This window comes from Gordonia sp. NPDC058843 (genome assembly GCF_042743165.1).
GTDB lineage: Bacteria > Actinomycetota > Actinomycetes > Mycobacteriales > Mycobacteriaceae > Gordonia.
The window spans coordinates 115,216-172,886 of record NZ_JBHYNC010000003.1 but is presented as its reverse complement, the minus strand read 5'-3'; the positions used below and the strand labels follow the sequence as shown (position 1 = coordinate 172,886).

At 68.5% G+C, this 57,671-nt stretch carries 48 protein-coding genes and 1 riboswitch (1 of these 49 running past the window's edge); of the genes, 12 read left to right on the top strand and 36 right to left on the bottom strand.

The window, feature by feature from the left end; genetic code table 11:
• Positions 1-31: 31 nt before the first annotated feature.
• A complete protein-coding gene (locus tag ACFW3F_RS03710) occupies positions 32-1,273 on the top strand; it encodes a DUF222 domain-containing protein (RefSeq protein WP_388054418.1) in 1,242 nt (413 codons plus the stop codon).
• A gap of 517 nt (positions 1,274-1,790) precedes the next feature.
• Here ACFW3F_RS03710 and ACFW3F_RS03705 read toward each other — a convergent pair.
• From ACFW3F_RS03705 to ACFW3F_RS03685, 5 genes are all read right to left on the bottom strand, one after another.
• Complete coding sequence (locus ACFW3F_RS03705) at positions 1,791-4,226, bottom strand: ATP-binding cassette domain-containing protein (protein WP_388054416.1); 2,436 nt, start codon at positions 4,224-4,226, stop codon at positions 1,791-1,793.
• A gap of 206 nt (positions 4,227-4,432) precedes the next feature.
• Positions 4,433-4,843 carry a VOC family protein gene (locus ACFW3F_RS03700; protein ID WP_388054414.1) on the bottom strand — a complete coding sequence of 137 codons (411 nt, stop codon included), beginning with the start codon at positions 4,841-4,843 and terminating at the stop codon, positions 4,433-4,435.
• Positions 4,844-4,862: 19 nt separating this feature from the next.
• The gene (locus ACFW3F_RS03695) at positions 4,863-5,294 is read right to left on the bottom strand and encodes a helix-turn-helix domain-containing protein (RefSeq protein ID WP_388054412.1); all 432 of its coding nucleotides are present in this window, start codon (positions 5,292-5,294) and stop codon (positions 4,863-4,865) included.
• Between the two features lie 41 nt (positions 5,295-5,335).
• Positions 5,336-7,000 carry a phospho-sugar mutase gene (locus ACFW3F_RS03690; protein ID WP_388054410.1) on the bottom strand — a complete coding sequence of 555 codons (1,665 nt, stop codon included), beginning with the start codon at positions 6,998-7,000 and terminating at the stop codon, positions 5,336-5,338.
• 11 nt (positions 7,001-7,011) lie between these two features.
• Complete coding sequence (locus tag ACFW3F_RS03685; protein ID WP_388054408.1) at positions 7,012-8,241, bottom strand: glucose-1-phosphate adenylyltransferase family protein; 1,230 nt, start codon at positions 8,239-8,241, stop codon at positions 7,012-7,014.
• Positions 8,242-8,353: 112 nt separating this feature from the next.
• On the opposite strand from ACFW3F_RS03685, the gene ACFW3F_RS03680 reads away from it, so the two are divergent.
• On the top strand, positions 8,354-9,529 hold the full coding sequence (locus ACFW3F_RS03680; RefSeq protein WP_388054406.1) for an NAD(P)/FAD-dependent oxidoreductase: 1,176 nt from the start codon (positions 8,354-8,356) through the stop codon (positions 9,527-9,529).
• 20 nt (positions 9,530-9,549) lie between these two features.
• On the opposite strand, the gene ACFW3F_RS03675 is transcribed toward ACFW3F_RS03680, so the two are convergent.
• The 6 genes from ACFW3F_RS03675 to ACFW3F_RS03650 form a co-directional block, all read right to left on the bottom strand.
• Positions 9,550-10,554, bottom strand: a complete 1,005-nt coding sequence (locus ACFW3F_RS03675) for an oxygenase MpaB family protein (RefSeq protein ID WP_388054404.1) — start codon at positions 10,552-10,554, stop codon at positions 9,550-9,552.
• A 133-nt stretch (positions 10,555-10,687) separates the two neighbouring features.
• The gene (locus tag ACFW3F_RS03670; protein WP_388054402.1) at positions 10,688-11,416 is read right to left on the bottom strand and encodes a VOC family protein; all 729 of its coding nucleotides are present in this window, start codon (positions 11,414-11,416) and stop codon (positions 10,688-10,690) included.
• Positions 11,413-11,736 (bottom strand): hypothetical protein, encoded by a 324-nt coding sequence (locus ACFW3F_RS03665; RefSeq protein ID WP_388054400.1) that lies wholly within the window; start codon positions 11,734-11,736, stop codon positions 11,413-11,415. Before ACFW3F_RS03665 ends, ACFW3F_RS03670 begins: the two co-directional genes overlap by 4 nt.
• A gap of 58 nt (positions 11,737-11,794) precedes the next feature.
• A complete protein-coding gene (locus ACFW3F_RS03660; RefSeq protein ID WP_388054398.1) occupies positions 11,795-12,016 on the bottom strand; it encodes a DUF3263 domain-containing protein in 222 nt (73 codons plus the stop codon).
• Between the two features lie 213 nt (positions 12,017-12,229).
• Complete coding sequence (locus tag ACFW3F_RS03655; protein WP_388054396.1) at positions 12,230-13,351, bottom strand: DUF475 domain-containing protein; 1,122 nt, start codon at positions 13,349-13,351, stop codon at positions 12,230-12,232.
• Positions 13,348-13,629 (bottom strand): hypothetical protein, encoded by a 282-nt coding sequence (locus ACFW3F_RS03650; RefSeq protein ID WP_388054394.1) that lies wholly within the window; start codon positions 13,627-13,629, stop codon positions 13,348-13,350. The genes ACFW3F_RS03655 and ACFW3F_RS03650 overlap by 4 nt, the downstream gene beginning before the upstream one ends.
• 284 nt (positions 13,630-13,913) lie before the next feature.
• Here ACFW3F_RS03650 and ACFW3F_RS03645 point away from each other — a divergent pair, with 284 nt between their 5' ends.
• Positions 13,914-14,258, top strand: a complete 345-nt coding sequence (locus tag ACFW3F_RS03645) for an RNA polymerase-binding protein RbpA (RefSeq protein WP_058250448.1) — start codon at positions 13,914-13,916, stop codon at positions 14,256-14,258.
• Between the two features lie 88 nt (positions 14,259-14,346).
• On the opposite strand, the gene ACFW3F_RS03640 is transcribed toward ACFW3F_RS03645, so the two are convergent.
• The 5 genes from ACFW3F_RS03640 to cobN all read right to left on the bottom strand — a co-directional run bounded on the left by ACFW3F_RS03640 (position 14,347) and on the right by cobN (position 22,832).
• Entirely contained in the window at positions 14,347-15,165 is an 819-nt protein-coding gene (locus tag ACFW3F_RS03640) for a polyprenol monophosphomannose synthase (protein WP_388054392.1), read from the bottom strand.
• Complete coding sequence (lnt, locus tag ACFW3F_RS03635; RefSeq protein ID WP_388054566.1) at positions 15,149-16,810, bottom strand: apolipoprotein N-acyltransferase; 1,662 nt, start codon at positions 16,808-16,810, stop codon at positions 15,149-15,151. The genes ACFW3F_RS03640 and lnt overlap by 17 nt, the downstream gene beginning before the upstream one ends.
• A 26-nt stretch (positions 16,811-16,836) precedes the next feature.
• Positions 16,837-18,471 (bottom strand): amidohydrolase, encoded by a 1,635-nt coding sequence (locus ACFW3F_RS03630; RefSeq protein WP_388054390.1) that lies wholly within the window; start codon positions 18,469-18,471, stop codon positions 16,837-16,839.
• 108 nt (positions 18,472-18,579) lie between these two features.
• Positions 18,580-19,089: an FxsA family protein gene (locus ACFW3F_RS03625; protein ID WP_388054388.1), complete on the bottom strand. Its 510-nt coding sequence runs from the start codon at positions 19,087-19,089 to the stop codon at positions 18,580-18,582.
• Positions 19,090-19,181: 92 nt separating this feature from the next.
• The gene (gene cobN, locus ACFW3F_RS03620) at positions 19,182-22,832 is read right to left on the bottom strand and encodes a cobaltochelatase subunit CobN (RefSeq protein WP_388054387.1); all 3,651 of its coding nucleotides are present in this window, start codon (positions 22,830-22,832) and stop codon (positions 19,182-19,184) included.
• 71 nt (positions 22,833-22,903) lie between these two features.
• Positions 22,904-22,985: riboswitch (cobalamin riboswitch) on the bottom strand.
• Positions 22,986-23,045: 60 nt separating this feature from the next.
• Between cobN and cobG the strand changes: the two genes are divergently transcribed.
• From cobG to ACFW3F_RS03605, 3 genes are read left to right on the top strand one after another with little or no spacing between them, the layout of a single operon-like run.
• Positions 23,046-24,221, top strand: a complete 1,176-nt coding sequence (gene cobG, locus ACFW3F_RS03615) for a precorrin-3B synthase (protein WP_388054385.1) — start codon at positions 23,046-23,048, stop codon at positions 24,219-24,221.
• 13 nt (positions 24,222-24,234) lie between these two features.
• Positions 24,235-24,858, top strand: a complete 624-nt coding sequence (locus ACFW3F_RS03610) for a precorrin-8X methylmutase (RefSeq protein ID WP_388054383.1) — start codon at positions 24,235-24,237, stop codon at positions 24,856-24,858.
• Between the two features lie 11 nt (positions 24,859-24,869).
• Positions 24,870-26,480, top strand: a complete 1,611-nt coding sequence (locus tag ACFW3F_RS03605; protein WP_388054381.1) for a precorrin-2 C(20)-methyltransferase — start codon at positions 24,870-24,872, stop codon at positions 26,478-26,480.
• Here the strand turns inward: ACFW3F_RS03605 and ACFW3F_RS03600 are convergent.
• From ACFW3F_RS03600 to ACFW3F_RS03585, 4 genes are read right to left on the bottom strand one after another with little or no spacing between them, the layout of a single operon-like run.
• Entirely contained in the window at positions 26,433-27,194 is a 762-nt protein-coding gene (locus ACFW3F_RS03600; RefSeq protein ID WP_388054379.1) for a cobalt-precorrin-6A reductase, read from the bottom strand. The two genes, ACFW3F_RS03605 and ACFW3F_RS03600, sit on opposite strands and share 48 nt — an antisense overlap.
• A 14-nt stretch (positions 27,195-27,208) precedes the next feature.
• Complete coding sequence (cobM, locus tag ACFW3F_RS03595; RefSeq protein ID WP_388054377.1) at positions 27,209-27,985, bottom strand: precorrin-4 C(11)-methyltransferase; 777 nt, start codon at positions 27,983-27,985, stop codon at positions 27,209-27,211.
• Complete coding sequence (cbiE, locus tag ACFW3F_RS03590; protein ID WP_388054375.1) at positions 27,982-29,313, bottom strand: precorrin-6y C5,15-methyltransferase (decarboxylating) subunit CbiE; 1,332 nt, start codon at positions 29,311-29,313, stop codon at positions 27,982-27,984. Before cbiE ends, cobM begins: the two co-directional genes overlap by 4 nt.
• Entirely contained in the window at positions 29,310-30,107 is a 798-nt protein-coding gene (locus tag ACFW3F_RS03585; protein WP_388054564.1) for an SDR family NAD(P)-dependent oxidoreductase, read from the bottom strand. The genes cbiE and ACFW3F_RS03585 overlap by 4 nt, the downstream gene beginning before the upstream one ends.
• A gap of 64 nt (positions 30,108-30,171) precedes the next feature.
• Here ACFW3F_RS03585 and ACFW3F_RS03580 point away from each other — a divergent pair, with 64 nt between their 5' ends.
• Both ACFW3F_RS03580 and ACFW3F_RS03575 read left to right on the top strand, forming a co-directional pair.
• Positions 30,172-30,573: a PPOX class F420-dependent oxidoreductase gene (locus tag ACFW3F_RS03580; protein ID WP_388054373.1), complete on the top strand. Its 402-nt coding sequence runs from the start codon at positions 30,172-30,174 to the stop codon at positions 30,571-30,573.
• Positions 30,574-30,808: 235 nt separating this feature from the next.
• Positions 30,809-32,443 carry a DUF222 domain-containing protein gene (locus ACFW3F_RS03575; protein ID WP_388054371.1) on the top strand — a complete coding sequence of 545 codons (1,635 nt, stop codon included), beginning with the start codon at positions 30,809-30,811 and terminating at the stop codon, positions 32,441-32,443.
• A gap of 103 nt (positions 32,444-32,546) precedes the next feature.
• Here the strand turns inward: ACFW3F_RS03575 and ACFW3F_RS03570 are convergent, their stop codons facing one another.
• A complete protein-coding gene (locus ACFW3F_RS03570; protein ID WP_388054369.1) occupies positions 32,547-33,707 on the bottom strand; it encodes a M24 family metallopeptidase in 1,161 nt (386 codons plus the stop codon).
• A gap of 101 nt (positions 33,708-33,808) precedes the next feature.
• Here ACFW3F_RS03570 and ACFW3F_RS03565 point away from each other — a divergent pair, with 101 nt between their 5' ends.
• Positions 33,809-34,804: a 5'-3' exonuclease H3TH domain-containing protein gene (locus ACFW3F_RS03565; RefSeq protein WP_388054562.1), complete on the top strand. Its 996-nt coding sequence runs from the start codon at positions 33,809-33,811 to the stop codon at positions 34,802-34,804.
• On the opposite strand, the gene ACFW3F_RS03560 is transcribed toward ACFW3F_RS03565, so the two are convergent.
• The 11 genes from ACFW3F_RS03560 to dop all read right to left on the bottom strand — a co-directional run bounded on the left by ACFW3F_RS03560 (position 34,780) and on the right by dop (position 47,217).
• A complete protein-coding gene (locus ACFW3F_RS03560; protein WP_388054367.1) occupies positions 34,780-35,676 on the bottom strand; it encodes a DUF4333 domain-containing protein in 897 nt (298 codons plus the stop codon). The two genes, ACFW3F_RS03565 and ACFW3F_RS03560, sit on opposite strands and share 25 nt — an antisense overlap.
• A 222-nt stretch (positions 35,677-35,898) precedes the next feature.
• A complete protein-coding gene (locus tag ACFW3F_RS03555) occupies positions 35,899-38,709 on the bottom strand; it encodes a DEAD/DEAH box helicase (RefSeq protein ID WP_388054365.1) in 2,811 nt (936 codons plus the stop codon).
• Entirely contained in the window at positions 38,706-39,626 is a 921-nt protein-coding gene (tatC, locus tag ACFW3F_RS03550; protein WP_388054560.1) for a twin-arginine translocase subunit TatC, read from the bottom strand. The genes ACFW3F_RS03555 and tatC overlap by 4 nt, the downstream gene beginning before the upstream one ends.
• 93 nt (positions 39,627-39,719) lie before the next feature.
• Positions 39,720-39,992, bottom strand: coding sequence for a Sec-independent protein translocase subunit TatA (tatA, locus tag ACFW3F_RS03545; RefSeq protein ID WP_388054363.1), 273 nt, complete (start codon positions 39,990-39,992; stop codon positions 39,720-39,722).
• Between the two features lie 131 nt (positions 39,993-40,123).
• Positions 40,124-41,095 carry a helix-turn-helix transcriptional regulator gene (locus ACFW3F_RS03540; RefSeq protein WP_388054362.1) on the bottom strand — a complete coding sequence of 324 codons (972 nt, stop codon included), beginning with the start codon at positions 41,093-41,095 and terminating at the stop codon, positions 40,124-40,126.
• Positions 41,095-42,102 carry a helix-turn-helix transcriptional regulator gene (locus ACFW3F_RS03535; protein ID WP_388054360.1) on the bottom strand — a complete coding sequence of 336 codons (1,008 nt, stop codon included), beginning with the start codon at positions 42,100-42,102 and terminating at the stop codon, positions 41,095-41,097. The genes ACFW3F_RS03540 and ACFW3F_RS03535 overlap by 1 nt, the downstream gene beginning before the upstream one ends.
• Before the next feature lie 68 nt (positions 42,103-42,170).
• Entirely contained in the window at positions 42,171-43,529 is a 1,359-nt protein-coding gene (pafA, locus tag ACFW3F_RS03530) for a Pup--protein ligase (protein WP_004019052.1), read from the bottom strand.
• Between the two features lie 82 nt (positions 43,530-43,611).
• Positions 43,612-44,379: a proteasome subunit alpha gene (gene prcA / locus ACFW3F_RS03525; protein WP_388054358.1), complete on the bottom strand. Its 768-nt coding sequence runs from the start codon at positions 44,377-44,379 to the stop codon at positions 43,612-43,614.
• On the bottom strand, positions 44,376-45,257 hold the full coding sequence (gene prcB, locus ACFW3F_RS03520; RefSeq protein ID WP_388054356.1) for a proteasome subunit beta: 882 nt from the start codon (positions 45,255-45,257) through the stop codon (positions 44,376-44,378). Before prcB ends, prcA begins: the two co-directional genes overlap by 4 nt.
• Complete coding sequence (locus ACFW3F_RS03515) at positions 45,254-45,445, bottom strand: ubiquitin-like protein Pup (protein WP_004019064.1); 192 nt, start codon at positions 45,443-45,445, stop codon at positions 45,254-45,256. The genes prcB and ACFW3F_RS03515 overlap by 4 nt, the downstream gene beginning before the upstream one ends.
• A 272-nt stretch (positions 45,446-45,717) precedes the next feature.
• Positions 45,718-47,217 carry a depupylase/deamidase Dop gene (gene dop / locus ACFW3F_RS03510; RefSeq protein WP_388054354.1) on the bottom strand — a complete coding sequence of 500 codons (1,500 nt, stop codon included), beginning with the start codon at positions 47,215-47,217 and terminating at the stop codon, positions 45,718-45,720.
• A gap of 67 nt (positions 47,218-47,284) precedes the next feature.
• Between dop and glgP the strand changes: the two genes are divergently transcribed.
• A complete protein-coding gene (glgP, locus tag ACFW3F_RS03505) occupies positions 47,285-49,930 on the top strand; it encodes an alpha-glucan family phosphorylase (protein ID WP_388054352.1) in 2,646 nt (881 codons plus the stop codon).
• A 22-nt stretch (positions 49,931-49,952) separates the two neighbouring features.
• Here glgP and ACFW3F_RS03500 read toward each other — a convergent pair whose 3' ends face one another.
• From ACFW3F_RS03500 to ACFW3F_RS03490, 3 genes are all read right to left on the bottom strand, one after another.
• Complete coding sequence (locus tag ACFW3F_RS03500) at positions 49,953-52,532, bottom strand: FHA domain-containing protein (protein WP_388054558.1); 2,580 nt, start codon at positions 52,530-52,532, stop codon at positions 49,953-49,955.
• Between the two features lie 117 nt (positions 52,533-52,649).
• Positions 52,650-54,434, bottom strand: a complete 1,785-nt coding sequence (gene arc / locus ACFW3F_RS03495; RefSeq protein ID WP_388054350.1) for a proteasome ATPase — start codon at positions 54,432-54,434, stop codon at positions 52,650-52,652.
• A 179-nt stretch (positions 54,435-54,613) separates the two neighbouring features.
• On the bottom strand, positions 54,614-55,444 hold the full coding sequence (locus ACFW3F_RS03490; RefSeq protein WP_388054348.1) for a tRNA (adenine-N1)-methyltransferase: 831 nt from the start codon (positions 55,442-55,444) through the stop codon (positions 54,614-54,616).
• A gap of 207 nt (positions 55,445-55,651) precedes the next feature.
• Between ACFW3F_RS03490 and ACFW3F_RS03485 the strand changes: the two genes are divergently transcribed.
• Together ACFW3F_RS03485 and ACFW3F_RS03480 are read left to right on the top strand one after the other, a co-directional pair.
• A complete protein-coding gene (locus ACFW3F_RS03485) occupies positions 55,652-56,581 on the top strand; it encodes a RecB family exonuclease (RefSeq protein ID WP_388054556.1) in 930 nt (309 codons plus the stop codon).
• Between the two features lie 64 nt (positions 56,582-56,645).
• Positions 56,646-57,494, top strand: a complete 849-nt coding sequence (locus ACFW3F_RS03480) for a thioesterase family protein (protein ID WP_388054346.1) — start codon at positions 56,646-56,648, stop codon at positions 57,492-57,494.
• 155 nt (positions 57,495-57,649) lie between these two features.
• Here ACFW3F_RS03480 and hisG read toward each other — a convergent pair whose 3' ends face one another.
• On the bottom strand, positions 57,650-57,671 hold the 3' portion of the coding sequence (gene hisG, locus ACFW3F_RS03475) for an ATP phosphoribosyltransferase (RefSeq protein WP_388054344.1). Its footprint extends 824 nt past the window's final position; 22 of the gene's 846 nt are visible here — the last part of the coding sequence; its start codon lies off the right edge, out of view; it ends in the stop codon at positions 57,650-57,652.

Genomic DNA, 57,671 nt, shown 5'->3' with positions numbered 1-57,671 from the left:
AATCGAACGGCTGTTCCCGTACAGTGGAGGCATGCCAGAGCTCGACACCCTCCTCGACCAGCTCGTCGAGATCACCCCACCCGCCGACGACCCCACTGGGGCAGCAACATTCGACGCGTTGAACATGCTGCGGTTGATCGGCAACGTTGTGTCCCATCAGATCGTCACCCACACAGCGCAACTCGACGATCTAGGCGTCGCGCAGATATCTGGCAGCACCACCAAGAAGATGCTGATCGAATCAGGGCTCGCGCCCGCAACAGCCCTACGAGTCATGCGAGGCGTCGATGGCCTGGCCGCGTTGCCCGCCGTCGCTCGTCACGCCGCCGACGGACGGCTGTCCTCGGAGATAGTCGATGCCATCATCCGCGGCATGAACCGTATCGAGAAACGCTGCCCCGATGGGGTTTCCGACGACGACAAGACGGCGCACGAGATCGGACTCCTCGCCCAAGCCTTGTCTGGTGCGACGCCGACGCAAGTGTTTGAACACGCCCGCGTCATCGGCAACACCCTTGCCGACGCCTCTGAGACCGGCATCCCTGCCGCCGACGACCCATCTCTCAACACCGTCAACGCTCACACCACCGACGACGGACGCATCGACATCCGCGCGGACCTCACCCAAGTGGTCGGCGAAAAGTTCCTGTCGATGATAGACGAAAGATCCTATCCTCGGCCCGAACCCGACGGCGCCGACGACCGTCGCACCGCTGAGCAACGCCGCGCCGACGCCTTAGAGTTGATCCTCGACCAAGCAGCGTTGGGCGCGAGTATCGACAGTGTTGGAAGCCCACGGACACAACTCCTGCTGACCCTCCCCGCCACCGGCGCCGACCCAGCCAGCCTGCCGTGGACCGGATCGGTCAGCCAGGCAACGGCGAGACAGATGTCGTGCGACGGGACGATGACCGAGATCGTTCTCGACGGGGAAGGCGTGCCGCTACAGATGGGCCAGACACGGCGCCTGTTCCCAGCGCATCTGCGCAAAGCGGTGATCGTCCGCGACACATGCTGCATCAAATGCGGAGCGCCGCCGTCACATACGCAGGTCCACCACATCGAACACTGGGCCGACGGCGGACCGACCGACCTCGACAACGGCTGCCTACTCTGCCAACGCTGCCACACCCAGGTGCACCATCACGGGTGGGGCGTCATCATCGGATTCGACCGACACCCCTGGCTCGTCCCGCCCGCCACCATCGACCCACGGCGCCGACCCCTACCGGCCTACAACCGGCGCACCATGCGACTCGACAGCGCGGCCTGACCACCACACACTTCGCGTAGCACCTTTCGCAACCGCGGTTTCGCGGGAATGCATCTGTACCTTGACAACTCCACAGTGGGATATCCGGCTGAGTGTTCGCGGCGGACGCGCCGTCGTGATGCACGAACTCGGCTGCCGAGGTGGGTGGCCAACCCTTCGTGGCTCGTCGCTTGCGCTCCTCGCACCTCAGGGAGCAGGGGGGTGGGGTTGCTTGCGTTCCTCGCACCTCTGTGTCAGCGGCCTGGCGGCCGTCGCGGACCACAAAAGAACACTCGTGAGTGTCCGAAATCCATGCTCCCTGAGGTGCGAGCGAAGCGAGCCACGAAGGGTCTCGCAACGTGTCTCACCAGACCCTTCGAGGCTCGTCGCTTGCGCTCCTCGCACCTCAGGAAGCAGAGGTTATGCGGTTCTTTCGGATTAGGGAGCAGCGGTGGGTCGCTTCTTTCGGATCAGGGAGCAGAACGGTCGCCGCTTGCGCTCATCGCACTTCAGGGAACAACGGGTCCGCGTTACCCAGTCAGGCGCCCACGTAGTCGGCGAGGTGCTCGCCGGTGAGCGTGGACCGGTCGGCGACGATGTCGGCGGGCGTGCCCTCGAAGACGATCTGGCCCCCGTCGTGGCCCGCGCCCGGGCCGAGGTCGATGATCCAGTCCGCGTGCGCCATGACGGCCTGATGATGCTCGATGACGATCACCGACTTCCCGGAGTCGACGAGACGGTCGAGGAGTCCGAGGAGCTGCTCGACGTCGGCGAGGTGAAGACCGGTGGTCGGCTCGTCGAGGATGTAGACGTCGCCCTTCTCCCCCATGTGGCTGGCCAGCTTCAGTCGCTGGCGTTCGCCGCCGGACAGGGTGGTCAGGGGCTGACCGACCTTGATGTAGCCGAGTCCGACGTCGACCATACGATGCAGGATCTTGTGTGCGGCGGGCAGTTTGGCGTCATCGTCGGCAAAGAAGGCCTCGGCCTGGGCGACCGACATCTCGAGTACTTCACTGATGTTGCGGCCGCCGAAGGTGTAGTCGAGCACCTCCGCTTGGAATCGCTTGCCCTCGCACACCTCGCAGGGCGCGGCGACGCCGGCCATCATCGCGAGGTCGGAGTAGACAACACCCGCACCGTTGCAGTTGGGACAAGCGCCCTCGGAATTGGCGCTGAACAGTGCCGGTTTGACGCCGTTGGCCTTGGCGAAGGCCTTGCGGATCGGTTCGAGCAGCCCGGTGTAGGTCGCTGGGTTGGAACGCCTCGACCCCTTGATGGCGCTCTGGTCGATGGAGACCACCCCGTCCTCCTTGGCCACCGTCGAGTTGATCAGCGAGCTCTTGCCGGAGCCGGCGACGCCGGTGAGCACGACCAGCACGCCGAGAGGGATGTCGACGTCGACGTCGCGAAGGTTGTTCGTGTCGGCCCCGCGGACCTCGAGATGCCCGCTCGGCGAACGGACCTCGTCCTTGACGGCGGCGCGGTCCTCCAGATGGCGTCCGGTGAGTGTGTCCGCGGCACGCAGTTCGTCGACGGTGCCCTCGAACACGATCTCGCCGCCGTCGGTACCGGCCCCGGGGCCGATGTCGACGACGCGGTCGGCGATGGCGATGACCTCGGGCTTGTGCTCGACCACGAGGACCGTGTTGCCCTTGTCCCGCAACGCGCGCAGCAGATCGTTCATTCGGGTGATGTCGTGCGGATGAAGACCGATCGACGGCTCGTCGAAGACGTAGGTCACATCGGTCAGCGATGAGCCGAGGTGACGGATCAGTTTGGTGCGCTGGGCCTCTCCGCCGGACAGCGTGCCGGCCGGGCGTTCCAGCGACAGGTAGCCGAGCCCGATGTCGACGAACGCGTCGAGATGATCGCGCAGCGCGTCGATCAGCGGCGCCACCGACGGGTCGTCGAGTTCAGCGACCCACTGGGCGAGATCGCTGATCTGCATCGAACACGCGTCGGCGATGCTGATGCCCTTGATCTTCGACGACCGGGTCTCGGCCGTGAGGCGGGTCCCCTCACAGTCCGGGCATGTCGCGAAGGTGATCGCGCGGTCGACGAAGGCGCGGATGTGCGGCTGCATCGCCTCCCGGTCCTTGCTGAGCATCGACTTCTGGATCTTCGGGATCAGGCCCTCGAAGGTGATGTTGATGCCCTCGACCTTGATCTTCGTGGGCTCCTTGTAGAGCAGGTCGTTGAGCTGTTTCTTGGTGTATTTCGCGATCGGCTTGTCAGGGTCGAAGAAGCCGCAGCCGCGGTAGATCCGGCCGTACCAGCCGTCCATCGAGTAACCGGGGATGGTCAGCGCACCCTCGTTGAGCGATTTCGACGAGTCGTAGAGCGCGGTGAGGTCGAAGTCGGAGACGTCTCCGCGGCCCTCGCATCGCGGGCACATGCCGCCGGTGATGGAGAAGCTCCGGCGCTCCTTGACCTTCTGGCCGCCCTTCTCGATCGTCACCGCGCCGGCCCCGCTGATCGAGGCGACATTGAACGAGAAGGCCTGGGGTGAACCGATATGCGGAGTTCCCAAGCGACTGAACAGGATACGCAGCATCGCGTTGGCATCGGTGGCCGTGCCCACGGTCGACCGGACATTGGCACCCATGCGTTCCTGGTCGACGATGATCGCGGTCGTCAGACCTTCCAGGATGTCGACGTCCGGGCGGGCCATCGACGGCATGAAGCCCTGGACGAACGCGCTGTACGTCTCGTTGATGAGGCGTTGGGATTCCGCGGCGATGGTGCTGAACACCAGCGAGCTCTTCCCGGAACCGGACACACCGGTGAAGACCGTCAGGCGACGTTTGGGCAGGTCGACGTTGACGTCCTTGAGGTTGTTCTCGCGCGCACCGTGCACACGGATCAGGTCGTGCGTGTCTGCAGGGTGGGCATCGGCGCCCTGCACGGCGTCGACCCTCTCGGCGGAACGGGTGGCGGATCGGGCAGGCGTGGCGGTGCGCGTTGCTGGACTCATCGTCTCTCCATCAGGGCGGTGACCGCGGGTGCGTGGTCGCCGGCGTTCGGGGTGCTCATGTCGTTCCGGAGGTTCGATCCCGCGAGGTCTGTGCGCGGACTCCCGGTCGATCTAACCAGGGTGGACGGCGCGGGCGCGGGGTGTTGTCGATCAACACCCTCGACGAGCGCTGCGGCAGGCGGGAATCGACCGGGCCCGCACATCTCTCAGCCGGCCTGGTCGATACGGATGAGGTTGCCTGCCGGATCCCGGACGGCGGCGTCGCGCACGCCGTAGGGCTGATCCATCGGCTCCTGCACGATGTCGACTCCGCTCGCCTGCAGCTTCTCGAAGAGTCCGTCGAGGTCGTCGGTCGCCAGCGTCAGGGCGCCGTAGCTCCCCTTGGCGATCAACTCGAGGATCGTCTGGCGTTCCTCGTCGGTGATGCCGGGATCCGCGGCCGGGGGATGCAGGACGATCGACGTACCCGGCTGCCCGGGCGGGCCGACCGTCAGCCATCGCATGCCCTCGTAGCCGACGTCCTTACGGAGTTCGAAGCCGAGCAGGTCGCGGTAGAACCCGAGGGCCGCATCGCCGTCGGTGTGCGGAAGGAAGGTGTACTGGATCGTGATGTTCATGGGATCAGGCTAGGCAGTCTCACCCCCGCTGTGCTTCTCGATTCCTGATCGGTCTGGTGATGTTCTTCGCCAGGCACGCCGGAATCCCGTCGGTCGCGTCGGCCGACTGCTCCCGATAGACCGTCGGTGGGACCCCGACCAGTTCGGTGAACCGGGTGCTGAACGTGCCGAGGGATGAACAACCGACCTCGAAACAGACCTCGGTGACGCTGAGGTCACCGCGCCGGAGCAGGGTCATCGCCCGCTCGATGCGACGAGTCATCAAGTACGAGTAGGGCGATTCGCCGTAGGTCTGCCGGAACTTGCGACTCAGGTGACCCGCCGACATGTTGACCCCACGGGCGAGCGCCTCGACGTCGAGCGGCTGCGCGTACTCACGATCGATCCGGTCGCGGACCTGACGCAGCAAGGCCAGGTCGCGCAGACGCTGATCGGAATCGGTTCGTGGCACGAGTCGATCGTAGTGCGCCGGAGATCTCGTGCGCTGGGGGTTCAGGCTCGGAGCAATGCGGCGATGTCCGCACCGAGTGCGTCCAGACGGCGCGCAGCCTCGGCGCGGGGTACGGCGCCGTCCGGGCAGTCGAGCACGACTTCGAGGTAGCACTTCAGCTTCGGTTCGGTGCCCGAGGGACGTACGACGACGCGGTCGTCGGCCGCTGTCCGCAGCAGGATGCCGTCAGTCGGCGGGAGATCGGCGGAACCGTGTGCGAGGTCCCGGTTCTCCACCAGCGGCGAACCCGCGAGACGCTCGATCGGCGAGGATCGAAGGCGCGCCATCATCTCGCCGATGAGCGCGGTGTCCTCCACGCGGATCGTCATCGGTGCAGTGGCGTGCAGGCCATGACGACGGGCGAGGCGGTCGAGTTCGTCGGAGAGAGTACGACCGTCACGGGCGAGTCGCTCGACCAACGAGATCACCCGAACCATTGCCCCGATGCCGTCCTTGTCGCGGACCGTGTCGGGATCGGTGCAGTAGCCGATCGCCTCCTCGTAGCCGAAACGCAGGCCGGGTGTCCGGGCGATCCACTTGAAGCCGGTGAGCGTCGCCGCGAACCGCAGCCCGTGGTCGTCGGCAATCCGGCCGAGCAACCTACTCGACACGATCGAGCACGCCAGGGTGTCACCCGGGCGCGCCGCATCCCGCGCCGCCTGCTCCCCCAGCAGCCACCCGACCTCATCGCCGCTGAGCTGCCGCCAGTGCCCGTCGGGACCCGGCGCGGCGACCGAGCAACGGTCGGCGTCGGGGTCGAGGGCGATCACGACGTCTGCGTCCACGTCGCGGGCGAGATCCAGCGCGAGGTCGAGGGCACCGGGTTCCTCGGGATTGGGAAACGGGACCGTCGGAAAGTCGGGGTCGGGAACGAACTGCTCCGCCACGATGTGGACGTCGCCGATGTCGGCTGCCCGCAGCACTTCTCGGGCGACGGTACCGCCGACCCCGTGGAGGGGCGTCAGTACGACCCGGACCGGCGACGCACCGGCAGCGGGTCGCAGCCTCGCCGTGCGCTCGACGTACGTGCGGACGACCTCGTCGTCGAGACGGGTGACCGCCGCAGGCTCGCGGGGCACCCCGTCGGCGGTCGGCGCCTGCGTGATCCGGTCGGCGATGTCGGCGTCGGCCGGCGAGATGATCTGTACTCCCCTACCCGCGTCATCGGTGGCACGTCCGCCGAGGTAGACCTTGTAGCCGTTGTCGCCCGGCGGGTTGTGCGATGCGGTGATCATCACCCCGGCGTCGCAGTCGAGCGATCGCGCCGCACAGGCGGTCACCGGCGTCGGCAGTCGAGGCGGCAGCGCGAACGTGGTGAATCCCTGCGCAGCAAGCACTTCGGTGGCTGCGGCGAAGAACTCGGCGGAGCCGTGCCGGGCATCACAACCGACCACGATGCGCGCGTCAGGACCCACCGTGTCGAGCAGATACCGCGCGAGTCCGGCCGTGGCGCGGGTGACGACGGCGACGTTCATCCGTGACTCGCCCGCACCGACCTCACCGCGAAGGCCCGCGGTCCCGAAGGTCAGCGGCCCGCTGAATCGCGAGGCGAGATCCGCCACCGCATCGGCGTCGCCGGTCTCGGCCGCGTCGATCAATCCGGTGAGCGCGACGCGTGTTGCCGGATCGGGATCGTGGTCCCGCCAGTGCCGTGCGGTCTCGATCACGCGAACGCCGGTCACCGGATGCGGCGGCTCGGCTCGACGCGGTCACCGATCGCCACTCGGGCACCGCGCAGGATCTGCGTGTCCATTCCGACGAGCGTGATCTTCTCCGTGGGGACCGGACGTGTTCGCGGGTGCCCACCCACCACCGCATTCGGGCCGACCCGAACACGTTCGTCGAGCACGGACCACGCGACCGACGCGCCGGCGCCGACAACGGCATCGGCGAAGATCACCGAATCGGCCACGACCGCGCCCTTCTCGACGACCACCCCGGGTCCCAGCACGCTGCGCCGGACCGTTCCGTGCACGCGGGCGCCGCCGCTGACCAGACTGTCCTCGACGACCGCCCCGGTCTCGATGCGCGCGGCCGGACGTTGCGGCTGATTGGTGAGGATCTGGCGATCTCTACGGAAGACGTCGAGGGACCCGGAGATCAGATCGCGATGCGCCTGCAGGTATGTCTCGGGTCGACCGGCGTCGATCCAGTAGCCCGGCATCGCATGGGCCACGGTCTTCCCGCGGTCGACGAACCACGGCAACAGGTGTTCGCCGAAGTCGCCCAACCCGGTGTCGTCTTTCGGTGAGCCCTCCGTCGTCCGGCTCTCGAGATACTCCAGCCCCTCGATGAGGACGGCGGGGTCGTAGACGAAGATCTCGGTCGCGATCGTGCGCGTGGTGGCGCGTTCGGGTTTGTACCGGAACTCGCGGACTGTTCCGTCGCGGCGGGCCTTGACGGTGGCGTGCTGGGAGGCTTCGCCGAGCGGACACGTCGTGGTCACGACGGTGCATTCGGCCTCGTGCCTGCGGTGGGTCTCGATCGCGTCGCGGAAGTCGAAGTCGTAGACGTGGTCGGCGCTCATGACGATGACCTCGGCCGGCGCGTGGGCGGCGATGCGACCGCGGATGCGGAACAACAGGTCGGCGTTGCCGGTGGCGAATCCGTCTTCGTTCTCCGCGGCGTCGGTCTGTTCCGGCATCACGACGCGCAACCCGCCGTTCGTGCGATCGAGATCCCAGGGCCGACCGCCGGCCACGAGTTTCGTGATCGTCTCGGCCTCGTACTGGACACACAGCCAGACGTCATCGATGTGACTGTGGTGCAGATTGGACAGCGGGAAGTCGATGAGCTGATAGTTCCCCGCGAACGGCAACGCGGGTTTCGCGCGCCTGTCGGTCAGCACCTCCATCCGCGAACCACGTCCACCGGCCTGCACGATCGCGAGAACCTCCGAATACCGCATCACCCCAGTCTGCCGCACGGCGCCGGGTTTGCCCGGGTAGCGCGGCCAACGGCACCCGGTGGCATGCTCGACCACGAGACCAGCGGGTCGGTTCGACGAGGGAGGTACGCCGGTGACGCGCATCCGCCGGACCGAGTACGCGACGAAGGAGCGGGTCGAAACCGACTGTCTCGTCGTCGGCGGTGGCATCGTCGGACTGGCGGTGGCACGGGCGTTCGCTCTGCAAGGACGCGAGGTCGTGGTTCTGGAGAGTGCGGATACGGTTGGCGCGCAGACGACGTCGCGGAGCTCGGAGGTCATCCACGCCGGCATCTACTATCCCGAGAACAGCCTGAAGGCTCGGCTGTGCGTCGACGGTCGGGAGCAGTTGACCCGCTTCTGCGACGAGCACGATGTGTCGTGGGCGCGACCGGGCAAACTCATCGTCGCCACCGACGACGCCCAGCGGGAGCGGTTGGAAGCGTTGCTCCGACGCGGTCTGGCCAACGGGGTCACCGACCTCCGGCCGGTCGGCGTCGACGAATTGCGAGATCGCGAACCGGAGGTCGAGGGCGTCGCGGCTCTGTTCTCACCGTCGACCGGGATCGTCGACGTCGACGGTGTGGTGCGTGCACTACGACGCGACCTCGAGACGCTGGGTGGCGCGATCGCGTTGCGCAGCAGAGTGATCAGCGGGCGCATCGACCCGGCTGGATTCACGGTACAGACGGACGACGGCGACACGGCCACCACCCGGACGCTCGTCAACTGTGCGGGACTCGGTGCGTGGCAGGTGGCCCGCACGCTGGCCGGCTTCGACGGTCCGATACCGCCTCGTTTTCTCGCCAAGGGCAACTACTTCGGCCTGTCCGGCGTACGCGCGTCGTTCCGGCACCTCGTGTACCCGGTGCCCGCCGACGGCGGATTGGGCGTGCACTTCACGATGGACCTGGCGGGCACCGCGCGGTTCGGTCCCGATGTCGAGTGGCTGGACGTGTCCGACGGTGGGACGGGCACCGAGGATGAGCTCGACTACGCCGTCGACGAGGCACGTGCCGACGCGTTCGAGCGCGCCATCCGGACCTATTGGCCGCACTTGCCCACCGGCGCACTGGTTCCCGCCTACGCGGGGATCCGACCCAAGGTCGCCGGGCCGGGCGCTGCCGCCGGCGACTTCGAGATCCAGGGTCCGAGGGAACACGGGATCACCGGGTTGGTCAACCTGTTCGGCATCGAGTCCCCGGGCATCACCTCGTCGCTCGCGATCGCCGAGCATGTCGTCGGTCTGGTCACGCCCCCGACGACGTGACCAGACCGACCGGGGAGGACTCAGCTCTCCTGTGACGCAGCCTCTTTCGGGTGGTACTGGTAGGCAGCGCTCGCCTGCTCGCGGACCTTCATCGCCTGGATCGCGTCGTGATGGCGCCGCGCGTGATAGGCCAGCGGGAAGTAGGTCAGCCGCTCGGGCAGGGTCCGGTAGGCGAAACGCAGATTGCGATGGATGCGCTCGAGGTGACGCTGCTCGGCGTCGGTCCAGGTCAGGCCGAGGATCTCGCGCACACGCGGATCCATGACACCGACCGTCGTGAGGTAGTTGAAGTTCTGGAACGGCACCGACGCGGTGGCAGCCACCTTCTTCGCCGCGGGACGCAGGGTCTTGGGCACGGATTTCGGGATGACCGGCGCCGCGCGCATCTGGTCGATGAGTTCGAGTGCGACCGGATGCCGGACCAGTTTGTTCTCGATAAAGTCGTCGAAGTACTCGTCGAACTCCTCGAGGGTTTCGGGGTAGTTCTTCATCGGCACCTGGACGATCTTCGCGATGCGGCGATTGTCGCGCAGGAGTTCCTTGCGCTCCTCGAGGGTGAAGTGACGACCCAGCACCAGCGGCGCGGCGGTCTCGATGGTGGGCAGCGCGGTGGCGATGACCCAGGCATACGCCTCGGGGTTCAACGCGCTGATGTGCTTTCCCTCGGAGTTCTTCATCTGCAGGGGCCGGTGTAGTCGGCGGAGTCGCTTGCCCTCCTCGAGCGCCTCCTGGCCGCCGTAGGTCCAGCGCAGGACCGAGTCGGCCGACCGGATCGCCCGGCCGACCGGATCCGTCCGGAAGACGGAGTACTTGCCGACGACGTCGCCGATGACCGGGTGCATCACCTGCATCACGAACGCGGCCCCGTTGATCGGGAGGAACGTGTACATCCCGGTGAGCTTGGCGGTCAGCGAGTCCGGCGGGATCAACTCGATCTCGTCGTCGCGGTGGTTGAACAGCGGCTCACCCGCCGAGTCACTGGGTTCGGGTTCGGTTGCTGTCCGTTCTTCGTGTACCGCGGTCATGGTGCCCCCAACATCGGTCTCGGCAAGTGGAAATTCGACAACATTCGTAGTCAGATTAGCGCAGGCGTTCTCGAATGCCCACCTTTTGCCGTATTTCGGGTGTCCGGATGCGGATGTTTGATGCGGGCGGGTGTCAGGCGTCGGGGCCGATGACCACGGTCCGCGTGGCGAGTTCGCGGTGCCGGACCGTGAAGATCCGCGTGCCCTTCTTGCGTCCGACCCGGATCTCGCTGAGATCGAGTCCGGTTGCCATCAGGCGTGCGTGGGTCGCGTCGACGTCGATCGACCGCCACGCCACACCCCACAGCGTGACCGGCGAGGCCGGCACCGGGTCGGCCGGCGGGCGGGGCGCCGCGACCACCTCGACGATCAGATCTCCGCGTCGGAAGAACAGCTGACGCGCGTCCTGTCCGATGGGCTGATCGAGCCGGAAATCGAGATCGAACGTGCCCGCGAACAGCGCGACGGCCACATCCCGGTTGTCGCAGGTGAACACCAGATGATCGAGAGCGGTGACATCACCGTCGACGGGGGTGGCGGATTCCGGCCGCCCGGCTATCCCGACCGGAGAGATGTCGCCGAGAGCACCGAGCGTCGAGTCGCTGAGCGGGTGCCCGCGACGCCCGAGTAGACGGCGGGACGCGGGGACGTCGTCGACGGTGAAGTAGACGTCGTGAGTGTCGGATTCGCCGGAACGCGCCCGCAGCGAGAGCACGACGTTACCGACGGTCACGGCTCGTCGGTCGTCGACGCCGCGGCCGACCTCGGACCCGAGGAGTCGCTCGTAGGTCTGCGCGGTCGACGACGGGTCATCGGTCGCGAGGTCGACAAGGGCGTGCGGGCCGGAGGGCAGAGTCGTCACCGCTTCTTCTTACCCCTTCGCCGACGCGGTGCCGGCGGCGGCACCCGTCGGTGGATCAGCTGCGCGGAGCTGGTGATATGCCATGCGCCGCAGGAACACTCGTAGAAGCGCAATTCCGAGGCGGTACCGACCAGGTGACGACGCAGCCGGTCGATGCCCTCACGCGCGTCGGCGGGTGAGGCGAACGGCAGCTTGTCGGGCGTCGGACACACCGGATAGTCGACCCCGGCACGGCGCGGGCGTCGCGGTCGATCGCGGAACGCGGTACGTGCCTCGACCTCGCGATAGAACGCTTCGAGATCGTCATCGGAGAAGGGCACCTGTCGATTATCCCTCCCGGACGGGCGTTCCTCGCGCTGGGCGGGTCGGGCTCAGGGGTCAGCGGGCCATCCACAACCGCCGGCGGATGACCTCACGCATTCGTCGCAGCTCCGACGCCGTCAACGCCGACGGCGGGTCGGTGTCGACCAGGCGATCGACCTCGGAGAAGAAGTCACGATCCGTGAGACCGAACTCTTCGCCGATCTGCCGGGATGAGCCCCCGCCCAACGAGTACCAGTTCGTCTCGAACTGGATCATCTGCTGCTGTTTGCTGTCCATGAAGACCACCGAATCTGCGTTTTCGACCAACAACCCGAACGTCCGTCGCGGAGCCAGCTCGCTTCGGCCTCCGCGTGACACACGTCACCGACGTCGTCATTTGTACACCGGTCGGCCGACAGAAGACAGCAGGTGGCCCAGGGTGATTCCAAAGCGGCCTCAAACGTTCACCGCGCGTTCGAGGAGACCTCCGAACGGACCCCCGAACGGATCTCAGGCGGCCACTCGGTCGGAGCTCGTCGCTCGCGCATCGCGCCTGTTCGCGCGGATGCTGCTCGCGAGCGATGCGCCGATGAACGCCACGCCGACGAGCCCGGTGATCACCTCGTTGATCTCGACCTCGATGCTGATCAGCAGGATGGCGGCCAGCGCGCCGATCGCCCAGTGCGCACCGTGCTCGAGGTAGCGGTACTCCCCCAGCGTTCCCTTGCGGACGAGGTAGATCGTGATCGACCGCACGAACATCGCACCGATGAAACCGAGTCCAAGCGCGATGATGATCGGGTCGGAGGTGATCGCAAACGCACCGATCACCCCGTCGAAGGAGAACGACGCATCCAGCAACTCGAGGTAGAGGAACAGGAAGAACCCGGCCTTGCCCGTGGCGACGGTGACCGGATGCGGACCGGACCGGCCCTGACCGGAGTTGTCTGCGTCGGTCTCATCCGGCTCGGGCTCGGCCATGAACAGCGAACTCAACCCGTCGACGGTGATGTAGGTGACCATGCCGAGAATGCCGGCGATCAGAACCGTTGCGCGGACCTCGTCGGGCGCCAGGAACTCGGCAGTGAGCACCAGCGCGACGGAGGCGAGGACGACCGCGAGCTGGTCGAGCTTGCCGAGGGTGGCCAACGGCCGTTCGAGCCACGTGAGCCAGGTCTGCGGCCGCTCGGTGAGCACGAAGTTCAGGAACAGCAGCAGCAGGAACATCCCGCCGAAGGCTGCGATCTGCGGGTGAGCCTCGGTGAGGATCGTCTCGTAACTGGGTTGCCCGTCGGCGAAATGCGACTGACCCTCGGGCGGTGGGTTCATGGCCAGCTCGAGCGCCTCGACAGGATTGAGGTTCCCGGTCACCCAGACGATCAGGAGCGGGAACAGCAGTCGCATGCCGAACACCGCGATGAGCACGCCGATGGTGAGGAACATCCGCTGCCAGAACGCGCTCATCCGTTCCAGGATGGTCGCGTTGATGACCGCATTGTCGAAAGACAGCGACACCTCGAGGACGCCGAGGATGGCGCACAGGGCGAGTCCGGTCCAGCCCAGGTAGAGGTAGGCGACGACCAGCGCCACCAGGGTGACGACGAGCGATGGCGCGAAGATGCGCGCGATCACCGCAACTTCTCGGCTTCCCGCGCGAGCTCGAGCAGCGCGTCGGTGAGGTCGGCCAGCACGTCGTGGTCGGCGCGTTCGGCGACCGCTGTGTCGAGGTCTTCGGCGGCACAGCGCAACGCGAACATCCGGTCGCCGAAGTCGGCGGCCTCGGCCGAGGAGAGGATGACCGCGTCGTCGGGAATGGATGTGCCCTCGAGCAGCGTTCTCTGCTCGTAAGCCCGCTGCCTGCATGAACGCTTGCAGTACTTACGACGCCGGCCCAGTTCGGAGTCCACCATCGTGCGGCCGCACCATGCGCACGCGTACGGCCGACGGCGCCGCGAAGCGCCTGTCTGCTCACGCTGTGTAGTGCCTGGTTCCACACCGAGACCGTACCGCGCGGGGACCCCGGGCAGCGTTCCGACGACACGGGTCGTCGCCGGTGGCGGACGTGCTCGGGAAAGCGCGTAGAATATTCCTGTTGACGACCCGAAAGTCGTGCGCAGCGTTGCGCGCGAGCCAGGAATGCAACAGAGATCTTCCGGCAGACCGGGAGATCCGACGAAGTTGAGAGGAACCCTTCATGGCAGATCGAGTACTTCGGGGTAGCCGCCTCGGCGCGGTGAGCTACGAGACCGATCGAGACCACGACCTCGCGCCACGACGCATCGTCCAGTACCGCACCGACAACGGCGAGATCTTCGACGTGCCGTTCGCCGACGACGCGGAGGTCCCGTCGAAGTGGCCGTGCAAGAACGGCATGGAAGGCACCATCCTCGAGGGCGCCGAGCCCGAGGAGAAGAAGACCAAGCCGCCGCGCACCCACTGGGACATGCTCCTCGAACGTCGCAGCGAGGAAGAGCTCGAAGTGCTTCTGAACGAGCGCCTCGATCTCCTCAAGCAGCGACGCAAGGGCATCACCAACTGACACCCGCGGGCGCCCGACGCCCGAACCGAACAGACCCGGCAGGATGACCTGCCGGGTCTGTTCGTCTGTCAGGTGCCGGCTCGGTGGGTCACCGGGTCCGGACGAGTCCCCAACGCTCGAGCCGGCTCTGGATGCCCCACCGGGCGACCATCGTGAACGCCTCGGACATGACGCCGCCGCTCATCTTGGATACGCCGATCTCGCGTTCGGTGAAGGTGATCGGTACTTCGCGGACGTCGAAACCGGCACGTACCGTGCGCCACGCGAGGTCGATCTGGAAGCAGTAGCCCGCCGACTCGACGGTGTCGAGTTGGATCTTCTCCAGGACGATGCGGCGATACGCACGGAAACCGGCGGTGATGTCGTGCACGCCGGCACCGAGGGCGAGACGCGCGTAGGTGTTGGCACCACGGGAGAGGAACTCGCGGCGCTTGGGCCAGTTGACGAGCTTGCCACCGCGAACGTACCGCGATCCGATCACGAGATCCGCGCCGTCGTTGATGGCGTCGAAGAGTCGATTCAGCTGTTCGGGTGCATGGCTGCCATCGGCGTCCATCTCGACGATGACGGCGTAGTCGCGGTCGAGTCCCCACGCGAAGCCGGCGAGATAGGCCTTGCCCAGTCCGTCCTTGTCGACGCGGTGCATCACGTGCACGCGCGTGGACTCGTCGGCGCGGGCGAGTTCGTCGGCGACGTCGCCGGTGCCATCCGGGCTCGAGTCGTCGACCACGAGGACGTGCGCCCCCGGCAGCACATCCTGCAGACGTCCGATGATGAGCGGCAGGTTGTCGCGTTCGTTGAACGTCGGAACGACGACGAGTGCGCCTGTACCGTCGGCGCCGACCACGCGTTGCGGCGCGTCGTCGGGCCGCCGCTCCCCCGCCGTGGCGTCAATCCCCGATGCCATCGAGCTCCTTCGTGTCACCGGTCGCCCGTGCGGCGACCCTGCGTGGCCTGAGTGAGAACCTAGTACGCGAGCGCAGCGCAAACAAAAGTCCGGCCACTGCGGCGATGATCGCCAGCACCTCCGGCCACGGGCCCAGGCGGGTGGCGAGGATCATGTCGTCGTGCAGCGGAAGGCGCCCGGTGAGCACGTCAGAGGTGAAGATGCCTGATTGTCGGCTGATGGAACCGTCGGGCGCGATGACGGCACTCACCCCGCTGGTGGCGGCCACCACGACAGCGCGCCCGTGTTCGACGGCCCGGACCTGTGACATGGCCAACTGCTGATACGTCATCTCGGTCCGGCCGAAGGTCGCGTTGTTGGTGGGTACGAACAGCATCTGGGCGCCTTCTCGCACGGACTGTCGTGCGGCTCGGTCGAAGGCGACCTCCCAGCAGGTTGCGACGCCCACGGTGACCGTCCCGGAGCGACCGGGCACATCGACCACGGTGGGTCCGGTGCCGGGACGGAAATCTCCGGCCATGTCGGCGTAGGACGAGAACAATCGGAAGAACGGCCGCCACGGGAGGTATTCACCGAACGGCTGGACGATGTGCTTGTCGTAGCGGTCGACCGGCCCCTGTGCGCCGTCCCAGACCAGGACCGAGTTCGTGGGCCGCCCATCGGGGTTGCGGATGAGCGTGCCCACCAGGATCGGCGCGTCGACGGCCTCGGAGGCGGCGGTGATCTCGCCGGCGGCGTCGGCGTTGTCCAGCGGTGAGATGTCCGAGGCGTTCTCGGGCCAGAGGACGAAGTCGGGCTGCTCGGTCTGCCCGGTGTCGATCGCCCGGCCGTAGGCCATGGTGGTGCGTACGTGATTGTCGAGGACGGCACGACGCTGGGCGTTGAAGTCGAGGCCCAGACGCGGGACGTTCCCCTGGACGGCACCGATGCGGGCCGAGGTGGTCGCGATGTTCCGGTCGAGGCTGGCGGGGGTGGCCGCGATCGCCGCGATCGGGGCCAGCAGGGCGATCGCGACAGCGGCGGTGGCGATGCGCACCACGCCCGAGGAGCGTTCGGTGGCCGGTCCCACGCCGTCGGTGACCTCGGTGGTGATCGTGCTCGTGCGCCGGTAGGCCCGGACGAGGACCACGAGAAGCCACGCGATCGAGGAGCCGAACAGGGCGACACCCGCCGAGAGACCCGGCGCACCCAGTACGGAGGCCAGCGGCAGCAGCGGCCCGTCGACCTGACTGAAAGCCGTCCGCCCCCATGGGAATCCGCCGAACGGGAAGGCGGAGCGAAGAGCTTCGACGAGCACCCACGACAACGTGAACCAGACCGGGGGCACCGGGAGTCGCATCGTCACGGTGGCGATCGCCCCGAACAGGGCGAGATATCCGGCGAGCACCGCGGCCAGGGCGAGCCACGGGAGCGGACCGACATAGACGCCGATCCACGGCAGCAGCGGCACGAAGAACGCCAGGCCGAAGACGAAGCCGACCCAGGCGCCCGTGCGCACACGGGGTGCCCCGACGGAAAGCGCCGCGAACAGGAGTCCGAGGCCGAGGACCGCCAGGAACCACCAGTTGCGCGGTGGGAACGCGGCCCACATCGCGATGCCGGCCACCGCGGCGGTCCCGGTACGCGCGATCCAGGGCTGTGACATCCAGGTGCGGGAGATCTGCGGCGGACTCACCCGGCATCCCGGTCGTAGAGGGTTCGCCCCCGGTGCACGGTGCGCACGCAACGCGGGAGCGCGGCTCCCGGCGAGACGTCCGGCAGCGCCGGGACGCGGGAGCGGGGATCGGTCGACCACCGTTGGACCTTCTCGTGGGATCCGGCGACGACGAGATCGTCCACCTCCCACACCGCGTAGCTCGCGGGGGCACCGGGCGTGAGGGTTCCGGTGACGCCGTCGTTGACGCCGCCGGCCCGCCACCCGCCGCGGGTGGTCGCGGCGAAGGCGCCGCGGGCCGAGATCGCATTGGTCGGCTGATGGTGGTGCACGGCCGCCCGGATCGTCGACCACGGGTCGATCGCGGTGACCGGAGCGTCCGACGAGAACGAGAGGGCGACACCGGTTTTGGCCAGCATGGCGAAATCGTTGAGAGTCGCCGCCCGACTCGCACCCAGACGGGCGTCGTAGAGATCGCCCGGGCCGCCCCATTCGGCGTCGAACAGCGGTTGCATGCTGGCGATGACGCCGCAGCGCGCGAGGACCTCGGCGTCGGCGGCGGTGACCATCTCGGCGTGCTCGAGTCGGTGTGCGCACCGCGCGAGGGCGGGTGTCCCGAGCTCATCGGCGAGTTCGGCGAGTGCGCCGACGACCACCCCGGTCGCGGCGTCGCCGATGACATGGAAACCCGCCTGGATGCCGGCGATCGTGCAGGCTCGCACGTGGTCGCGGATCTGATCGGCATCGAGGTAGTTGATGCCGTGGGTGTGCGGGTCGTCGGTGTAGGGCTCGGTGAGCCACGCGGTGTGGGAGCCGATGGCACCGTCGATGAACAGGTCGCCGCCCAGGGCGTCGGCGCGGGTGATCGACATCAGTTCGCGGGCGTGGTCGGCGTCGGTGACGGCCTGTCCCCAATAGCGCCGGATCTCGACGGGGTGGTCGAGTTCGCCGAGCGCCAGGAAGTCGTCCATACCGCTGATGTCGGGACCGCCGTTCTCATGGACGGCGACCACACCGTGGGCCGCGGCACCGTCGAGCGCGCGGCGCTGGGCCCGTTCGCGATGGGCGGCGGTCACGAGCAGCCGGGCCGCTCCCCGGACGAGATGGTGGGCCTCGGCGACCAGAGGCTCCTCCGGGTGATAGCCGACGGCGTCGGCCAGATCCGGGATCAGACGTCGAAGCGCGGTGGACGCCACCGCGGAATGCTCGTCGATCCGGGCGAGGTAGACCGGCCTCGTCCCGACGACGGCGTCGAGTTCGCTGGTGGTCGGGAAACGACCGTCCTCTGGTTCGGACCCCGCCCAGGTCGAGTCGTCCCAACCGAGTCCCCAGATGAGGTCACCGGCGTCGTGGGCGGACTCCGCCTCCGCGGCCTTCGCCACCAGCCGCAGGCAGTGGGTTCGACTCGACGCCTCGTTCAGCGTCAGACCGTCGAGTCCGAGTCCGGTGGAGGTCAGGTGGACATGTGAATCGACGAAGCCGGGACTGACGAAGAGCCCGCCGAGGTCGATGACCTCGGCATCGGGATGCAGGGCGCGTCCGACGTCGTCGGTCCCGACCCAGACGACGATTCCGTCGGTGACGGCCATTGCGGTCGCGTCGGGGGCGGCCGGCGAGTACACGGCTCCGCCGAGAAGCAGTTGGGTTGCCACGATCGTTCAGTCTGCCTTGCCGTCGGGAAGTGGTGGCGAGGGGTCCGGGTGGGCGTGTGTCTGGACCACGGACGGTGTCGGCTCGCCCCGAGGAGCGATCAGGACGGGTCAGCGGCCCTGCGGCAGATCCCGGGTCCGCAGCGGTGTCGACGGGTGACCCGCCTCCGGTGTGTCGGACTCCACGACGGAGCCTTCGACGACGGTTGCGCCACGTCCCGCGCCGTACACGCCGGTCGCGTAGACCCCGGCCCGGTCCATGGCGGTCGCGACCTGGCGTGCGCCGGCGGCGACGACGACCGGTCGCAGTACGCGACGCGTCGGCGGGAACAACAGCAGGGTCCCGGCCACGGTCGACACGACACCCGGGATGACCAGCAGGAGTGTCGACACGGCGACGAGCGCGGTGTCGGCCAGCGGGGCGCGGGGATCGACCTCGTTCCTCGAGGCGCGCCGCAGCTCGGCGAGGATTTTGCGTCCCTGCCAGCGCAGGATGACGAGCCCGAGGACGACGGCGGCGAGGCTGATGAGCACCGCCCAGCCGAATCCGAGGGTCATGACCATCGCGACGAACGCGGCGATCTCCAGCACGGCGTAGGCCGCGAACCAGCGGAGTGCCATGGTGCTTCACCTGTCCTTCGGTGCCGTCCGGCACCCGTTGACGTCAGGGTCTGCATCGGTAACGAACGACGGGGTGATTTTTCTCCCGAGGGTCAGTCCTCCCCGCGACCCTCGATGTCGCCCTCGGTCTGGAGGTAGACGTTGCGCAGGGCGTCGAGCAGCTCGGCCGGCGGTTCGCGCCACATGTCGCGTTCGACGGCCTCGAGCAGCCGTTCGGCGATGCCGTGCAGCGCCCACGGATTGGACTGTTGCATGAACTGCTGATTGGTCTCGTCGAGCACGTAGGACTCGGTGAGCTTCTCGTACATCCAGTCGGCGACGACGTCGGTGGTCGCGTCGTAGCCGAAGAGATAGTCGACGGTGGCGGCCATCTCGAAGGCGCCCTTGTACCCGTGGCGCTGCATCGCCGAGATCCACCGCGGGTTGACCACGCGGGCGCGGAACACGCGGCTGGTCTCCTCCGACAGGGTCCGGGTGCGGACGGAGTCGGGCCGGGTGCTGTCGCCGATGTAGGCCTCCGGCGAGGAGCCGGTCAGCGCGCGGACGGTCGCGACCATGCCGCCGTGGTACTGGAAGTAGTCGTCGGAGTCGGCGATGTCGTGTTCGCGGGTGTCGGTGTTCTTCGCCGCCACCGCGATCCGCTTGTAGGCGGCGCGCATGTCGTCGACTGCGGGCACACCGTCGAGGTCCCGACCGTACGCATAGCCACCCCACTCGGTGTACACCCGTGCGAGGTCCTCGTCGCTGCGCCAGTCCCGCGAGTCGATGAGTTGCAGGATGCCCGCGCCATACGTGCCCGGTTTCGAGCCGAACACACGCATCGCGGCACGGCGCGGGTCGCCGTGCTCGGCCATGGCCGCGCGCACGTGGGCGGCGACGAAGTTCTGCTCGTCGGATTCGTCGTCGGCCGCCGCAGCGAGCGCGACCGCGTCATCGAGCATGGTGACGACGTGCGGGAAGGCGTCGCGGAAGAAGCCGGAGATGCGGACGGTGACGTCGATGCGGGGACGGCCGAGTTCCTCGAGGCCGATCAGCTCCAGCGACGAGACCCGCCGTGACATCTCGTCCCATACGGGCATGACCCCGAGCAGCGCGAGAACCTCGGCGACGTCGTCACCCGAGGTGCGCATGGCGCTGGTCCCCCACACCGACAGCCCCACCGATGCGGGGTATTCGCCGTGGTCGGTCAGGTAGCGCTCGAGCAGCGAGTCGGCCATCGCCCGGCCGGTCTCCCACGCCAGCCGCGAAGGCACCGCCTTCGGGTCGACCGAGTAGAAGTTGCGTCCGGTGGGCAGCACGTTGATCAGGCCGCGCAGCGGCGAGCCGCTCGGCCCGGCCGGGATGAACCCGCCGTCCAGTGCGTGGAGAACACGTGGGACTTCACCGGTCGTCTGGCGCAGGCGCGGGACGACCTCGGTGGCGGCGAACGTCAGCACGTCCCCGACCGCCGCGGGCAGTCCCGCGGTCGCCGCGGCCACGGCGTCGAGCGACCAGTCGTCCTTGGCGCAGGCCGCGACGAGCTCGCGCGCCTGGGCCTCGACGGCGTCGACGGCGCCTCGCTCGGCCGAGCCGTCCTCGGCGAGTCCGAGGGCCTCGCGCAGGCCGGGCAGCGCCGAGGTGCCGCCCCAGAGCTGACGTGCCCGCAGCATGGCGAGGACGAGGTCGACCTCGGCGTCGTCGCGCGGCGGCTCGCCGAGCACGTGCAGCCCGTCGCGGATCTGCACGTCCTTGATCTCACAGAGCCAGCCGTCGACGTGCAGGAGCATGTCGTCGAAGACCTCTTCGTCGGGCCGCTCGGTCAGCCCCAGGTCCGAGTCCATCTTCGCCGCGGTCAGCAGCGTCCAGATCTGCTGACGGATCGCGGGCAGCTTCGCCGGGTCGAGCGCGGAGATGTTGGCGTGCTCGTCGAGTAGTTGTTCCAGACGGGCGATGTCGCCGTAGGACTCGGCACGTGCCATCGGCGGGATCAGATGGTCGACGAGGACCGCGTGCGCACGTCGCTTGGCCTGCGTCCCCTCCCCCGGGTCGTTCACGAGGAACGGGTAGACGAGCGGGAGGTCGCCGAGGGCGGCGTCGGTGCCGCAGTCCGCCGACATCCCGAGGTTCTTGCCCGGCAGCCATTCGAGATTCCCGTGTTTGCCGACGTGCACGATCGCATCGGCGCCGAAGCCGGTGTCGTGCGCGGCCACCCACCGGTACGACGCGAGGTAGTGATGCGACGGCGGCAGGTCCGGGTCGTGGTAGATCGCGACCGGGTTCTCGCCGAATCCACGCGGCGGCTGCACCATGATCGCGGTGTTGCCGAAGGTCAATGCGGCGATGACGATGTCGCCGTCGGGATTCTGGGAGCGATCGACGAAGAGCTCACCGGGCGCGGGACCCCAGTGCTCGGTGACCGCGGCGCGCAGGCCGTCGGGCAGGGTGTCGAACCATGCCCGATAGTCTTGCGCCGACAGCCGGATCGGATTGGCCGCGAGGGTCTCCTCGGTGAGCCAGTCGGCATCCTGACCGCCGGTGGCGATGATCTCGTGGATCAACTTGTCCGAATCGTCTTCTGCGAGACCGGGAACCGATCCGGGACCGGATTCCGGTCCGATGTCGTACCCGGCCGCGCGCATCGCGTCGAGCAGGCGCAACAGGCTTCGCGGGGTGTCGAGGCCGACGGCGTTGCCGATCCGGGCGTGCTTGGTCGGGTAGGCCGAGAGCATGACCGCGATCCGCTTGTCCGCGGCCGGCTTCCGCCGCAACCGGGCGTGCGCGGTGGCGATGCCGGCGACCCGGGCGCAACGCTCGAGATCTGGCTGGTACCAGGGCAATCCGTCGTCGTCGAACTCCTTGAAGGAGAAGGGCACGGTGATGATGCGGCCGTCGAACTCGGGCACCGCCACCTGGGTGGCGACGTCGAGCGGCGACAGGCCGTCGTCGCTGTCCGCCCAGTCCTCGCGCGAACCGGTGAGGCACAGCCCCTGCAGGATCGGGACGTCGAGCGCGGCGAGGCGTTCGATGTTCCACGCCTCGTCGTCGCCGCCGGCCGATGCGGTGGCCGGGGTGGCGCCGCCGGCGGCCAGCACGGTGACCACGAGGGCATCGGCGGTGCCGAGCAGCTCGAGCAGGTCGTCAGGTGCGGTGCGCAGCGACGCACAGAAGATCGGCAGCGCGCGTGCGCCCTTGGCCTCGATGGCGTCGCAGAGCGCGGCGATGTAGCGGGTGTTGCCCGCCAGATGCTGGGCCCGGTAGTAGAGCACCGCGATCGTGGGGGCGTCGGCGGGCACCTCAGTGACCGAAGGACGTTCCAGCAGGCCCCATGCGGGAGTCTGCTGCGGGAGTTCGAAACCGTTTCCGGTGAGCAGGACGGTGTCGGACAGGAAGTGGTGCAGGTTCACGAGGTTGGCGACGCCGCCGGCGGCGAGGTAGTCGTGAGCCTGCGCGGCGACGCCGGCGGGCACCGTGGAGTGCGCCATCAGATCGGGGTCGGGTTGCTGTTCGCCGGAACATACGACGAGCGGCTTGCCGGTCGCCTCGACCGCGGCGAGCCCGTCTTCCCAGGCACGCACGCCGCCCAGGATGCGCACGACGATGAGGTCGGCGTCTGCGGCGAGGCGCGGGATGTCCTCGATCAGGATCCGGGAGGGGTTGGCGCCGCGATAGGCCACAGCCGGCGTGCTCCCCGGCGGTGTGTTCTCTTCATCGGCCGCCGAGGCCGTGAGCAGATCGGTGTCCGAGGTCGAGAGCAGCAGGATCATCGTGTCTCCTCGCCGGGTTGTCGCGCCCGGAGCGTGTCGGTGCCGTGGATGGCGGGTGCAGTGCGAGGGACTGGTCTGACTCCCGGGTGTCCGGCCGTCGATGCCCGGTCCCCGATCACAGTGGCGCGACCGCGCCGGAATCGCACCGGCTTCAGCCCGCTCGCGGTGCGTTCAGCCTACGGCCACCGCACCCGCCGGTCGTAGGCTGGTGGGATGAACCAGCCAGCCCGGGCCGCGACCGACCGCTGCCCCGGGGTCTTCGACACGCATCCGGCGGCCGACGGAGCGCTGGCCCGGGTCCGGCTGCCGGGCGGGCGGATCCGTCCGGACCAGCTGGAGGTACTCGCCAAGGCGGCAGCCGAACACGCCGACGGACACCTCGAGCTGACGGTGCGCGGCAATCTGCAACTGCGCGGGATCACCGACGTCGAGGCCGTCGCCGAGGCGGTTGTCGCCGCCGGACTGGCGCCGAGCAGCACCCACGACAAGGTGCGCAACATCGAGCTCAGCCCGCTGACGGGGCGGATCGGCGGGGTCGCCGACGCCCGTCCGCTCGCCGCGGCCCTCGACGACGCGCTCCGTGCCGATCCGGCCGCGGCGTCCCTGTCCGGCCGATTCCTGTTCGGGATCGACGACGGCCGCGGGGACATCGCCGCCCGCCGGCCCGACGCGTGCGCGGTACTCCGGGCCGGCACCTCCCCCGCGGTCGACGGTCCCGTCGTGGCCGACATCGTCATCGGTGGGGTCGCCGTGGGGTCGGCGACCGGTCCGGAGGCGATCGTGCGGGCGCTGATCGCAGTGGCCGCGGGCCTGGGTGAGGTCGCCCCCGGCGCCTGGCGGGTGCGCGACCTCGACGCCGATACCCGACTGCGGCTCGAGGAACTCACCGCGTCGACGCTCGACCCCGCCATCGGGGACGATCCGGACGCGCCGCCCGCATTCCGTGAACCGATCGTCGGCTGGTTCGACCAGGACGACGGCGCGGTCCTGCTCGGGGCGGTCGTCGAACTGGGACGGCTGCCCGCCCGGCTGGCCGAGTTCATCGCGGCCGTACAGGCGCCGGTCGTCTTCACCCCCGACCGTGAGATCCTGCTGTGCGACCTGAGCGAGGGCGTCGCCGAAACGGTCGTCCGCGTACTCGCCCCGATGGGTCTGATCTTCGACGCCGCCTCGCCCTGGGCCTCCGTCAGCTGCTGCGTCGGGGCCCCGGGATGTTCCTCCGCGCACGCCCCGGTCCGCGAGGATCTGCTGCAGCGGGTTCGGGAGGGAGACCCCCCCGACGAACGCGAACACTGGGTCGGCTGCGCCCGCGGTTGCGGATCGCCGGCGCAATCCCACGTGTCGGTCGAGGCCACGCCCGACGGCGGATACGAACGGCGGCGCCGTTAGGCTCGTCTGCACCATGACCGAGTACCTGCGTGACGGCGCCGCGATCTACCGCCAGTCCTTCGCCACGATCCGCGCCGAATCAGACCTCTCCGCCTTTGCGCCCGACGTCGCGACCGTGGTCGTCCGCATGATCCACGCGTGTGGCCAGACCGACCTCACGCGCGACGTGGTCGCCACACCCGGAGTCGTCGCGGCCGCGCGTGGTGCGCTGGAGGCCGGTGCCCCGATCCTCTGCGACGCCAACATGGTGGCGTCCGGCATCACGCGCAAACGTCTACCCGCGGGCAACGAGGTGCTCTGCCACCTCTCCGAGCCGACTCTTCCGGACCTGGCCGAGCAGATGGGCACCACGAGAACCGCTGCCGCACTCGAGTTCTGGCTCCCACGCCTGGAGGGTGCGGTGGTCGCGATCGGCAACGCGCCGACCGCCCTGTTCGCGCTCCTGGACATGATCGACGACGGCGCGCCGCGGCCGGCCGCGATCGTCGGGGCGCCCGTCGGTTTCGTCGGGGCGGTCGAATCCTGCGCGGCCCTGGCCGAGCGCAACGACCTCGAATTCATCACGGTCACGGGCCGGCGCGGCGGGTCGGCGATCACCGCTGCCGCGGTCAACGCGCTCGCGACCCCGCAGGAATGACGGTGGCCCCCATGAACATCGACAGCACCTCCAGCAGTTCCGGCAGCGGCGCGACGGCCGGCCACACCTCGGGCACGGGCACGCTCTACGGCATCGGGCTCGGCCCGGGTGACAGCGAGCTGATGACCGTCAAGGCCGCCCGGCTCATCAGCACCGCGGACGTGATCGCGTATCACTCTGCGCGCCACGGCAACAGCATCGCGAGGTCGGTCGCCGAACCGTACCTTCGCGACGGGCAGACCGAGGAACGCCTGATGTACCCGGTCACCACCGAGACGACCGACCACCCCGGCGGCTACCAGGGCGCCCTCGACGACTTCTATGCCGAGAGCGCCGAACGCCTGGCGGTGCATCTGCGTGCCGGGCGCGACGTCGTGCTCCTCGCCGAGGGCGACCCGTTGTTCTACAGCTCGTACATGCACATGCACAAACGCCTGTCTCCGCACTTCGACGCCGAGATCGTCCCCGGCGTGACCTCGGTGAGCGCGGCGTCGGCGGCGACCGGTGTCCCGCTCGTCGAGGGCGAGGAGACCCTGACGGTTGTTCCGGGTACGGCGTCGACCTCGGAGTTGCTGTTCCGCTTCCGATCCGCGGACGCGGTCGTCGTGATGAAACTCGGCCGGACCTTCGAGCGGGTGCGCGACGCACTCCGCGCCGCTGGACGTCTCGACGAGGCGTTCTACGTCGAGCGGGCGTCGACAACGGTCGAGCGGGTGTTGCCGGCCGCCGACGTGGATCCCGCCGACGTGCCCTACTTCTCGATCGTCGTCGTCCCCGGACGGCGCAACAATCCGATGTTCGAACCGGAACCCGTCCCCGGCGAGCTCGTCGTCGTCGGACTCGGACCGGGCCACGACAGCTGGACCACCCCGGAGGTACGTGCCGAGCTGGCCACGGCCACCGACCTCGTCGGGTACACGACCTACCTCAAGCGCGTCACCCCGCGCCCGGGCCAGCGAGTGCATGCCAGCGACAACCGGGTCGAGGCCGAACGCGCCGAATTCGCCCTCGATCTCGCTCGACGCGGCGCGCGGGTTGCCGTCGTCTCGTCCGGTGACCCTGGCGTGTTCGCGATGGCCGCCGCGGTCGCCGAGGTCGCCGCGCAACCCCGCTGGCACGACGTGCCCGTCCGCGTGGTGCCCGGCGTCACCGCGGCCACCGCCGTCGCCGCAGCGGTCGGGGCGCCGCTCGGGCACGATTTCGCGGTCATCTCGCTCTCCGACCGACTCAAGCCGTGGTCGGTCATCGACCGGCGCATCCGCGCCGCCCTCGGCGCGGACTTGGTGATCGCCATCTACAACCCGGGGTCGGCGAGCCGCACCTGGCAGGTCGGCGCACTGAAACACACACTCGCCCAAACGGTGTCGCCCGACCGCGTCGTCGTACTCGGGCGAGACGTCGGCGGCCCGGAACAGCAGCTCACCACGACCACGGTCGCGGATTTCGACCCCGCGGTGGTCGACATGCGCACGATGATCATCATCGGGTCGTCGGCGACCCGCGCTGTGCCGCGCGCGGCGGGCGCGCTGGTGTTCACGCCGCGTAGTCACCACCCGGTGGACGATGCGGACCAGTCAGTCGAGCAGGGCCTCGAGCCAGTTCCGGGCGGCTCCGACGTCTGAGACGACCGGCAGGTCGGGTTCGGCGGGCCGGTCGACCATGATGACCTCGATCCCGAGTTCGGCTGCGGCCAGCAGCTTCGCCGAGGTCAGCGATCCCCCGCTGTTCTTCGTGACGAGTATGTCGATGTCGTTGTCGCGCAACAGTCTCGACTCCGAATCGTGGTCGTAGGGTCCGCGGGAGCGCAGCACCTCATGATGGGGTGGGAGAGCTCCGGTCGGGGCGTCGACGACCCGGATCAGGAACCACGCCGAATCGATCGACGCGAAGACCCCGACGTCCTGCCGCCCGGTCGTCAGGAAGACGCGACCACCCCGAGCCGCCACTTCCCGTGCGGCCGCGGGTAGGTCGGGCACGCGGGTCCACCTGTCGGCGCCGTCGGCCATCCAGGGGTCCCGACGCAGGCGCAACAGGGGGATCCCCACGGTGGCGGCGGCGCGCGCGGCATTGCGGGTGATCGTGGCCGCGAACGGGTGCGTGGCGTCGACGACCGCGCGAATCCGGTTGCGCAGCAGCCAGTCCCCCAGCCCTTCGGATCCTCCGAAACCGCCGATGCGCACCGGACCGACCGGCAGCCGCGGGTCGTTGACCCGCCCCGCGAGCGAACTGATGAATTCGATACCGGCCTCGGCCAGGGTCGATGCCAGCGCCCGCGCCTCACCTGTCCCGCCGAGGATCAGGACGTGTCCGACGTGGGCCGGTGGGGCGCAATCCACCTCGGCCGGGTCGATCACGGCGCCGGGTCGGGGTCGGTGCGGAGTTTGGTCATGCGTGCGTGCGAGTACAGATAGCTGTCGGTGGCGTCCGACCGGAGCGGGTCGAGCACACGACCGACGAAGATGACCGCCGTCCGTCTGATGTCGGCCGCGTCCAGGGTCTCGGGCAATCGGTGCAGCGGGCAGCGCACGATCTGTTCGTTCTCCCGACTCGCAAAAGCCACTGTGGCGGTCGGACAGTCGCTGCCGTAGTGCGGAGCGAGCGCGTCGACGATCTGTTCGGCGCGGTGGGCGGCTAGATGCAGTGCAAGGGTCACCCCGGTGGCGGCGAGACTCGCGAGATCCTCCCCCGGCGGCATGTCGGTCGAGAGTGTGGACACCCGCGTGATCAGCAGGCTCTGGCCGACGCCGGGGAGGGTGAGTTCGGTGTCGAGTGCGGCCGCGGCCGCGGCGAATGCCGGGACACCGGGCACGATCTGATGGTCGATGCCGCGCGCGGTCAGCTCACGCTGTTGCTCGGACATCGCCGAGTAGACAGCAAGATCGCCCGAGTGCAGGCGGGCGACGTCGTGACCCCGGGCATCGGCAGCCGCGATGACATCGACGATGTCCGACAACGGCATCCGGGCGGTGTCGACGAGTTCGACGCCGTCGGGACACAGGTCGAGGAGCTCGGCCGGCACCAGCGATCCGGCGTAGACACAGGTCTTGCACTTCCCGAGCACACGCGCTCCCCGCACGGTGATGAGATCGGGCGCACCGGGCCCGGCGCCGATGAAGTACACGGTCATCGGAGAGCCTCCTCGGAACCGGCATCGGGAGTCGGTCGAGCGATCTTCACGACCGCCCACTGGACGATCGGCAGCGCCGGACGCCAGGTGGTCATGGTGCCCAGGGGTGCCACGGTCTCCACCGACAGGCGACGCAGCGTACCGCCGTGTTCGGCGTGCAGTCGTGTCACCAGGGTCTGGTTCTCGACGGTGACCGCGTTGACGACGAGCCGACCGGCCTCCGACAACGACGACCAGGCGTGGGAGAGGATCTCCTCGTCGAGTCCGCCGCCGATGAAGATCGCATTCGGTCGGGGGGCATCGGACAGTTCGTCCGGCGCCGGCCCCCGCACCGAGAGGCGGTGCGCCACACCGTGACGGGCGGCGTTGCGCCGCAACCGATCAGCGCGATCCGGGTCCCGTTCGAAGGCGACTGCGGTCCCGCGGTCGTCGGCGCGCAACCATTCGATCGACACGCTTCCCGACCCGGCCCCGATGTCCCAGAGGACCTGCGCGCCGGCCGGTTCGAGCGCGCACACGGTGAGAGTGCGAATCGTCGACTTGGTGATCTGGCCGTCGTGCTCGTAGTCATCATCCGGCCGGCCGGGCAGCCGACTGCGGTGGGGTCCGACGCACTCGACGGCGACGATGTTGAGCGCATCCCCGGCCCGGCGGCTCCAGGACTCCGCCGTATCGGTGGCGATCTGCTCGGCAGGACCACCGAGCTGCTCCAGAACGGTCATCGTCGACGCACCGAATGCGGCGTCGACGAGCAGTCCGGCCACCGCCGCGGGAGTGGTCTCGTCACGGCTGAGGATCAGCACGCGAGCTCCGTCGGTGACCTCGCCGAGCACGATCGGGGGTTCGGTGCGCACGGCGCTGACGATCCGGGTCGTCGCCAGGTCCCACCCGAGGCGGGCGCAGGCCAGACTCGCGCTCGACACGGCTGGATACACCCGCACGCGGTCCGCACCGACGCGGGAGACGATGCTCGCACCGACACCGTGGAACATCGGGTCGCCGCTCGCGAGGATGTGAACGGTGTCCGCCTGGCCGCCGTCGACGATACCCTCGGCGACGACCCCCTTCTCGACCACTTCGGTCAGGTGCTCCGACATCGGCGAGCGCCACGGCCGGAGTTGCGCGCCCAGCTCCGGTGCAGCGCCGTCGAGGAGCGCCAGTTGCCTTGCGGCGCCGTAGATCACCCGTGCGCTGCGGAGCTCGTCACGCACGGTGTCACCGAGACCGGACCATCCATCGGCACCGATGCCGACCACCACGAACCCGAGTGCAGGGCCGGACGACGAGACAGGGCCGGACGACGAGACAGGGCCGTCGCGGGTGGTCATCGGGGAAGTCTCCGCCACACGGCGCGTGGCAGGAGGCGCATGCCGAAGAACAAGGGGCGCAGCGCGCCCGGGACCCAGACCTCGCCACGACCCCTGCGGTAGGCACGCGCCACCGCGTCGGCGACCTGCTCGGCATTCCTCGACAACGGCGCCGGTTTCACCCCGGACTCCATCAGGTCGCGGGTCATCGCGCCGACCACGAAACCGGGGCGGGCCAGCAACAGGCGAGCACCGGTGCCGTGCAAGGCATCTGCGAGACCACTCGCGAAGCCGTCGAGTCCGGCTTTGGTGGAGCCGTAGACGTAGTTGGCGCGGCGAACGCGGATACCGGCGACCGAGGAGAAGACGATAAGCGTCCCGAAGCCTTGCGCGCGCAGGACGGAGGCGAGCGGCGTCAGCACGCTGATGTGCGCGTAGTAGTCGGTGTGGGCGATCTGAAGTGCATGTGCCACATCGGTTTCGGCTCGGGCCTGGTCGCCCAGGATGCCGAACGCGATGATCGCTGTCCCGATCGGTCCGTGCCGTTCGGCCAGCGACTCGACCAGTGCGGAATGGGTGTCGATGTCGTCCGCGTCGAACGCGACGGTGTGCACCGCCGCCGCCCCGGCATCGAGTAGGCGGGCCGACTCGCCGACCAGATCGTCGGGACGACGAGCGGCCAGGACGACGGTTCGCCCGGACGCGAGTCGCGCGGCGGTGGCGACGCCGATCTCACTGCGCCCGCCGAACAGCACGAGGGTCCCGGCCCGGTCCGAGTCCGGACGCGTTGATGCCCCCCTGTTGCGTGACGCCATGGGTAGCAGTATCGCATCGCCCCCGAGACCGAACGTGTCCGCCGTCGCGGCTAGCGTGGTGGTCATGCCCCGTACCGCAGCCGACCTCGGATCCGATGCGCTCGCGTTCCTCATCGAACGCCACCTCGGGACTCTCACCACCCTGCGCGCCGATGGCACCCCACACGCCGTCGCCGTCGGGTTCACGTGGGATCCCGACGCCGGACTGGCGCGGGTCATCACCTCCGACGGCAATCAGAAGGTCCGCAACGCCGAGCGCGGCGGCTACGCGGCCGTCACCAACGTCGACGGCCCCCGGTGGCTGACCCTCGAGGGACCCGCGACAGTGCGTCGCGAACCCGACTCCGTGCGCGAGGCCGAGCAGCGCTACGCGCAGCGCTACCGGGAGCCCAGGCCGAATCCGCGTCGCGTGGTGATCGAGATCAGCGTCACCCGGGTGCTGGGATCGGCGTCTCTGTTCAGTTAGTGTCGCGCGTCTGACGTCGGATGCTGTCCGACGTGGGCGAGGCTGTCGTCAGCGGCTTCGGCCCACACGATGGTCTCGCGTCGGTCCCCTCTATCACGAGCCGCCGACAATTCTTCTGCGCGAGGCAACCGCCAGATCAGAAGTCAGACAGCATCTTTCGCTCGCTCCGATCACTTGATCTCGTGTAGACTCGAACGTACATTCGCATCAATGGTACTCGGGGGAGGTGACCGTCATGTTCGACACCACCGTTGTCGACGATGCCGCACCCTCGCCTCGTGCGGCCGAGCTCGTCGCCGAACTCCACCGGATCATCGACGAGCTGCAGACCGTCGACCTGGGCCCGTGTACGGATACCGAGCTTGTCGAGGTCGCCGCCGACACCGAAAAAGCGATCGCCCGACTGACGTTCACCGGTGACCGGCAACTCGTCACCATCGCCGACCGCGACCTGCCCCATCGCACCGGGCACCGCAGCATCACCGCATTCATGACCCACCGACTCCGGGTATCCGACCCGATGCGCCGCAACCACCAACGCGACGCCACCGCCAGCCACCTCACCCACACCGGCGAAGCCCTCGAACCCGAACACCCCACCCTCGCCGAAGCGTTGGCTGCCGGCCGCGTCGGCACCGCACACGTCCGCGCCATCATCGACGTCCTCGACCACATCCCGAACGCTGTCGACCACGATGTGAAGATCGCGGCCGAACGACAGATGACCGAAATCGCCGAAGCCCACACCCCCGCCGACATCACCCAATTGGGTGCCCGTCTGCTCGCCCACCTCGACCCCGACGGCACCCTCACCGACCATTCCGAACGCAAAAGGCGCCGCAACCTGTGGGTCAACCGCCAACGCGCCGACGGCACCGCCAAACTCACCGGCACCCTCACCCCCGAACTCGCCGCCCGCATCACCATGCTCTTGGCCGTCTGGGCCAAACCCGGCATGAACAACCCAGGTGATCCAGATTCGCCGACCGGCTCGTTCGACGACGCCGACCCCGACCAACTCGCTGCCGCGGCCGACCGCGACGACCGCACCCCCGCTCAGATCAACCACGACGCGCTCAACGCACTTCTCAAGGCTGTCCTTGACGACGGACTGCTCGGGTCATCGCACCGCGGACTACCCGTGCAACTGATCATCAAAGCCGACCTCGACGACCTCGCCCGCGAAGCCGGACTCGCGACCACCGCCACCGGCACCCTGCTACCCATCCCCGACCTCATCGAGATGGCCACCGATGTTCAACCGTGGTTGGCGATCTTCAAGAACTCCACCGCCGTACCGCTGTACTTCGGGCGCGGCAAACGTCTCGCCACCCGCGCACAACGTCTCGTCTCCTTCGCGCGCCCCGACGGTGAGGTGTGTTCGGCGCCCGGCTGCGACCAGCCCGCCACCCACGTCGAGATCCATCACGCCCAGAAGGACTGGGCCAAGGGTGGTCTCACCAACATCGACCAGCTCGCCCCGGCCTGCCCGCGCCACAACCGCATGGTCGGTGACCAGCCCGGCCAGTACACCACCCGGATCGAACGGTCCGGCCCCGACGAAGGCCGCTGCGCCTGGCGGTTGAACGCCGAACCGGGCGCACCACCCAACCCCGAACGCCTCAACCGCCGACCCGACATACCCAAACGGTTCGCGACACACCTGCACGACATACGCGACGAGATCCACGGACCACGGACCCGGCCCGGCGATCAACCACGCCCCGAGACGCCACTTGCCCACGACGTGCGCCGCTCATGGCTGACAACCAGCCACGTCCTCGACGTGCGCCCACCCCGACCCGGACCACCCACACCCCGGCCCTCCCTCGTCGAAGCACACCTCATGGCGCTCCTCGCCACCCACTGACCCGCACCCGGGCCTGTGGGTGGCGACCGGCGAACCTCAACTCGACCGATAGACCTCGATCGAAGTCCAGCAGTCGAAACGAGGTTCACCGGTCGGAGACCACCTACAGCCGGACGAGTTCGTGCGGGCGGTTGTTGAGCGACTCGCAGCCGTCCTCGGTGACGATGACGATGTCCTCGATCCGAGCCCCCCACTCGCCGGTGACGTAGACGCCCGGCTCGACGCTGAACGCCATACCGGCCCGCAGCGGGATGTCGTTACCGCCGACGATGTAGGGCTCCTCGTGCACCGACAGCCCGATGCCGTGCCCGGTGCGGTGGATGAAGCGTTCGGCCAGGCCGCGGGACGCGAGGCGATCGCGGGCGGCGGCGTCGATCGAGGCCGCGGTCACACCGGGCCGCACCGCAGCCACGGCCGCACGCTGCGCCTCGAGCAGCGCGGCGTAGGCGTCGGCGATGTCGGCGGGCGGGTCGTCGAAGCAGTAGGTGCGCGTGGAGTCGGAGTTGTAGCCCGGCTCGACCGGACCGCCGATGTCGACGACGACGATGTCGGACCGGCCGATGACCCGGTCGGAGAACTCGTGGTGGGGATCGGCGCCGTTGGGTCCCGACCCGACGATGATGAACGCCGCCTCGGTGTGCCCCTCCTCGAGGATCGCGGCGGCGATGTCGGCGGCGACCTCGCGTTCGGTCCGGCCGGGGATCAGCCACTCCCCCATCCGTGCGTGCACACGGTCGATCGCGGCACCCGCGCGGCGGAGCGCGTCGATCTCCGCGGCGTCCTTGATCATTCGCAGTTCGCGCAGTACCTCGGTCGCCAATTGCGGTGTGGCGCCGGTGTGGCGGGCCAGCGGGATGACGTGGAGGGCGGGCATGGAGTCGGAGACCGCGATGCGTGGCTGCGCGGGCAACCCGGCCAGCGCCAGCGCGTGGGCGTCGTCACCGTCGACCCAGTCGATCACCTCGATGTCGAGATCGCCCACCGCCGACGAGGACAGCGAAGGAACCTCCAGTCGTGCGATCACCAGTCGCGCTCCGCCGGTTGCCGGAATGACGAGCGCGGTGAGGCGCTCGAAGGTCTCCGCCCGCGAACCGACCAGATACCGCAGGTCCGGCCCCGGGGCGACGACGATCGCGTCCAGACCCGCGGCGCGGGTGAGTTCGGCGGCGCGCCGGACCCGCTCGCGATACACCTCGGCGCCGAAGAGCGGAGACGCCGCCGCCCCCGACGTCGCGACCCGTGTTGCTGCGCTTCCTGATGCCATGCGTCGAACCCTACCGCCGACCTCCCGGCCCGGTCCGTGAAGCAGTCCTCCGCACGATGGTCGCCGTCAGATGACAGAGTATGGGGGTGACGGATTCGTTGATGCTGCTCGACGGCGCGAGCCTGTGGTTCCGATCGTTCTTCGCCCTGCCGGAGAAGATGACCAGCCCGGACGGACGCCCGGTCAACGCGGTGCGGGGTTTCGTCGACACGATCGCCAATCTCGTGGTGCGCGAACGGCCCACACGCCTGGTGGTGTGCCTGGACCTCGACTGGCGCCCGGAATTCCGTACCGACCTGATCCCCACCTACAAGGCTCATCGCGTCGCGGTCCCCGACGGTGGGACCGACGTCGAGGGCAGGGACATCGACGTCGAAGAGGTGCCCGACACACTCACCCCGCAGGTCGACATGATCATGGCCGTCCTCGCGGCAGCGGGCATCGCGACCTCGGGGGCCGTCGGCTGTGAGGCCGACGACGTGATCGGCACCCTCGCCTACGACGAGGCGGTCGATCCGGTGATCGTGGTGAGCGGGGACCGTGACCTGCTGCAGGTGGTCGCCGATGATCCGGTCTCGGTACGCGTTCTGTACGTCGGACGGGGCCTGGCGAAGGCCGAGATGATGGGCCCAGCGGAAGTCGCCGAGAAGTACGGCGTCCCGGTCGAGCGAGCCGGTGTCGGGTACGCCGAGATGTCGATGTTGCGCGGCGATCCCTCCGACGGGCTGCCCGGCGTCGCCGGCATCGGCGAGAAGACCGCGGCAAAACTCATCACCGAGTTCGGCAGCCTGGATGCCCTCGAAGCGGCTGCCGCCGACCCGTCGTCGACTGTGCCGACCCGAAGCCGCAAGTCACTGCTCGCGTCTGTCGACTATCTCCAGGCCGCCCGGACAGTCGTTTCGGTACGCATCGACGCCGAGACGATCGACAGCGGTCCGGACGTCCTTCCGTCCGAACCCGCCGACCCCGCAGCCCTCGCCGAGCTCGTCGAGGAGCTGGGCATCGGGGCGTCGGTGGGTCGGTTGGCCAAGGCGCTCGGCTGGCCCCAGGCCGGTCAGGCCCGGGGTGCAGGTCAGCTGGGACGCGAGACCTCGTAGCGACCGTCGTCGTCGATGAATGTGACGGTGACCTGCTGCTGCTGTCCGCCGACGGTGACCGAGCAGTTGAACGACGCCCCGGTCTCCACCCGCTGGCCCGACGGGCACTGGACGTCGGAGACGTCGCTGGCCTGGTAGTCCTCGGTCAGGATCTTCTGTACGCCATCCTGCGCAGCCTGCTGATCGAGGTTCTTCGGCGCCCACCCGGGTACGAGGAACGCGGTGATCAGGACGATCGCGGCGATGAGGATCAGCGCACCGCCGCCGACGAACATCAGTGTCCGGGCGGTCTTGTTCGACTTGCCGGCCGCCATCCCGCTGAACTGATCGCCGCCCCCGTACGGGTTCTGACCGTAGGGGTTCGGCCCCGTTCCACCCGGCGGATTCTGACCGTAGGGCTGCTGTCCGTACTGCCCCGGTGCCCCGTACTGCCCCGGCGCCCCGTATTGACCGGCCCCGTACTGGGAGCCGGGCTGACCATACGGCTGCGCGCCCGGTTGGCCGTATTGTCCGGGCTGTCCACCCGGGTAACCGACCTGTGTCGGCTGGGACTGGGAGGGCGCCGAATGTGGCGGCTGACCCGCCGGTCCACCCGGCTGCTGGTAGGGGTTCTGCTGGTACGGATCCTGGTGCGGCTGACCATAACCCGGGTTCTGCGAGCCCGGATTCTGGGCACCGGGATTCTGCGCTCCCGGATTCTGGGCACCCGGATTCTGGAACCCCGGGTTGGGGGCCATGGTGGTCGGGTCGGCCTGCGGGGTGCCGGACGGCGTGGAACCGGGGAGGTTCACGATCTCGGTCTTGCCGTCGGGACCGGACTGGTCGCCGGAAGGATTCGGTTGGGACGGGTTGGGGTTGTACGGGTCGGTCATGAATCCCTCCCACTCGGCCGTGCACCCGATGGACGGGTGTCGGCGAACTGTGACGTCGCGGCAGTATCGGGGCGAGGCACGCCGACACCGAATGCGGGGTGAACGTTACCTCAGCGGCCTGCGACTATCAGCAAACATCGCACGTGCCCCGCGGTCGCGTCGTCCGGTGGACCGACACCCGCGAACCCGGCCGAATCGACCAGCCGAGTCAGGGATATCGACTCAGCCGAGTTCGGCGGCGACCACACCGCGTCGGATGGCCTTGACCGCTGCCCGCGCCGTACCCCCGAGACGGGTGTCGGACCCCACCCCGAGCCGGATCTGTTCGAGCAGGTCGACGACCTGCCGGTTCCATCTGACGAAGTCGCCCGGCGAGAGCAGTTGTCCGCGTTCGCCTGCGAGGAGCAGAGCCTCACCGAGCGAACGGCCCGACGCCCAGGTCGCCACGGCGACGGAGAATCCGGTGTCGGGTTCGCGCGTCGTACTCACCCGATGACGCTGCTCGACCGCGGTGACCCGCGACCATATCTCGACCGTCGCCGACATCGCCGCACGCATGGAACTGTTGCCGGGCAGCACGTCGACGCCGCTGTAGCTGTCGCGCCGGCTCTCGTAGACCAGAGCGGCGACCACCGCGGCAAGATCGGCCGCCGATAGATCGTCCCAGACACCGGCGCGGATGCACTCGGTCACCACCAGGTCGCTCTCGCTGTAGATGCGACCGAGCAGCTTGCCCGACTCGGTCACGAGCATCGTGTGTCCGGTGGACTCGGTCGCTTCGGGAACGCGTTCGATATATCCCAATTCGCTGAGGACACCGACGATGTGGTCGAAGGTGACGCCGAGGGTCGACGTTCGCTCCCCGATGCTGCGCTCGGCGTTGACGATGTCGCGCACCAGCCGATTGCGCCGTTCGGCGAGTCGGAACAGGTCGTCACCGTTGGGCAGTTGGTGCGCCGGGTGTGCGCGGAGGGTGCGTCGTAGGTGAGCGAGTTCGGTGTCGTCGGCGGCGTCGGCACGCTTCTTGGGGCGTCCGCGCGGCATCTCGATGCCGGTCGATCGCAAGGCCGACGCCAGGTCACGTCGGCCGCGACCGGTGCGCCGATCCGCATTCTTCGGCAGGCGCATGTTGCCCAGCACCTCGGGCGGGTTGACGAAGTCGCGGGTACCGACGCGTCCGCACCAGGCATCTTCGGTCAGCACGAGCGGCTTGGGATCCTGCGCCTGCGTGGCCGGCTCGATGATGACCGCCAGACCGCGGTGCCGTCCGACCGGTACGCCGATGACATGGCCGCGTTTGAGCGAGGCGAGGTCGGCGGTGATGGCGTCGTGCGTGTCGACGCGCTTGCGGTACTTGAGATCTCGTTCCCGGCGTCGGATGTCCTCGCGCAGTGTGACGTATCCGAGGAAGCCGGCGTAGGGCTCGTCGCCCGATTCCGCTTCGGAGTCAACCGATTCCAGGCCTCGGGCCTGCGCCGCCCGCGACAGCTCGCTGTCGAGTTTGCGCAGAGCCCGCTGCGCCTCGTCCAGTTTGCGGGCCTGCCCCACGACCGATCGGTCGGCCTGGAACTGTGCGAACGACCTGTGTAGCAACTCGCGGGCGCCGTCGAGGCCCAGCCGCCCCAGCAGGTTGACCGCCATGTTGTACTCCGGCGAGAACGAGCTGCGAAGCGGGAACGTCCGTGCGCCGGCGAGACCGGCGACCTCCTCGGGGACCACTTCGGGTGTCCACACGACGACCGCGTGGCCTTCCACGTCGATCCCGCGACGGCCGGCCCGGCCGGTCAGCTGCGTGAACTCGCCGGGGGTCAGGTCGACGTGGGACTCGCCGTTGTACTTGACGAGCCGCTCGAGTACCACCGAACGGGCGGGCATGTTGATGCCGAGCGCGAGCGTCTCGGTGGCGAAGACCATCCGGACCAAACCGCGTACGAACAGCTCTTCGACGGTGTGCCGGAACGTCGGGAGCATGCCCGCGTGGTGCGAGGCCAGTCCCCGACGCAGACCCTCGCGCCATTCGTGGACGCCCAGCACGTCGAGGTCGGTCGGCGACAACTCGGTGAGATGACGGTCGACGATCGCGTCGACCTCGCCGATCTCCGCGGGGGTGAGCAGCGAGATGCCCGACCGCAGGCACTGCGCCAGTGCGGCGTCGCATCCGACCCGGGAGAAGATGAAGCCGATGGCCGGGAGCAGCGCCTCCCGGTCGAGTCGCGTGACGAGGTTCGGGCGGGACAGCGCCGGTCCCCGTCCGTCACGCCGCCGGGGTCCGCCGCCACGCCCTCGTCCACGGCCGCGTGCCGCCTCCCGCTCGTCGTCGGCCATCAGGATCCGGTGCCGGATCTGGCGTTTCAGCTCCGGGTTGACGCGCGGACGGGTGCCGGCCTTGCGTGCCGGGCCGGTGTCGGCCGGATCGAACAGATCGAACAGCCGCTGCCCGACGAGCATGTGCTGGGACAGCGGCACCGGACGGTGCTCGTCGACGATCACCGAGGTGTCACCGCGGACCGTCTGGATCCAGTCACCGAACTCCTCGGCGTTGCTCACCGTCGCCGACAGACTCACCACGCGAACAGACGGCTCGAGGTGCAGGATCACCTCTTCCCACACCGCGCCGCGGAACCGATCGGCCAGGAAATGGACCTCGTCCATGACGACGTGCGACAGCCCGTCGAGCGCCCGTGACTCGGCGTAGATCATGTTGCGCACGACCTCGGTCGTCATGACGACGACCGGCGCATCGGGATTGATCGAGCTGTCGCCCGTCAGCAACCCCACTGACTCTTGCCCGTGGACGGCAACCAGGTCGTTGTACTTCTGGTTGCTGAGGGCCTTGATCGGCGTGGTGTAGAAGCACTTCGTGCCCCCGGCCAGGGCGAGGTGCACGGCGAACTCGCCGACGATGGTCTTGCCCGCACCGGTCGGCGCGCACACCAGCACGCCGTGTCCGCCCTCGAGTGCCTCGCACGCGCGGAGCTGGAAGTCGTCGAGCCGGAACGCGAGCCTCGACGTGAACGAGTCGAGTTGTGTCACAGGACGTCGTCGAAGGTTGCGCGTTCCCGGGCAGACGTGCGGGTCGTACCGGCGCCGATACGGCTCGCGGGAGCCGGGATCGGCGACGCCGGTGCGATGGGCTTAGTCGGCGGCAGCGGGCTTGCCTCGTCGTCGGAGAGGTCCGCCCACGCGGACGCCTTCTTCGCCTTGCGTCGGTCGACGATGCGGGCGACCTGGATCGCGAACTCGAGCAGGACGGTGAGTGCGAGCGCCAGCGCCAGCATCGTGAACGGGTCCTGGCCCGGTGTCACGATCGCGGCGAAGACGAACACCGTGAAGATCAGGCCGCGTCGCCAGCTCTTCAGGCGGGCGTAGGTCAGCACGCCCACGACGTTGAGCGCGATGATCAACAGCGGCAGTTCGAAGCTCACACCGAAGATCACGAGCACGTTGAGCATGAACCCGAAGTACTGGTCGCCGGCCAGTGCGGTGACCTGAACCTCGTTGCCGACGGTCAACAGGAAGTCGAAGGCCTTGGCGACCACCAGGTAGGCCAGCACAGCACCGCTGACGAACAGGGTCGCGGCCATCGCGACGAACATGATCCCGTACCGGCGCTCGTTGGAGTGCAGACCCGGGGTGATGAACTGCCAGATCTGGTAGATCCACACCGGGCAGGCCAGCACGACACCGGCGGTGAGCGCCACCTTGAGGCGCAGCATGAACTGATCGAACGGACCGGTCGCGAGGAGGCGACACGAGTCGTCGGGGGTCAGTGTGGCGCGGGACGAAGCGGGCAGGTCACAGTACGGTCCGCGCAACATGTCGCCCAGCGACGGGATGCCCAGGAATCCGTGGCTGTACCAGACGAACCCGAAGATCGTGGTCACGACGATGGCCAGCAGCGAGAGCACCATCCGAGTGCGCAGCTCGTACAGGTGCTCGACCAACGACATGGTGCCGTCGGGGTTGAGTTTTCGCTTACGTTGCCGGGGATCGAGACGTCGGGGAATCGGAAGAGTGCGCACTGGCGATGCTCCGACGAACCCCTATGCCGACTTTTTGACGTCGGCGTCGCGCTGCGTGGCCGGCTGGGTGGAATCACCCGCGGGCAGTTCGCGCCGCGTCGAATCGGTCGGCGTCGTATCGGCGGCTGCCGGTGAGTCCTTGTCGTCGTCCTTCTGCATCTCCTTGACCTCGCTCTTGAAGATGCGCAGCGACTGTCCCAGACCTCGGGCGGCGTCCGGCAGCTTCTTCGAGCCGAACAGGATCAGCAGCACAATGGCGACGATCGCCCAGTGCCACCATGACGTGAAGCCCATGAGATCACCCTTCAGTTCGGATCAGACAGTGTCCAATGCTACCCGACATGCACCCCGCCGGTTGGGGCCCAGCCTGATGGTTCGACCAGCCCAGCGGCGGGCTCAGCGGTAGCCGGCTCAGCGATACCGGCTCAGCGATACCGGGCGCGGGCGGCACCTGCGGAGTCGGCGACCGCGGCGGCGACGTCCGGGGAGCCGACGACCCGGACGGCTCCCCCGAATCCGAGCAGGAACCGGGTGAGCCACTCCGGTGAGCCATAGACCAGGCGGGCACGGACGGGCAGGTCGGGGTCGGGCCGGTCCTCGACCTCGTCGACGGGTTCGAGCGGGTAGTAGTCGAGAATCCAGAGCTGGTCGGCATCGATCTCGATCTGGACCGCCGGGAGGTCGGGGTTCTCGGCCACCAGCACCGATTGATTGGACGCGGCGGCCTCGGCGGGCGGCCGGCTCGGTTCGTCGAGCGCGGACGCGGTGTCGACGCGGTCGAATCGGAACAGACGCACGCCCTCGGCCATCCGGCACCAGGCCTCGAGGTAGGTGTGCTGATCCATGACCTGTAAACGAATCGGGTCGACCACGCGATCGGTGACGCTGTCGCGGCCGGCCGAGTAGTAGCGCAGCCGCAGCGCTCGCGCTCGCTTGGTGGCCTCGCGGATCGTCGTGTAGGTCGGGTTCTCCCCCGTCGGCTCGGCAGCCACGTCGGATGCGCCCGCGACCCCCGGCACCGTCGCACCGACCGCCTGCTCGATCTTCGCGATCGCCCGACGCGCGGCCGCGACATCGACCACGCCCGGTGTCTCGACGAGCGCCCGCAGGGCGACGAGGAGCGTGCTGGCCTCCACGGTGGTCAGCCGGAGCGGCCGGTCCATCCCCGCGGTGAAACCGACCGTCACGTAGCCCTCGCTGAACTCGAGCTCGATGAGGTCGTCGGGGTAGTACCCCGGCAGTCCACAGACGAAGAGCAGCTCGAGGTCTTTGGTGAGCTGCGCCTGGGTGACCCCGAGTTCGGCCGCGGCCTGAACGATCGAGATACCCCGGCGAGCTTGGAAATACGGGACCATCGCCAGCAGTCGGTTGAGCCTGGACGGCGCTGCAGGGGCCATCAGACGCTCACCCCGGTCAGGCGGTCCAGGCTCGCGACGACGAGTTCACGCAGCTCCGGTGGATCGAGGACGACGGCGTCGCGGCCGACCCCCAGGACCATGCGTGCGACCGTCGTCAGCGAGTGGATGTCGAGGGTCACGATGTCACCGGGTTCGCCGTCGAAGTCGGCGGGCTCGGTCGTCGTCGCGACACGGCGAAGACCGAACGCACGATCGGCCGCGACCCAGATCCGCGCGGTCCGCCCGTCCGAACCGGCTGCGGAATCGACGGCCGCCGAGACGATCTGCTGGAGGTCGGTACCGGCCGGGACGACCACCGCGTCGGCCTCGCCCACCGCGGCGACCTCGGTGATGCGCGACAGTCGGAACGTCCGGGTGGCCTCGCGATCACGGTCGTGACCGACGACGTACCAGCGACCCCGGTGCGACACGACGCCCCACGGTTCGACGCGCCGGGTGGTCGGCGCGGCAGCCGCGGACGACCGATGCCGGAACTCGACCGCACGCTTGTCCTGGACCGCCGCGAGCAGACCCGCGATGACCTCTTCGGAACCGAGTGATCTCGACGACCCGCCCGTGGTGATCCCCAGATCGTCCTCGGACCGGACGTCGAGGCCGGCCGCCCGGAGTTTGAGGATCGCGGTCTGCGACAGCGTCGAGACCTCCGGCGTGTCCCACAGCGCGGCGGCCATGGCGATCGCCGCCGCCTCGTCCGATTCCAGGGAGATCTCCGGCAGTTCGTAGGAGTCGCGGTCGATGCGGTAGCCCTCGGCGCCCGCCGACATCGGGGACCGGCCGGTCACGAGCGGGATCCCGAGATCTCGCAGCTCGTTCTTGTCACGCTCGAACATCCGGTTGAACGCCTCGTCGGACTGCTGCCCATCCGCTTTCACGCCGTCGGAGTAGCCGGCGACATTGCGGCGGATGTAGTCGGCGGTGACGTACTGCCGCGTCCACAGCAGGCAGATCACGAGGTTGAGCAGACGCTCGACTTTGGGAGTTGCCACCGGGTCAGGTTAGAGCGTGGCCGATCACCGCGTGCGGAGGCACGCTGCAGACCCCGGCAACCCGGCACTCACATCGAGGCGATGAGGCGATCGACACGTTCGTCGACACTGCGGAACGGGTCCTTGCACAGCACCGTCCGCTGCGCCTGATCGTTGAGCTTGAGGTGAACCCAGTCGACGGTGAAATCGCGGCCCGCCTTCTGCGCGGCCGAGATGAAGTCCCCGCGGAGCTTGGCTCGGGTGGTCTGCGGCGGCTCGTTCACCGCGGTCTTGATCGCCTCGTCGGTGGTCGCCCGGGCGACCAACCCCTTGCGCATCAGGACGTCGAAGACGCCACGACCGCGTTTGATGTCGTGGAAGGCCAGGTCGAGCTGCGCGATCTTCGGATCCGACAGTTCCATCGAATACCGGTCCTGGTACCGCTGGAACAGCTTTCGCTTGATGACCCAGTCGACCTCGGTGTCGACCTTGGCGAAGTCGTCGCTCTCCACCGCATCGAGCATGCGTCCCCACAGGTCCACCACCATGTCCATCTCGGGATCCGGGCGGCGGTTGGTGAGATGCTCGACGGCGCGGGCGTGGTACTCGCGCTGGATGTCGAGAGCGCTGGCCTGGCGGCCGCCGGCGAGGCGCACCGGCCTGCGCCCGGTCGGGTCGTGGCTGACCTCACGGATCGCGCGGATGGGATTGTCGAGCGCGAAGTCGCGGAAGGCGACGCCGGCCTCGATCATCTCCAGGACCAGAGCCGCCGATCCGACCTTGAGCAGGGTCGTCATCTCGGACATGTTCGAGTCGCCCACGATGACGTGCAGTCGGCGGTACTTCTCCGCGTCGGCGTGCGGCTCGTCGCGCGTGTTGATGATCGGACGCGAACGGGTGGTCGCCGAGGAGACGCCCTCCCAGATGTGCTCGGCGCGTTGCGAAAGGCAGAAGGTCGCCGCCTTCGGGGTCTGCAGCACCTTGCCTGCGCCACAGATCAGCTGACGCGTCACGAGGAACGGCAACAGGACATCGGAGATCCGGGAGAATTCTCCCGCCCGCACGACCAGGTAGTTCTCGTGGCATCCGTAGGAGTTGCCCGCCGAGTCGGTGTTGTTCTTGAACAGATAGATGTCGCCGCCGATGCCCTCGTCGGCGAGGCGCTGTTCGGCGTCGACGAGCAGGTCCTCGAGCACGAGCTCGCCCGCCCGGTCGTGATTGATCAGCTGGATGAGGCTGTCGCACTCCGCAGTCGCGTACTCCGGGTGCGAGCCCACGTCGAGATAGAGGCGGGCGCCGTTCTGCAGGAAGACATTCGACGACCGGCCCCACGACACGACCCGGCGGAAGAGGTAGCGAGCGACCTCGTCCGGACTGAGGCGGCGGTGGCCGTGGAAGGTGCACGTGACACCGAACTCGGTCTCGATGCCCATGATTCGTCGCTGCACTTGACCAACCCTACTCGCGCGGACCGCGGCGGACCGGTCGACACGCACCGGCCGCCGCGACCCGCGGCGTTCTCGTCACTGTTCAGGTGGACGGCGTCTCACCAGGGGCTTCGTCGGACTCCGGCGGTGTACTCGAGGCGGGGAGCAGACCTTCGACCGCAGACGTCGTCAGGCGCCGGAACGCGCGCCGGGGACGGTTGTGGTCGAGGACCGCGACCTCGAGGTCACCCGCGGACAGCACTCGCCGTTCGGTCGGGGCGCCGCTGCCGTTGTCGGCCGGAGCCGTCAGCGCGTCGACCGCGACACCGATCGCACGTCCGAGTTCCAGATCGGGCTCGTAGCTCTCCTTCAGCGCCGCCGCGATGGGTTCGGTCGTCCCACCCATCACAAGGAAACGGGTCTCGTCGGTGATCGACCCGTCGTACGAGATCCGGTACAGCTGCGACCGCCTCGGCTTACCCGGTCGGGCGACCTCGGCGACGCACAGCTCCACCTCGAACGGCTTGGCCTGCTCGGTGAAGACACTGCCCAGTGCGTTCGCGTAGGTGTTGGCCAGCGACAGCCCGGACACGTCAGCCCGGTCGTAGCTGTAACCGCGCATGTCGGCGATCTGGATGCCGGCCTTGCGCAGGCTCTCGAACTCGTTGTACTTGCCCACGGCCGCGAAGCCGATCCGGTCGTAGATCTCGCTGGTCTTGCGAAGCGTGTTCGACGGGTTCTCGGCGACGAACAGCACGCCGTCGGCGAAGGTGAGGATCACGACGCTGCGACCCCGGGCGATGCCCTTGCGGGCGAGCTCGGAGCGATCGCGCATGATCTGCTCGGCGCTGGCGTAATACGGGAAGGTCATCGGGCACTCCCGTCGTGCTCGGCACTGCGGCGTTCGATGACGGCGCGCGCCGCCGCCTCGATGTCGGTCGCGTCCACCTCCCGGGCCCCGTCGGCTCCGACGATCGCGGCCATCGGGAAGATCTTGCGGACCAGGTCGGGTCCGCCGGTCGCCGAGTCGTCGTCGGCGGCGTCGTAGAGCGATTCGACGGCGATCGCGAGGGCCTCGTCGGCGCTCAGATCGGGCCGGTAGAGCTTCTTCAGCGATGACTTGGCGAACACCGACCCGGAACCGATGGCCGTGTACCCGCCGAACTCCTCGTGTCGGTCCCCCGCCACGTCGAAGCTGAAGATGCGTCCGCGCTCGGTCGGATCGTCGTGATCGATGTCGTAGCCGACGAGCAACGGGATGGCCGCGAGACCCTGCAGAGCCGCGCCGAGATTGCCCCGCACCATCGACGCCAGACGACTGACCTTGCCGTCCAGGGTCAGCGGGACGCCCTCGATCTTCTCGTAGTGCTCGAGCTCGACGGTGAACAACCGCACCATCTCGATCGCGATCCCCGCGGTGCCGGCGATGCCGGCCGCCGAGTACTCGTCGGTGATGTAGACCTTCTTGACGTCGCGGGTGGCGATGAGATTGCCCATCGTCGCCCGGCGGTCACCGGCGAGCACGACCCCGCCCGGGTAGGACACGGCCACGATCGTCGTGCCGTGCGGGATGTCACCGGCACCGTCAGCGCCACCGGCGAACGACCCCACCCGGTCGACCTGGGCCTGAGGTAGCTGCTCCGGCGCATGCGTCCGGAGGAATTCGGTGAACGACGAGATGTCGGCGCCGGAGTAGGAACCGGGGCGGAACGGGGACAGCGGGGGCAGTGAACCGAACCTGTCGCTCACTGGCCGCCCTTCTGAACGTAGGCGCGCACGAAGTCCTCGGCGTTCTCCTCAAGCACGTCGTCGATCTCGTCGAGCAGGTCGTCGGTGTCCTCGGCCAGCTTCTCGCGACGTTCCTGTCCGGCGCCCGAATCGGGGCCCACGCCCTCGTCGTCGCCGCCGCCACCGCGCTTGGTCTGTTCCTGCGCCATCTGCTGCCTCCTTGAAACCGATCGCCCCTTGGCGGGCTACCGCGGTCGAGGGAGTCGGGATCGGGTGTCGCTGTCGCGGCGGTGATCCGGTGTCGCTGCCGCGACTGATCCGGTGTCACTGCCGCGACGTGATCCGGTGTCGCTGCCGCGACGGTGATCCCTCGTGTCTCGACCCTGCGGAATCGTGTGCTCCCACACTACCTGTGGGGACGACAAGTGTGGCGGAACGAAGCACATGCACATCGGAGATGGGCGCGGGGTGCCGCGGCATGTCAGGTGGTGAGCTGATCCACCAGTTCGGCGGCCGAGTCGACCGAGTCGAGGAGCTTGCCGACGTGCGCCGCGGTACCGCGCAGCGGCTCGAGTGTGGGGATCCGGACCAGCGAGTCCCCGCCGAGGTCGAAGATGACCGAGTCCCAGCTCGCGGCCGCGACGTCGGCGCCGAACCGGCGCAGGCACTCGCCGCGGAAGTAGGCCCGCGTGTCGCGGGGTGGTTCGCTGATCGCGGCGAGTACGTCGTTCTCGTCGACCAGTCGCTTCATCGACCCGCGCGCGACGAGCCGGTTGTACAGCCCCTTGTCCAGCCGGACGTCGGAATACTGCAGGTCGATGAGCTGGAGTCGGGGCGCGGACCACGACAGGTTCTCGCGCTGACGGAAGCCCTCGAGGATGCGCAGCTTCGCGGGCCAGTCGAGGATGTCGGCGCATTCCATCGGATCACGCTCGAGGCGGTCGAGCACATCCGCCCATGTCTGCAGGACGTGCGCGGCGCGCTGGTCGTCGGAGTGCTCCTGGTCGTGGAACTTCTGGCAGCGCTCCAGGTACTCCCGCTGCAGGGCCAGTCCGGTGAGTTCGCGCCCGTTGGTCAGGGCGACCGTTGCCGTGAGCGAGGGGTCGTGACTGATGGTGTGCACGGCCTGTACCGGCCGGGCGAGCTCGATGTCGGAGAAGTCGACGCCGGCCTCGATGAGGTCGAGGACGAGCGCGGTGGTCCCGACCTTGAGGTAGGTCGAGGTCTCGGCGAGGTTGGCGTCACCGATGATGACGTGCAGGCGCCGGTAGCGCTCGGGGTCGGCGTGCGGCTCGTCGCGGGTGTTGATGATGCCGCGCTTGAGGGTGGTCTCGAGTCCGACCTCGACCTCGATGTAATCCGACCGCTGCGACAGCTGGTAACCGGCATCGTCGCCGGACTGTCCGATGCCGACGCGTCCCGAACCTGTGATCACCTGCCGCGAGGCGAAGAACGTCGTGAGCCCCGCGATGATCGCGGTGAACGGCGTCTCCCGTGCCATGAGGTAGTTCTCGTGGGTGCCGTAGGACGCGCCCTTGCCGTCGATGTTGTTCTTGTACAGCTGCAGCTTCGGGGCGCCCGGGACGCTCGCCACATGCCGGGCGGCGGCCTCCATCACGCGCTCGCCCGCCTTGTCCCAGATGACCGCGTCCAACGGGTCGGTGACCTCGGGGGCGGAGTACTCGGGATGGGCGTGGTCGACGTAGAGCCGGGCGCCGTTGGTGAGGATCATGTTCGCCGCGCCGATCTCGTCGGCATCGATGATCGGGGCGGGTCCGGACCCACGTCCCAGGTCGAAGCCCCGGGCGTCGCGGAGGGGTGACTCCACCTCGTAGTCCCAGCGTGTCCGCTTCGCGCGCGGCACACCGGCCGCCGCGGCGTAGGCGAGAACCGCCTGCGTGGACGTCATGATCGGGTTCGCGGTCGGGTCGCCTGGCGCGGAGATTCCGTACTCGACCTCGGTCCCGATGATTCGCTGCATCCTTCGAGGGTAGATGTTCACTCGCCACCGGTCGCAACCAGCGCACGTGCTGAGTACGGTCGACGCCGTGAAAGCATTCCGCCGGTTCACCGTTCGAGTCCCGCTCCCCGGTCCGATCGCGGACCTTGCGCCGCTGGCGCACAACCTGCGCTGGGCCTGGCACATCCCCACCCAGGACCTGTTCGCCACGATCGACCCGAACCTGTGGACGTCGACCGGCGATCCGCTGCGGGTCCTCGCCGACGCCGACCCCGCGCGACTCGCCGAACTGGCCACCGACGAGGACTTCGTGGCGCGGGTGGCCGATGCGTACGCCGACCTCCGGCAGTATCTCGACGCACCGCAGTGGTTCCAGCGGTACGCGGCGGACTCGCCGGGGCAGGACGGTTCGGGGCAGGACGGTTCGGGGCACGACCGGGTGGTGCCGCCCGGAATCGCGTACTTCTCCATGGAGTTCGGCGTCTCCGAGGTCCTGCCAATCTATTCCGGTGGCCTGGGCATCCTCGCCGGCGATCACCTGAAGGCGGCCTCCGACCTCGGGTTGCCGCTTATCGGTGTCGGTTTGCTGTACCGCTCCGGATACTTCCGCCAGGGCCTCGACCACGACGGTTGGCAGATCGAACGGTATCCCGTGAACGATCCCGAGGAGCTCCCCCTCACGCTTCTCGACCGAGGTGCCGCCGACACGACGACAGGCGGCTCGACCCCCGGCGATGACGCCGACCCGGTGATCATCGAGGTCGCGATGCCCGGCGGTGCGACCCTGTCGGCGCAGGTGTGGATCGCGACCGTGGGACGAATCCCGTTGCTGCTCCTCGACTCCGACATCGCCCGCAACGACGATCAGCCCGACGGCGCCGCTCTGCGCGCGGTGACCGACCGGCTCTACGGCGGCGACCAGGAGCACCGGATCGCGCAGGAGATCCTGCTCGGCATCGGCGGCGTCCGCGCGCTGCGCGAATACGTGCGCATCACCGACCGCCCCGAGCCGACGGTGTTCCACATGAACGAGGGACATGCCGGATTTCTCGGCGTGGAACGCATCCGCGAACTCGTCGCGGGGGGCCTCGACTTCGACACCGCGGAGGCCGTCGTCCGCGCGTCGAACGTCTTCACGACCCACACCCCGGTTCCGGCCGGGATCGACCGCTTCCCCGCCGACCTCGTCGCCCGATATCTCGACGCCGACGACGACGGGATGTCCCGGCTGCTACCGGGGCTGGCCGCGGCGACCATCGCCGAGCTGGGCGACGAGGCGGACCCGGGTGTCTTCAACATGGCGCACATGGGCTTCCGGCTCGGTCAGCGCAGCAACGGCGTCTCCCAACTGCATGGCGCCGTGAGCCGCGAGATGTTCGCCGACCTGTGGCCGGGTTTCGACGCTGCCGAGGTCCCCATCGGTGCGGTCACCAACGGGGTGCACGGACCGACCTGGGTGGCCCCGGAGTGGCGCGACTTCGCCGGCGGGGACGAGGATTCGGCGCCCGAGGTGTACGCGGACCTGTCCGACGAGACCATCTGGCGAACGCACGAGGAGTTGCGTGCCGGACTCGTCGACGAGGTGCGGCGGCGCGCGTTCACGAGCGGCCTCGAGCGAGGCTTCACCGACGCCGAACTGAGCTGGACCGCCGATCTGTTCGACCCGCATGTGCTGACGATCGGGTTCGCCCGGCGAGCAGCCACCTACAAACGCCTGACGCTGATGCTCCGCGATCCCGAACGCATGCGTGCCATCCTCACCGACCCCGAACGTCCGGTACAGCTCGTCATCGCGGGCAAGGCACATCCCGCCGACGAGGGCGGCAAGTCGTTGATCCAGCAGGTTGTGCGATTCACCGAGGATCCGGAACTGCGCGACCGCATCGTGTTCCTCCCCGACTACGACATCTCGATGGCGCGTCACATCTACGCGGGGTGCGATGTGTGGCTGAACAATCCGGTGCGGCCGATGGAGGCCTGTGGAACGTCGGGGATGAAGTCGGCGCTCAACGGCGGACTCAACCTGTCGATCCTCGACGGCTGGTGGGACGAGATGGCCGACGGCGACAACGGCTGGGCCATCCCGTCGGCCGAGGGCATCACCGACGAACACCGTCGCGACGATCTCGAGGCGCAGGCGCTGTACACGCTCCTCGAGGAGACGGTGATCCCACTGTTCTACCGCCGGGACGACACCGGTGTGCCGCGCCGGTGGGTGGAGATGATGCGTCACACACTCACCCGGCTCGGCCCGCAGGTACTCGCCTCCCGCATGGTCCGCGACTACACCACCGAGCTCTACTGCCCCGCTGCGCGGTCATTCGAATCCGTGTGCGCCGACTCCTACGCGGGTGCGCGAGACCTCGCGGCCTACCGCCGGACGCTGGAGACCGGGTGGTCGGCGGTGCTCGTCGCCGGGATAGAGGACGAGAGGCGCGCCGACGGCCTGCATGTGACGGCTCACGTCGCTCTCGGAGATCTGGAGCCCGGGTCGGTCGCCGTCCAGGTCGTGCTCGGCCGGGTGGGCGACGACGGCGACATCCTGAATCCGATGGTCACCGACATGACGCCCGAACCCGACCGCGACGCGTCCGGCCGGGTGGTGTTCAGCTCGCTGGTGCCACCGTCGGCTTCCGGTCATCTCGGTTACACCGTCCGGGTGCTACCGCGCCATCCGCAGCTGTCGTCGGAGTCCGAACTCGGCTTCGTGCGCTTCCCGACGACGGCCGGGTGAGCGCACGCCGCCTGGCCGCGCGTCAGCGCTTCTTCAACCGCAGACGGGAGTAAGTGAAGGCGAGCAACAACGCGCTGATCACCGCGAGCACTCCGTACGCCAGCGCGCTGTGGGCGATCGACGTCTCCCACAGCGTGATGCGCTGTGGGGCGGCGACGTTGATGCTGTAGAGATCGACGCTCCCGGCTGCGGCCACATAACCCCAGAAGGACGGGAAGATCCACGACAGCTGTTCGAGTCCGACGCCGTCGAGTTTGAACAGGCCGCCGCAGAACACCAACTGGACCATCACGACGATGACCAGTGGCGGCATGACCTGCTCGTTGGACTTGACCGCCGACGAGATGGCCAGTCCGACGAGCGTGCTCACACAGGCGAGAACGGCGACCGCGACGAGCAACGCGAGCGGCGGCGGAAGTACCGGTCCGCCGAAGTCGGGCAGTCCGCGGCCGGCGAAGGTGATGCCGACCATGATGATCGTCTGCAGGACGGCGGCGACGAAGAACACGACGATCTTCGCGAACAGGTATGCGCCGGGACGCAATCCCACCGCGCGTTCGCGTTCGAAGATGTCGCGCTCGCCGACCAGGTCACGCACGGTCAGAGCCGCTCCCATGAAGGCGGCGCCGACGACCAGCACGACCAGGATCTGGATCGCCTCGGCGCCGTCCTTGGGCGGCGGCGCGTTGGGGATCACCTCGAGTCGGGCGAATCCGCTCGAGCCCGGGATCACCAGGGTGAGCAGGCCGAGCACGACGGGCAGCAACACGAGGAAGACCAGATAGCCGACATCGGCGAAGATCAGCCGGACCTGCCGTCGGGCAATGGTCGACGACTGGCGGGGGAAGCTCGTGTGGGGCACCGGTATCGGTGGTCCGGGCGGTCGCTGTGGCGGCGGTGGATTGGGTGCCCGGCGGTGCCGGTCCAGATACCGCATGTGCGCGGTGTCCGGCTGATCGGCGACGTAGGCGAAGATCTCGGCCCAGTCTGAGGTACCCATCTCGCCCTCGACCTGCCCGGGCGGACCACAGAACGACGTCTTGCCGCCGGGTGCGAGCAGCAGCACCTGATCGCACATGGACAGGTAGGTGAGCGAGTGCGTGACCACGAGCACCACGCGTCCGGCGTCGGCGAGGCGTCGGAGTGTGGCCATCACCTGACGGTCGAGCGCGGGGTCGAGGCCCGAGGTCGGCTCGTCGAGGATGAGCAGCGACGGGCCCGTCAGCAATTCCATCGCCACCGACGCGCGCTTCTGCTGTCCGCCGGACAGCTTCTCCACCCGGGTGTCGACGTGCTCGGTCAGCTGCAGCTCGCTGAGCACCCCGTCGATGACCCGGTCCCGGTCGGCCTTCGAGAGGTCGGGCGGCAGCCGCAGTTCGGCCGCGTACCGCAATGCCTGCCGCAGCGTGAGCTTGTGGTGCAGGACGTCCTTCTGCGGCACCATTCCGATGCGGGTGCGCAGCGCGTCGTATTCGGCGTGGACGTTGCGGCTCTCGAAGGTGACCAGACCGCTGGTCGGCGAATTGAGTCCGGCCGCGATCTTCGACACCGTCGACTTGCCCGCACCGGAGGGACCGATCACCGCCGTCAAGGTGCCGGGACTGGCGCTGAAGTCGACGTCGGCCAGCAGACGCTTCCCGCCGTCGACGATGAGGCTGACCCCGTGGACGTGGAGGCCGTCGGCGACCGCGGCGCTCTCCTGGCCGCGCATCAGGGTGCCGCGGGACACCACGAAGTCGCTGTTGCCGATCGTGACGACATCGCCGTCGGTCAGGGGCGAACTCGACACCCGCCGCCCGTTGACGAAGGTGCCGTTCACACTGCCCAGATCCTCGATCACGAGGGCGGGGCCACGGCTCGACACCTGCGCGTGATGCCGCGACGCGAGCACATCGCTGACGACGATGTCGTTGTCGGGAGTGCGTCCGATCCGCTGGACCCCGCGCAGCGAGATCGATTCGCGCTCCGGCGGCGTCGGCGCACCGGGCAGCCGGTAGACCGCGGACACGTTCTGCTGCAGCGCTTGCAGATGCGGCGCGTTCAGCACTTCCTGCGGCATCGGATCCACGCCGCCGAATTGTCGCCCGCTCGCTCCGCTCCCCGCGCGGTCGCCGGGCCGGCCGTATCCGCTCGGCGCTCGCGCCGGCATCTGACCGGAGGCCGGGACTCCCACGTCGGGAAAACCGGCCGAGCGCGGACCCGACGGCGGGTGGCCCGGGTACATCGGACGCGAGACCGGCGGAACCGGCCGGGACGGCATGCCACGACCGGGCCCGCCCGACGGTGCCCGGCCACCGGGTACGGGCGTGTCGACCACGAGATCGACGACAGGTCCGGTGCTCACGTCACCGAGGCGCACCTGCATCGAGCCGGGAACCATGAACTCGGCCATCCGCTGACCGTTGACGAAGAAGCCGTTCGTGCTGCCGATGTCGACCAGGCACCAGGCCGCCCCGCGCCATTCGATGGCGAGATGCCGACGCGACACCATCGGATGGTTGATCACGATGTCGTTGTCGGGCTCACGCCCCAGGGTGATGCGCTGGGAATCGCCCAGTGGATGCGGCGCCCCACCGTCGACGATCACTCGCCCACGCGCCATCGATGTGCTGTTCATCGCCGACAACTCTAGTGCCTGAAGGCGCTGTTCACGCGGTTCTGTCGAGCAGACAGCCGACCCCTTCGGAGTCGGCTGTCTGCTCGGAGAACATTGTTCTCGCTACAGGTACTGGCCCGTGTTCGTCTCGGTGTCGATCGCGCGACTCGCACCCGCACTCTTACCCGTCACCAGGGTGCGGATGTAGACGATCCGCTCACCCTTCTTGCCCGAGATCCGGGCCCAGTCGTCGGGGTTCGTCGTGTTGGGCAGGTCCTCGTTCTCCGCGAACTCGTCGAGGATCGAATCGAAGAGATGCTGCACGCGCAGGCCCGGCGCGCCGGTGTCGAGCTGCGACTTGATCGCGTACTTCTTGGCGCGGTCGACGACGTTCTGGATCATCGCGCCGGAGTTGAAGTCCTTGAAGTACATGATCTCTTTGTCGCCGTTGGCGTAGGTGACCTCGAGGAACCGGTTGTCCTCGCTCTCGGCGTACATCCGCTCGACGACCTTCTCGATCATCGCGTTGACGCACGCCGTGCGATCGCCGCCGAACTCGCCGATGTCGTCGGCGTGGATGGGCAGTTCCTCGGTGAGGTACTTGGAGAAGATGTCGATCGCCGACTCCGCGTCGGGACGTTCGATCTTGATCTTCACGTCGAGACGACCCGGACGCAGGATCGCGGGGTCGATCATGTCCTCGCGGTTCGACGCACCGATCACTATGACGTTCTCGAGTCCCTCCACGCCGTCGATCTCGCTGAGCAACTGCGGGACCACAGTGGTCTCGACATCGGATGAGACGCCCGAACCGCGGGTACGGAAGATCGAATCCATCTCGTCGAAGAAGACGATGACCGGCGTTCCCTCGGAAGCCTTCTCCCGCGCCCGCTGGAAGATCAGCCGGATGTGACGCTCGGTCTCACCGACGAACTTGTTCAGCAGCTCCGGGCCCTTGATGTTGAGGAAGTACGACTTCGCTTCCTTGGCGTCGTCGCCGCGCACCTGCGCGATCTTCTTCGCCAGGGAGTTGGCCACGGCCTTGGCGATGAGCGTCTTGCCACAACCGGGCGGACCGTAGAGCAGGACGCCCTTCGGGGGACGCAGCTGGTAGTCGCGGAACAAGTCCTTGTGCAGGAACGGGAGTTCGACGGCGTCGCGGATCTGCTCGATCTGGCGACCCAGGCCGCCGATGTCCTCGTATCCGACGTCGGGGACTTCTTCGAGGACGAGATCTTCGACCTCGGCCTTGGGCACCCGTTCGAAGGCGAAGCCGGCCTTGGTGTCGATGAGCAGCGAGTCGCCGGGGCGCAACTTGCGGCGCTTGCCGTCCTCACCGTCGACGTCCCCGAGGAGCGGTTCGGCCAGCCAGACCACGCGCTCCTCGTCGGCATGACCGACGACGAGGGCGCGCCTGCCGTCGCCGAGCACCTCGCGCAGCGTGCTGATCTCGCCGACGGTGTCGAACTCGCAGGCCTCGACGATGGTCAGCGCCTCGTTCAGGCGCAGGGTCTGCCCCTTGGTCAGCGTGTCGGTGTCGATGTTGGGCGAACAGGTGAGCCGCATCTTGCGGCCGGAGGTGAACACGTCGACCGTGGCGTCGGGATGCACGTCCAGCAGGACGCCGTAGCCGCTCGGCGGCTGACCGAGTCGGTCGACCTCCTCACGCAGGGCGACGAGTTGCTGTCGGGCTTCCTTGAGGGTGTCGAGCAGCTTCGCGTTGCGCGCGGTGAGGCTGTCCACACGCTCCTGGAGGTCCCCGGCCCGGCCGGCTGCGCCGCTCCGCGACTCTGTGCCGCTCCGCGGCGGGGGCGGAGTGTATGCGGGGACGAAGCCCTCGTCGGATGCACTGGCGCTCTCGGGAACCGCGCGGTCCCCCAGTGCGTCGTGGCGGTCAGGTTCGGTCATTGCTGACTCCTCTCGCCGGCAATCACCCGATCCCTCGATCGGAATGCTCGCGCCGTATCCCTACGCTACCGGCCGCGACGCGGAATCGCCGTCTGCCGCGCAATCGCCGGTGTTGACGGTGTGTTAAATGTGCGTCTTCGCAACGTATTCGCGATGTTTCACCGCGACGCGAGCCGGGATCAGCCCTTGCTCGGGCGGCGCTGCGGCCGGAGCGTGGTCGTTCCGTCGGCCAGGCGCCGGGCCGTGATCAGAAAGGCCGTGTGGCCTTGCATTTTGTGCTCGGGTCGCACCGCGAGTCCCACGGCACTCCACTCGCGCAGAAGCGTCTCCCACGCCCGGGGCTCGGTCCAGCACCCCTGCTCACGCAGGGCCTCGATCACCCGCGACAGCTGGGTGACGGTGGCCACGTACACGGTCAACACTCCGCCTGGTTTCAATATCGTGCGCACCACCTCGACGAGGTCCCACGGCGCCAGCATGTCCAGGACGATGCGGTCGAAACGCTCTTCGGGGTCGACATTGGCGAGATCGTCGACGGTGATGTGCCAGTTGTCCGGGCGGCCGCCGAAGAATGTCTCCACGTTGCGGATGGCGTGTTCGGCATGATCGTCGCGGATCTCGTACGAGACGACCTGCCCGTCGGCGCCGACCGCCCGGAGCAGTGAGCAGGTGAGCGCGCCCGACCCGGCACCGGCCTCCAGGACTCGAGCACCGGGGAAGATGTCGCCCTCCAGGACGATCTGGGCGGCGTCCTTGGGATAGATGACCTGGGCACCGCGGGGCATCGACAACACGTAGTCGACGAGCAGTGGGCGCAGCGCGAGGTACTGGGTGCCGCTCGTCGCCGAGACGATGCTCCCCTCGGGCGCACCGATCAGGTCGTTGTGAGCGATCCCGCCACGGTGGGTGTGGAACTGCTTGCCCTCCTCGAGCAGCACCGTGAACTTGCGCCCCTTCGCATCGGTCAGCTGAACCCGGTCGCCGACGACGAACGGTCCGGTGGTGGGCACTGGTGCTTCCTCTCGTGAAAAGTCCGAACGCCCCGGCGACACAGCTCGGGGCGTTCATGGGCCGTGTGGACGTTACCCGACGACGGTGGCCGCCCTGCCTCGTGTCTGCTTCTGCCCAGCACGTGGTCGTCGACTCGAGTGCCGACAACCCGAGTGTCCGGGCGAGTCCTGTCGGGACCGGGGCCTACCCTGCGAAGGGTGAGCACGATGACCGGAATCGGGGACCCCTCCACGAGCACGACCCCACCATCGGTGCCGGACACCCCCGGCTCGGATTCGGTTGGCCCGGAGTTCCATGGCCCGGATGTCCATGTCACCGACGGCCGCGGGATCGTCGGGCGTCCGCTCGCCCTGTCCCCGTCTCGCGCCGCGGACTTCAAGCAGTGCCCGCTGCTCTATCGATACCGCGCGATCGACCGCTTCCCGGAGACACCCACCGCCGCCCAGACCAGGGGCACCGTGGTTCACGCGGCGCTGGAGAACCTGTTCGACCTGCCCGCCGAACTCCGTACCCAGGATTCGGCCGAGCTGCTGGTCGAGGGCGCCTGGGCAGCATTGTGCGAGGGCGATCCGGAGCTCGCGAAGGTCATCGGCGACGGTGGTCAGGAGGCGTTCCTCGCCGGCGCGTACAAGCTCATCGCCACCTACTACACGATGGAGAACCCCACCGCCTTCGATGCCGACGCGGTGGAGGAACACGTCGAGATCGACGCCGACGACATGCTGATGCGGGGGTTCATCGACCGCATCGACGTCGCTCCGACCGGTGAGATCCGGGTCGTCGACTACAAGACCGGGCGGTCCCCGGGCGAGGCCTACGAGGCCAAGGCGCTGTTCCAGATGAAGTTCTATGCACTCGCGATCCTGCGCACCCGCGGGGTGGTACCCGCTCGGTTGCAGCTGATGTACCTCTCCGACGGACAGCAGCTGATCTATCGCCCGGACCACGACGAACTACTCCGTTTCGAGCGCACCCTGCGTGCGATCTGGCAGGCGATCCGCGCAGCCGTGGCCTCGGGTGACTTCCGGCCGAAGAGATCGTGGCTGTGCAAATTCTGCGAACACCACGCCCGCTGCCCGGAGTTCGGGGGCGAGATCCCGCCCTACCCCGGTCCCCCGGCAGGCTTCGTCGCCTGAGCCGGCCCGCACCCCGGACGCCCCCGCAGACACCGACTATGTCGGCAGTCATAGAGTGACTCGGGTGGAAAGCTCGTACTACGAACCCATCGACGCCCCGCCGGAGCACGCGAGATCGGACTCCGACGACTTCGAGTACTTCCGTCCGACCGACGCGACCCTGAGCGTCTGGTCGCCGACCATGCAGCACGGCGGCCCGCCGTCGGCCCTCATGATGCGATCGTTGCTGCGCTGTGAACCGGATCCGGCCCAGCACTTCACGCGCGTGACCACCGAGATCCTCGGCCCGGTCGGGCTGGGCGTCAACCGGATTGCCGCCCGGGTGATCCGGCCCGGCCGCCAGATCAGCCTGGTCGAGACCGAGCTGCAGGTGCAGCAGGCCGACGGGACCTTTCGCGCCGCCGCACGCTCGGTCGGGTGGCGACTACGCGTCGCCGACACCGCCGAGATCGCGAACGGCCCCGCTCCCCTGGAACCCGGACCCGACGAGACGAAGGCTGCCATCGGCTTCACTGACGACAACGGTGAGGCGGTCGACTGGGGCACGCTGGGGTTCATCGGCACCATCGAGTCGATCAGGGTCGAGGGACGCAACGGCGCCACGCCCGCGGTATGGCTGCGTCCGGCGATCCCGCTCGTCGCCGACGAGGTGACCCAGGATCTGGAGTCGATGTTCACCGTCATCGACGTCGCCAACGGACTGGGTACCAGGCTCCGCCCGAACCGCTGGACCTGGATGAACACCGACACCACCGTGCATCTGACGCGTGTCCCGAGCGGACCGTGGGTGGGCATCGACGCCCACATGATCGCCGGTCCGGACGGGTTCGGCAGCACGTTCGCCGACCTCTACGACGCCTCCGGGCACATCGGCCGGTCGGCCCAGACGGTGATGCTCAGCGCCGCGAGGTAGTCGCGGCGCTGCCCCCTTGAGGTGGCCGGAGCCTGCGCTACGTGTCTCACCAGGCCCTTCGAGGCTCGTCGCTTGCGCTCCTCGCACCTCAGGGAGCAGAAGGATGGCACCTCACGGAGCAGAAGGATGGTCACTAGCTCAGGGAGCGGAGTGGCCTAGAACCGGCAGGAGCGGATG

What these genes read in the sequence shown, in the direction of transcription:
- ACFW3F_RS03585 (WP_388054564.1), bottom strand. Translation starts at nt 30,107, where the DNA reads ATGGCGTCACGCAACAGGGGGGCATCAACGCGTCCGGACTCGGACCGG.
- ACFW3F_RS03650 (WP_388054394.1), bottom strand. Translation starts at nt 13,629, where the DNA reads ATGGTGGACTCCGAACTGGGCCGGCGTCGTAAGTACTGCAAGCGTTCA.
- ACFW3F_RS03515 (WP_004019064.1), bottom strand. Translation starts at nt 45,445, where the DNA reads ATGGCGCAGGAACAGACCAAGCGCGGTGGCGGCGGCGACGACGAGGGC.
- ACFW3F_RS03700 (WP_388054414.1), bottom strand. Translation starts at nt 4,843, where the DNA reads ATGAACATCACGATCCAGTACACCTTCCTTCCGCACACCGACGGCGAT.
- cbiE (WP_388054375.1), bottom strand. Translation starts at nt 29,313, where the DNA reads ATGACCACCCGCGACGGCCCTGTCTCGTCGTCCGGCCCTGTCTCGTCG.
- ACFW3F_RS03625 (WP_388054388.1), bottom strand. Translation starts at nt 19,089, where the DNA reads ATGGCACTCCGCTGGTTCGCGGCCTACGCCGTGCTGGAGATCGCCGCG.
- cobM (WP_388054377.1), bottom strand. Translation starts at nt 27,985, where the DNA reads ATGACCGTGTACTTCATCGGCGCCGGGCCCGGTGCGCCCGATCTCATC.
- ACFW3F_RS03580 (WP_388054373.1), top strand. Translation starts at nt 30,172, where the DNA reads ATGCCCCGTACCGCAGCCGACCTCGGATCCGATGCGCTCGCGTTCCTC.
- cobG (WP_388054385.1), top strand. Translation starts at nt 23,046, where the DNA reads ATGAACCAGCCAGCCCGGGCCGCGACCGACCGCTGCCCCGGGGTCTTC.
- ACFW3F_RS03570 (WP_388054369.1), bottom strand. Translation starts at nt 33,707, where the DNA reads ATGGCATCAGGAAGCGCAGCAACACGGGTCGCGACGTCGGGGGCGGCG.
- ACFW3F_RS03540 (WP_388054362.1), bottom strand. Translation starts at nt 41,095, where the DNA reads ATGGCCCCTGCAGCGCCGTCCAGGCTCAACCGACTGCTGGCGATGGTC.
- dop (WP_388054354.1), bottom strand. Translation starts at nt 47,217, where the DNA reads ATGCAGCGAATCATCGGGACCGAGGTCGAGTACGGAATCTCCGCGCCA.
- ACFW3F_RS03610 (WP_388054383.1), top strand. Translation starts at nt 24,235, where the DNA reads ATGACCGAGTACCTGCGTGACGGCGCCGCGATCTACCGCCAGTCCTTC.
- ACFW3F_RS03685 (WP_388054408.1), bottom strand. Translation starts at nt 8,241, where the DNA reads ATGCGGTATTCGGAGGTTCTCGCGATCGTGCAGGCCGGTGGACGTGGT.
- prcA (WP_388054358.1), bottom strand. Translation starts at nt 44,379, where the DNA reads ATGACCTTCCCGTATTACGCCAGCGCCGAGCAGATCATGCGCGATCGC.
- ACFW3F_RS03560 (WP_388054367.1), bottom strand. Translation starts at nt 35,676, where the DNA reads ATGACCGACCCGTACAACCCCAACCCGTCCCAACCGAATCCTTCCGGC.
- tatC (WP_388054560.1), bottom strand. Translation starts at nt 39,626, where the DNA reads ATGTCGTTGGTCGAGCACCTGTACGAGCTGCGCACTCGGATGGTGCTC.
- ACFW3F_RS03485 (WP_388054556.1), top strand. Translation starts at nt 55,652, where the DNA reads ATGACCGGAATCGGGGACCCCTCCACGAGCACGACCCCACCATCGGTG.
- ACFW3F_RS03675 (WP_388054404.1), bottom strand. Translation starts at nt 10,554, where the DNA reads ATGACCGCGGTACACGAAGAACGGACAGCAACCGAACCCGAACCCAGT.
- cobN (WP_388054387.1), bottom strand. Translation starts at nt 22,832, where the DNA reads ATGATCCTGCTGCTCTCGACCTCGGACACCGATCTGCTCACGGCCTCG.
- ACFW3F_RS03660 (WP_388054398.1), bottom strand. Translation starts at nt 12,016, where the DNA reads ATGGACAGCAAACAGCAGCAGATGATCCAGTTCGAGACGAACTGGTAC.
- tatA (WP_388054363.1), bottom strand. Translation starts at nt 39,992, where the DNA reads ATGGGCTTCACGTCATGGTGGCACTGGGCGATCGTCGCCATTGTGCTG.
- ACFW3F_RS03565 (WP_388054562.1), top strand. Translation starts at nt 33,809, where the DNA reads ATGCTGCTCGACGGCGCGAGCCTGTGGTTCCGATCGTTCTTCGCCCTG.
- ACFW3F_RS03640 (WP_388054392.1), bottom strand. Translation starts at nt 15,165, where the DNA reads ATGGCATCGGGGATTGACGCCACGGCGGGGGAGCGGCGGCCCGACGAC.
- ACFW3F_RS03710 (WP_388054418.1), top strand. Translation starts at nt 32, where the DNA reads ATGCCAGAGCTCGACACCCTCCTCGACCAGCTCGTCGAGATCACCCCA.
- lnt (WP_388054566.1), bottom strand. Translation starts at nt 16,810, where the DNA reads ATGTCACAGCCCTGGATCGCGCGTACCGGGACCGCCGCGGTGGCCGGC.
- ACFW3F_RS03575 (WP_388054371.1), top strand. Translation starts at nt 30,809, where the DNA reads ATGTTCGACACCACCGTTGTCGACGATGCCGCACCCTCGCCTCGTGCG.
- ACFW3F_RS03705 (WP_388054416.1), bottom strand. Translation starts at nt 4,226, where the DNA reads ATGAGTCCAGCAACGCGCACCGCCACGCCTGCCCGATCCGCCACCCGT.
- arc (WP_388054350.1), bottom strand. Translation starts at nt 54,434, where the DNA reads ATGACCGAACCTGACCGCCACGACGCACTGGGGGACCGCGCGGTTCCC.
- ACFW3F_RS03645 (WP_058250448.1), top strand. Translation starts at nt 13,914, where the DNA reads ATGGCAGATCGAGTACTTCGGGGTAGCCGCCTCGGCGCGGTGAGCTAC.
- ACFW3F_RS03500 (WP_388054558.1), bottom strand. Translation starts at nt 52,532, where the DNA reads ATGGCGCGTGGGCGAGTGATCGTCGACGGTGGGGCGCCGCATCCACTG.
- ACFW3F_RS03605 (WP_388054381.1), top strand. Translation starts at nt 24,870, where the DNA reads ATGAACATCGACAGCACCTCCAGCAGTTCCGGCAGCGGCGCGACGGCC.